Genomic DNA, 57009 nt, shown 5'->3' on the forward strand with positions numbered 1-57009 from the left:
CACCTCAAGCAGGTCCAGGCCGAGGCGAAGGCGCTGGTCGACGGAGTCATCTCCTAGACCTTGATGTCGTCCCGTACCAGTTGGTACGGGACGACATCAAGGTTTCGTTAAGACGATTCACGAATTTGTGAATTAAGAGTAGCGTCACACTCATGAGCACGGTGATTGAGGCTGCTGGCCTCGAGAAGCGATTCGGCAACGTCCAGGCACTCGACGGCCTAGACCTCACGGTGACGCAGGGCGAGGTCCACGGATTCCTGGGCCCCAACGGCGCAGGAAAGTCCACCACGATCCGCATTCTGCTGGGACTCTCCCGGGCCAGTGGCGGCCAGGCCCGGGTGTTCGGCCAGGATCCCTGGGCCTCGGCGAGCGCCATCCATGCGCGCCTGGCTTACGTTCCCGGAGATGTGGCGCTCTGGTCCAATCTGAGCGGCGGCGAGTCCATCGACCTTATTTCCCGCCTGCGCGGCACCGACACTAGCGCCGCCTCCTACCGCGAGCGCCGGGCGCAACTGGCCGAGGCCTTCCAGTTCGACCCTCGGAAAAAGGCCCGCACCTACTCCAAAGGCAACCGGCAGAAGGTCGCGCTGATCGCCGCCTTCGCCTCCCCCGCCGAGCTGTATATCCTCGATGAGCCCACCAGCGGCCTGGACCCGGTCATGGAGGCGGTGTTCACCGAGGAGATCAAGCGGGTAGCGGCCGATGGCGCCAGCGTCCTACTCTCCAGCCACATCCTCTCGGAGGTGGAGGCGCTCTGCGACCGGGTCAGCATCATCCGGACGGGCAGGACCGTGGAATCCGGAACCCTGGGCGAACTGCGACACCTGACCCGCACCGAGATCTCCTGCACGGTCGAGGGGCTCGAAGGCGCAGCCCTGCTGGCGGCTTTCCAGGCAGCGCTGAGCGGCATCCCCAGCGTGCACGATCTGGCCGCGACCGCAGACCGGGTGCATTTCAGCGTCGACAGTGCCGAGGTGGCCGGGGTGCTGCCCCCGCTGGGCCGGTTGAGGGTGCAATCGCTGACGGTATCGCCGCCATCGTTGGAAGAGCTGTTCCTGCGGCACTACGGTGATGAAATCAGCTCTGCAGAGGACTCGCTGACGGCGGCGGCACGATGAACGCGCACGCAGCGACCGCCCACACCCGGATCACCCCTGCTCCGGCCACGGTGCGCACCCATACGCGGAGCGTCGTGGGCCCCCTGATCCGCTTCCGTTTCCGCCGGGATCGCGTCCGGGTTCCGGTCTGGGTTCTGGTCTTCGCCTTCACCGCACTGTTCGTCGCAGCCGCCCTGGCCAAAACCTACGGGGACCCAGCGGAACGGCTGGCCGTCCTGCGAGTTCTGGCCACCGACCCCACTCTGCTGGCGCTCCGCGGTGCGCCGGACGGCAACTCCAGCGGTGGATTCTTCGTCGTGGAGATCGGCAGTTACCTGCTGCTCATGGTCGCGCTGATGAACTCCTTCCTCGCGGTACGGCACAGTCGCGCCGATGAAGAGGACGGGCAGGCCGAGCTCATCGCCGCCACACAGGCCGGCCGCGCCGCCTCGACCGTCGCCACGATCATCCACCTTGTCATCGTCAATATTCTGGTGGGGCTGGCCACCGCAGTGGCCATGATGGCCGTGGGGTACGATGCCGCCGGCTCACTACTGCTGGGCTGGTCGCTGGCCTGTACCGGACTGGTCTTCTGTGCCGTCGGACTGGTGATGTCGCAGATCTTCTCCAGCGCCCGGGCGGCCAACGGCTGGAGCAGCGCCCTGATCGGCGTGGCCTGGGTGGCCAATGCGGCCGCCAATTCGCAGGGCACCGTGGCCAGCGACGGGCTCCAAGTCACGCCCGGTGCCCTGGACTGGTTCACCCCGGTGGGCTGGGGCATGCTGATCCGCCCCTACACCGCCAACAACCCGCTGCCCGGACTGCTCAGTCTGGCGTTCGCCGTGATTCTGCTGGCGACATCGTTCGCACTGCAGTCCTCGCGTGACGCCGCGGCCGGGCTGGTGCAACCCCGGGCCGGTCGCAGCTGGGCCTCCGGCGCGCTGCACGAGCCGATCGGTCTGGCCTGGCGGCTGCAGCGCGGTCCGATCCTCGGCTGGGGCATCGGCTCCCTGCTGGGTGCCGTCGCGGTGGGCGGACTGGGCAAGACCCTCTCCGATGCCGTGAGCGGTAACCCACAGCTTGGTGCCGCCGTTCAGGCCATGGCGAATGGCGGGGGCAGTCTCCTGGAGTCCTTCCTGGGCGTCATGATGGCCCTCATCGGGCTGTTCGTCTCGGCCGCCTCTCTGCAGACGGTCATGCGGATGCGCCAGGAAGAGGCACGGGGCACGGCGGAGTCGGTTCTGGTCACCCGGGTGCCCCGATTGCGCTGGTATTTCTCCTTCGTCGGGCTGGCGCTGGGTGCCGCAGCGGTGACCCTGTTTCTCAGCGGTCTGGTGGCTGGCCTGGCCTTGGCAGGCATCGACTCGCGACTGGTGGGCCAGGCCATCGTCCTGGCTCTCGGGCAGCTCCCGGCGGTCGCCGTCTACGTGAGCCTTACGGCGTTCGCCTTTGCGACCGTACCTCCCGCCACCATCCCCTTCGGCTGGACGCTGCTGGGCCTGGGGCTCGTCGTCGGCGAATATGGCACCTTGCTCGGAATGCCGGAGTGGCTGCGCAATCTGGCGCCGGGCGGACACACCGTGGTTGCGCCGCTGGCGAACGCCGACTGGAGCGGCACCTGGGTCATGTCCCTGCTGTCCCTTGCCGTGATCGCCGCGGCCGCCTGGCTGTTCCGGCGGCGTAGCCTGACCACGGTGTAAAACGCGTTAATAACCAGCCCAGAGATGGAAGACTAGGACGATGGCGCAGGATGAGCAGGCACTCAGGGCCGTGGTGGAACAATCCGCTGCCGTCCTGACCAATGCCGGTTTCCCCAAGATGCCCGCGAGGGTTCTGATGACCCTGATGACCGCGGAGGACGCCGGGCTGACGGCCCGCGAGATTGCTGAGGCTCTGGGCGTGAGCGCCGCTGCCGTCTCCGGTGCGGTGCGGTATCTGCAGACGGTCGGCATCGTCCATCGAGTGGCACAGGTGGGCAGTCGCCGCGACCTCTACTCGCTGCCGGAAGACTCCTGGTACACCGCTATGGCGAGCAAAAGCCCGGTCTATGGGGTGCTGGCAGGGCTCTCGGACAAGGCCGTGACCGCTATTGGCGATGCGGAATCTGCACAGTCGCTGCGCTTCGCCGAGATGGCCCGTTTCTACCGTTTTATCGAGTCCCGGATGCCGGACCTTCTGGCCGAATGGGAGACCCTGCGCGGGGCGGTCTGAGCCACATTTTCAGTGCGTGTGCACGTCGTGTTCATGCTCAAGGTGTGCGGCCGGTTCCAGCTGGAACGTGGAGTGCTCAATCGAGACGGAGAAGTGCTTCGCCACGCAGCTCTGCAGCAGATCCAGCAACTCCGGTGCATGGCCGTCATGGAAACAGGCGTCTTCCACCACCACATGGGCCGTCAGCACGGGCAGTCCGGAGGCAATCTGCGTCACGTGCAGATCATGCACCGAGACCACGTGGGCCACGCCCAGCAGGTGCTCGCGCAGCCGGTTCATATCCAGGCCGCGTGGAGTGGCCTCCAACAGCACCTCGATCGTTTCCCAGAGGAGCCGGAGGGTGCGCGGCAGGATCAGGACGCCGATCAGCATGGCCACCACGGCATCGGCCTGAACCCATCCGGTCCAAGTGATCACCAGCGAGGCAGCGATCACCGCAACCGAGCCCAGGGCGTCATTGAACACCTCCAGGAAAGCGGCGCGCATATTGAAATTGGCACCGCGACCCGAGGCGAGAACCAACAGAGCGGCTATGTTCCCCAGCAGACCCACGATGCCGAAGATGAGCATCTCCGAGCTGGCCACCTCGGTGGGCCGGAAGAGGCGCTGCACACCCTCCACCAGCACGAAGAGGCCCACGCCGAGCAGCAATGCGGCCTGGGCCGTGGCGGCCAGAACCTCCGCGCGGGCGAACCCCCAGGTTCGCCGATCCGTGGCGGGGCGTGCGGCGAGCCAGGCGGCAACGAGCGCCATCACCAGGCCACCGGCATCGGTGAGCACATGCGCTGAATCGAAGAGCAGGGCCAGCGATCCGGTCAGAATGGCGCCGATCACCTGCACCACGAAAATGCTCAGGGTGATGGCCAGGGCAACAGCGATGCGACCCTTATGACTGTCAGCTCCGTGGCTGTGCTGGTGATCGCTCATGCCATCGATGCTAGCGTTTCCGCTGGTCAGAAGCTCATTGAGAGTGAGACTCGGTCTCAGGAGTGGCTGGTGTGAGGCACTGCTGGGACTGCTGCGGGGTCGCTTCGGGGATCCGGGGAGGCTGCGCGACCCGGGGGTCGTTCAGTGTGCAGTGTTGCAGGGTGCTGGACACATACACCCTGCAACACTGCACACTGAATCAACGCATCTGGTTCCGGTGCTCCTCTAGCCAGGGCGCGGCATCGCTGCTTGACTGGAACCCATGGCACATCCTTTGGTCTATCTTCATTTCCCCGGCACGGCGCGGGCCGCTCTGGAGTTCTACCAGAACGTATTCGGCGGCGAGCTGCAGCTCTACACCTTCAGCGATTTCAGCCGCGACGACGGCCCCGGTGAGGCGATTGCCCACGGCGTACTCTCCGGCACGGTTGAACTCGCCGGAGCAGATGTGGCGGGTGACGAACAGCCGGTGAAAACCGAGGGCCTCATGCTCTCCCTGCTTGGCACTGCGGAACCCGAAGTTCTTCACCGATGGTTCGAACAGCTGGCGGCCGATGGCGAGGCAGTAGATCCTCTTCAGATCCGCCCCTGGGGCGGTACGGACGGGCAGGTCGTGGACCGCTTCGGGCTGCGCTGGCTGATCGGATATGAGCCGGAGTAGGCCACGGGCCGCCAGGGAAACCGCGCAGAAGAAATCTCAATAGCCATGGCTTTATTTAGATTTCTGCCATAAAGTATAAATAAAGATCAGATTATTGAGACTTGTCGAGGCTGCGGGGACATATGGCAGAAAGCTGGCCGTCGCACGGCAGCACTACCCTGCCGTGGAGGTCCTCCGGCCACCCGCCGCGGGAGGACCGGGAGTTCACCAGCGTCACAGTGTCTCCACCTCCGTTGATCGCCGGGACGCCCTATTACCCCAGCCAGGAAACCGTCCTTGCATTGGAGCAAGCGGCAGCCGCCATTGCCTCCCTGGATGTCATGGCAGGAACGCGGATGGCCGCCATCAGCGGATTCCTCCTGCGCAGCGAAGCCGTCTCGTCCTCCAAAATCGAACACGTCAATGCTCAGCGAGATGACTATGCCAGAGCGCTGACCGGGCTCAAGGCCAGCTCCAGCGCGCGTTCCATGGTTGCCGCGGCAGATGCCGTTCAGTCCATGATTGAAGCCGCAGGCCAGACTGGAGAGATTCGATGGGCCGATCTGCTTGCCGCCCATCAGACCCTCATGAGGGACGATCCCGTAGATAGCCACTATGCGGGCAGGCTGCGCGATGTTCAGAACTGGATCGGCGGGAGCGACTATTCACCACGAGGCGCCATCCACGTTCCGCCACCGCCCGCACTACTGCCGGATCTCATCGCGGACCTGATGGAGTTCTGCGGCCGCTCAGATCTTCCGGTGATGGCCCAGGCAGCGATCGCCCATGCGCAGTTCGAATCCATCCATCCGTTCACCGACGGAAACGGCCGCATCGGTCGTGCATTGATCGGCGCTGTTTCGAGACGCCGAGGCCTCACCGAGACTACTGTCACACCGATTGCAACCGCAATGCTCGCCGACGTCGACCGTTATTTCGCACTACTCAATGACTACCGCGACGGGAACGTCGACCCCTTCGTGCTCTATCTGACGCAATCCGCCACCCGAGCGGCCCACGCGGCGCGTGCTTCGGTGATCGCGCTGGATGCCCTGCCTGAGATGTGGCGGGACCAAGCGAGGCCTCGCAAAGGGTCGGCAGACGAGAAGATTATCCCCTGGCTGCTGGAACGACCAGTTTTTGAGGCGCACAGCGCGGCCCAGGCAGCAGGGGTTGCGGAAAGCTCGGTATACGGAGCGCTCGAACGGCTGAGTGCCACCGGGGTGATCACTCAGGTTGGCCAGTCCCAACGGCACCGCGCATGGGCTGCGACCGAAGTTCTCGACGAAGTTGATCGACTCGCAGCACGGCTCGCCACCCCCTAAGGCCAGGAGCCAGCACTGAGCAGTTTTCGAGAAACCCCGCTCACCGACGGCGCCTAAACTGGACCGTAGACATTGATCGCGGGATTCGAGGAGACACGATGACGGACGCCCCCGAGCTGGACGAGCGGCCACCGCATGTGGCGGACAGTCACGACGTGATCCGGGTGCGAGGCGCGCGGGAGAACAATCTCAAGGACGTCAGCATCGACCTGCCCAAGCGTCGACTCACGGTCTTCACTGGCGTCTCCGGCTCTGGTAAGAGCTCGCTGGTCTTCGGCACCATCGCTGCGGAATCCCAGCGCATGATCAATGAGACCTACAGTGCTTTCGTTCAGGGCTTCATGCCCGCGCAGCCCCGCCCGGACGTCGATGTCCTGGAGGGGCTGACCACCGCGATCATCGTGGACCAGGAGCGAATGGGCGCCAACTCGCGCTCCACCGTCGGCACCGCCACCGACGTCAATGCCATGCTGCGGATCATCTTCAGCCGCCTCGGCCAGCCGCATATCGGCTCTCCGCAGGCCTTCTCCTTCAACGTCGCCTCGATCAGCGGTGCTGGCGCGGTCACGGTTGAAAAGGCGGGAAAGACCGTCAAGGAACGACGCAGCTTCTCGATCACGGGAGGTATGTGCCCGCGCTGTGAGGGTATGGGCTCGGTGAACGACATTGACCTGGCCCAGCTCTACGACGATTCGAAGTCGCTCAACGAGGGCGCCCTGACCATCCCCGGCTACACGCCCGGCGGCTGGAACTACCGCCTCTACTCCTCCTCCGGATTCGTCAACCCAGCCACCCCGATCCGCGACTACACCGAACAGGAGCGCCAGGATTTCCTCTACCGGGAGGCCACCCGGATGAAGATCGAAGGCATCAATATGACCTACGAAGGTCTGGTGCCGCGCATCCAGAAGTCCATGCTCTCCAAGGACGTGGAAAGCATGCAGCCGCATATCCGTGCCTTCGTGGAACGCGCCGTCACCTTCACCACCTGCCCGGAGTGTGGTGGCAGCCGGCTCAGCGAAGCGGCGCGCTCCTCCACCATCAACGGCACCAGCATCGCCGACGCCTGCCGGATGCAGATCAGTGATCTGGCGCTCTGGGTCCGCACGCTGGACGAGCCCTCCGTGGCGCCGCTGGTGACAGTCCTGAGCGAGACCCTCGATTCTTTCGTGGAGATCGGCCTGGGCTACCTCAGCCTGGACCGTCCCTCCGGCACCCTCTCCGGTGGCGAGGCCCAGCGAACTAAAATGATCCGGCACCTGGGATCCTCCCTGACCGACGTCACCTACGTCTTCGATGAGCCGACCGTGGGCCTGCACCCACACGACATCGAACGCATGAACAAGCTCCTGTTGCAGCTGCGGGACAAGGGCAACACCGTCCTGGTGGTGGAGCATAAGCCGGAGGCGATGGTGATCGCCGACCATGTGGTGGACCTGGGCCCGGGCGCAGGAACCGGTGGCGGGCAGGTCATGTACCAGGGCACCGTGGAGGGCCTGCGCGGCACGGACACGCTCACCGGGCGGCATCTCGACGACCGCGCCACCCTCAAATCGAGCGTGCGGAAGCCCTCAGGTCAGCTGGAGGTGCGCGGTGCCTCCACCCATAATCTCCGCGACGTCGATGTCGACATCCCACTGGGCGTGCTGGTGGTCGTGACCGGGGTGGCAGGCTCCGGCAAGAGCTCACTGATCCACGGTTCAGTGGCCCCGCGCCAGGGCGTGGTGACCATCGATCAGGGCGCCATCAAGGGTTCACGCCGCAGCAACCCCGCCACCTACACCGGCCTGCTCGACCCGATCCGCAAGGCCTTCGCCAAGATCAACGGCGTCAAGCCAGCCTTGTTCAGCGCCAACTCGGAGGGCGCCTGCCCCAACTGCAACGGCGCGGGCGTGATCTACACCGATCTGGGCGTCATGGCCAGTGTGGAAAGCCCGTGTGAGGTCTGCGAGGGCAAACGGTTCCAGGCTGAGGTGCTCGAGTACCACCTGGGCGGCAAGGACATCAGCGAAGTACTCGCGATGCCGGTGGACGAGGCGAAGGAATTCTTCGCCACCGGAGAGGCGAAAATCCCGGCAGCACACGCCATTCTGCTCCGACTCTCCGACGTGGGGCTTGGCTACCTGAGCCTGGGCCAGCCGCTGAGCACGCTCTCCGGCGGCGAGCGCCAGCGGCTCAAGCTGGCCACCCATCTGGGCGAAAAGGGCGGCATCTACATTCTGGATGAGCCGACCACTGGCCTGCATCTGGCCGATGTCGAGAACCTCCTGGGCCTGCTGGACCGGCTGGTCGACTCGGGGAAGTCGGTCATCGTCGTCGAACATCATCAGGCAGTGATGGCCCATGCCGACTGGATCATCGACCTCGGCCCCGGCGCTGGGCACGATGGCGGCACGGTCGTCTTCGAGGGCACGCCGGCAGATCTGGTGGCCGGGGCGTCCGCTGGTGAGGGAACCCTGACCGGGCGGCATCTCGCGGCCTACGTTGGCGACTAAAATACTCGCTGAGCATCCCGCCATCGCACGGTACTGCGACCTGCTACCTGCCACGACCTCAGGAGACCCATGCCAGCCACCGGCCCCTCCGGCGAAAGCCGCACTCCTTCGACGATTTTCCGGTGGACTGATCTCCGCTGGACCGTCCATGGCGATGGCAAGTCCATCCGGCCGGGCGAGGTGGTGGCGCCGGGTGAACGGCTCAGCTGGCCGCGGACCATCGGCATCGGCCTTCAGCACGTGGTGGCGATGTTCGGTGCCACCTTCCTGGTGCCACTGCTCACCGGGATGCCGCCGGCCACCACCTTGTTTTTCTCCGGCATCGGCACTCTGCTCTTCCTGATTCTCACGGCCGGTCGCATCCCCTCCTACCTGGGTTCCTCTTTCGCATTCATTGCACCGATTGCGGCGGCGCAGGCGGGTGCCGGTGGTGGCGCGGCCGGGGTCGCGACGGCGCTCGGCGGCGTGGTGATGGCTGGGGTGGCCCTGTTTGTGGTGGGACTGGTGGTGCAGTGGCTGGGTGCGGGCTGGATCAACCGGCTGATGCCGCCGGCGGTGACCGGCACCATCGTGGCGCTGATTGGGCTGAATCTCGCCCCGGCCGCCAAGAACAACTTCGACAAGGCTCCACTGACCGCGCTGGTCACCCTGGTAGCGATCATCCTGGTCACCGTGCTGTTCCGCGGCATCCTGGGCCGACTGTCCATCCTGGTGGGCGTCATCGTGGGCTACCTGGTCGCCATACTCCAGGGGCAGGTGGATTTCAGCACCATCGATGCTCAGCCGTGGATCGGGCTGCCGCAGTTCCAGACCCCGGTGTTCAGTGTTGCCGTGGCGGGGCTCTTCATCCCGGTGGTGCTGGTGCTGGTGGCGGAGAACGTGGGCCACGTGAAGTCGGTGGCGCTGATGACGGGCAGCAATCTGGACCCGCTGGCGGGGCGGGCGCTGATGGCGGACGGGCTGGCCACCACGCTGGCGGGCCTGGGCGGCGGCTCCGGAACCACCACCTACGCGGAGAACATCGGCGTGATGGCCGCTACCCGGGTGTATTCGACGGCGGCGTACTGGGTGGCGGCACTCGCTGCCCTGCTACTGAGCTTCTCACCGAAATTCGGTGCGCTCATCGCGACGGTTCCGGCCGGTGTGCTGGGTGGCGCGGGCACTATGCTCTACGGCATGATCGGCGTGCTGGGCGTGCGGATCTGGGTTCAGAACAAGGTGAATTTCGGGAACTCGGTCAATCTGACCACGGCCGCCGTGGCGCTGATCATCGGCATCGCGAACTACACCTGGACCGTGGGGAACATTGAGTTCGCGGGCATCGCCCTGGGCACCGCGGCCGCCCTGGTGATCTACCACGGCATGAACGCCCTGGCGAAGCTCCGTGGCACGGATGGTGCTGGCGCGTCTGCGGAGGCCGCTGCCGCATCAGAGTGACTCTTGCTAGTGGGTGCCACCCCGGGGGGGTGACACCCACTAGCGCGTCGGTCCTACAGCCCACCGCCTCCACTGAGTTGCGTCTGTCCGGTGACCTGAACCGTCACCGTGTCAGTGGCGCAGCCGTTGTTGTAAGAAATTGGGATCGTGTACGTATTGGTGTTCTGGCCCTGATACGCGGACGAGCCGTTCGCGGCAAAGCCTGGATAGGCGGCGATCGCCTGATTGATGGCCGTATTCTGCAGATCCGATTCCTGCTGTGACACCGAGGGCTTGCCCGCGTCCGTAGTGGCACTGAAGTCCAGGAAGGTCCGGCCGTTCTCCACCGTCCAGTGCAGGCCGGTGGGTGTATCGGTAAGCGCCGGGATGGTCACCGACACATTGATGGACTGAAAGGTCCCAGAGGAGGCGGAGTAGAGCTGCTCGGTGATCTGGCGCGTTCCCGTGACGGAATGCCCGGACGGAACAGTAGCTGGCAGAACGCCGCTCGCACCCTGTACCTGTTGTGCCCAGGCGGCCGGGACTTCAATTCGGCCGTCATACGGGGTGGTCGCATTCGGCGCAGCGATGGTCGTGGTGGGCGTGCAACCTGCAGCAGGTGCAGCCTGAGCCACTCCGGTGCCAGCACCCATCAGAGTCAGGGCTGTCAGAGCGGTCACCAGGGCGCCGCGCGTCATGAAGGCACGGGCTGGCCGGTGGTGCCGGGAATCGATGGCGCGGAGGGTGGTGGAGTTGGTCATGGGGTCCTCGCTTCAGCTCGTTTCTGGCTGACATCCAACGATCCCGTCCCCACGCAGTATTCGACCGCACCCACCTGACAAATCGCTGCAGGTTCCGTGGGACTTCTCTGGGAACGAGCTGTGCGAAAGTGCGGGTCCCTCGCATGGGCCCACAGCGGCGAGGGGCCCCGGATGAGCTTGCGAATCCGGGGAGCCGCTGGGGACTAGCTGCCGTTGAGCGCTTCTGCCGTGGCGGCGGCCAGGTATTTGGCCGGTTCCGCCATCGCGGCCTCAGCGCTGCGGGCCACCTCCGCTGCGGATGCTGCCGCGACGACGCCCAGCGCCGCAAGTTCCTCATAATCAACCGAGAGCTGCCCGGCCACCAGGACCACCGGAATCCCCGCCTTCTGGGCAGCCCGGGCCACCCCGACCGGCGTTTTCCCGGCCAACGACTGGGAGTCCACGCTGCCTTCGCCGGTTACCACTAGATCCGCCTCAGCAATCCTGGCGTCCAGGCCGACCAGCTCGGCCACCAGGGCTACTCCGGATTCGAGCTTTGCTCCGGCGAGTGCCACCCACGATGCCGGGAAGCCACCGGCCGCCCCAGCCCCGGGAAGATTCGGGTCCACTCCGGTCGCTTCCCGCAACAATGAGGCCAGGTGCCGCAACCCGGCATCCAGGCGCTCCACGCCATCGGCATCGGCGCCCTTCTGCGGACCGAAAACATGGGCCGCACCCAGCGGCCCGTACAGCGGATTGTCCACGTCCACCGCCACCCGGATGCGGGTCGTGGCCAGCCGCGGGTCCAGCTCCGAGGCGTCCAGCACCGCGATATCCACCAGATTCCCACCGCCGAGTGGCACCAACGCACCGTGGCGGTCGAGCAGCTTGAGCCCCAGCGCCCGCAGCGCTCCGGTGCCGCCATCGCTCATCGCGGAGCCGCCCAGGCCCAGGATGATCTCGGTGGCACCGGCATCGAGCGCGGCGGCGATCAGCTGACCGCAGCCGTAGCTGTGGGCGCGCAGCGCATTCTCCGGAGTGCGCTCGGCCAGCAGATAGCCACTGGCCTGAGCCGTTTCGATGACGGCCGTGACCGGCGCTTCCGCGGACAGACCGCCCGATGCCGGACTGAGCGCCCAGGCGGCCGCGGTGGGCTTGAGAATCGGCCCGACCACGGCGTTGATCCGCTCGTCAAAACCGGCGGCGACGGCCGCTTCCACGGTGCCCTCACCGCCGTCAGCCATGGGCAGGGTGGTGATCACCGCCTCAGGGTAGACCCGCAGGACTCCTTCAGAAATCGCGGCGGCGGCCTCAGCGGCCGTCAGGGTACCTTTGAATTTGTCCGGGGCAATCAGTACGCGCATTCACCCATCCTGTCAGGTCACCCGGCAGTGGGGCGATCGCCGCTGGAATGTTGAGGGTCCACGCAGTTCAGTCTCCGATGGCGCGTCCCGCGAGAAGGTTAGTGGTGAACCTCTCGATGTCAGACTGCACGCCGGGATACGCATGCTCGTGCGGCACTTCATGCCGTACGGCCTCCAGGGTCTGCCCGAGAGTTTCGATGGTGATCCTGGCTGCATTCTCAACTCTGCATGCGCGCCCTTCCGCTACGAGATGCTCCAGAGTGATGTCCGCATGACGGTATTCGCCTCCCACGGACATGGCCAGCTCGCCGTCGTTGGGCCGGTGGGCCTGCGGGACCACATCGTAAGCAGGGGCGAGCGATGGCGCACCCTCAAGTGGGTGCAGTAACGAAAGGTTTTTGGCGTGGAGATCCAGATTGCCGGGCGCCGCAGAGAGAACCACCAGGCGAAACATTCGCGCAGTAGACTCACGGTCGCTCACCTCATGCAGCATGCCTGCGATCCGTTCGGTACTGACTTTTCCGCTGATCCGCTGGTATTTTTCGTTCCCGACTGCGCCCAGTGCCTGGTTGAAGTCTTCCTGATGGATGCGCCCCTCCGGCGCCTCGGAGGAGCGGTCGTATCGTTCGATGACTACGGCAGGGACGCCGTCGAACTCTTCAATCCAGGTGCTGAAAGAACTGAGCCCAACAGCGCGTGCGATCCGAGCGCCGTATTCTTCGTCGTAGATCCCGGTAGGGTCTTCCGGAGACCCCGGCGTAAGGATGTGGGTTGATGGCCAGCCGTCGATCACCCGGTTCCATCCGGACGCGGTGCGCCAGCACAATCTTGTCCTGCACGCCCGCCAGTGACGTTTTGCCGCCGATGGGTTTGTTGCCCAGCGGGTATTCCTGAACGTCTCTGAGCATCCCGGCGACTCCGGCTATTGTCACCGGCTCAATGCTGACGTCGAAGGTACGCCAGTTCCCGGCAATCCGTGCGATCCGCGTTCCGTAGAACTCCGCTACCAGTTCAGTCATGGTCCACTTCAGAGCTGATGGTGGCGCTGAGTTCCATGCCGGTTTCTTTCATGAAGGCGAACAGGCTGTCCATCATGATGGAAGGTTTGCCCGCCTCAAGTTCCCAGACGTAGCGCTGAGTGGTCCCGAGCCGCTGGGCAAGCTCACGCTGGCTGAGCCCGGAAATGAGCCGCGCCTGTTGCAGGATGCGACCAAGTGATGCCGGTCCGGTGACTCGTCCGGTGTAGGCCATAGCCCCTCATTCCGATGACTCCGATATCAACATCAACCGCTTTGACTCCGATATAGGAGTCAACTCCGATGGTGGGTCCTCGGCAGCGCAGCGCGATTTAGGAGTGCGGTTGACCCAGAGCCGTCCAGATCACAAAGAACTCGATGAGCAACACGACGGCAGCGATCGGAAAACTGAACGTAGGCAGCAGCACCCAGACGAGGGGGCGCACCTTCCGGACGAGGAGGATGATCCCCCACCACGTGGCCGCGATCAGAAGACCCACACCAAAGACCTGAAGGAGTACAGCCGGCAAGAACAGCCAGGCCTGACGCGCATTCACCGGTTGCAGCGCACCCCAGGTCCAGCCAAGCACCGCAAGAATGTTGAGCGCGAGTGCAATCACCATCATCCAGAAGGCAACCCGAGGGCCCCGGAACACGATGACCGTTTGTCGCGCAGGAATCGACTCGATAGCTGGCATGCCCGAACCTCCAGATCCGCAGTGAATACCGCCGCCGTCAAACAGGCGCCACACCAACAATACATCCAGACGCTGCAGTTATTAAGGGCCGCTGCGGGTCACCCCGCTCAGTCCCGGATGTCCAGACCCAGATTCCCGGCAATCACGATGGCCTGCTGCAAATCCACGATGGCGCCGCGGATCTGGCTATCCTCCGGCACCAGAGAAGTCAGGATTGAGCCACGCAGATCCGCGCCACTGAAGTCCGCACGCACCAGCGAGGCATTGCCCAGGTCACAGTCGCGCAGTGTTGCTCCCGCGCATCGGGCGCCACTGAGGTCCGCTTCCGCCAGGCGCACCCCAGCGAACGTCGCGGAACCGAGTTCTGCCCGGGACAGACCCACGAAAGACCAGTTGCCGCCGGTGACCTTGAGCAGATCAAAGCGGCAGGCATCGAAGACGCTGCCCATGAACTTGCAGCGCTCCAAGGAGGCGTCGAAGAAGTTGCAGCCCACGAAGGTGCAGTTGGTGAAGGCGCTATCGGTGAAGCTGGCGGCGTTGAACTTGGCGTTCCGGAACGTGCAGTCCTCAAACACCACGCCGGTGCCGCTGGCTTCGGTGAGGTCCAGATCCACAAAGCTGACCGCACTGAAGGCCTGCTCAGACAGGTCGTGGGTGTACCAGTCCTCGGAATACTGGGTGCTGGTGGTGTCCGGTCGGCCGCCGGGGCGCTGCGTCATTGTCCATCCTCAGAGTCGTTGGCGAGGCCTCGCTCAGGCCCACCGATCCAATAGTGCCGCTCCCGCATCACCTGGGCCAGCACATCCGCCCGGTCCGTCATCACGCCGTCGACTCCGAGGTCGAAGAGCCGGTGCATCCGCTCCGCCTCATTGATGGTCCAGACATGCACCTTCAGGCCCAGCCGATGCGCCCGATGCACGGAGCGTCGGGTGACCAGCCGCAACGGACCGGAGCGCTCCGGAAGTTGCAGGCAGTCGATCTCCCCCAGCTGCCGTCGCAGCCAGGCCCGCAGTTTCGGGCCAATTTTTGCTCCAGACAGCGGGCCGACGCACCACGGGCTGAGTAATGCGAACAGGATGATCGACCGCTTCCCTGCGGACTGTGCCACTCTCTCGGCGGCGCTGGGCGGGAGCAGGGCCATGGTGGCGCGGCGGCGTTCGTCGGAAAACGACGCCAGGCACAGCCGGTCCTGGAGGGCAGTGCGGACGATGACGTCGGCGAGCGGCCCGACGGCGGCCGGGTCCTTCACATCCAGGTTGAATCGCGCCTGCGGCAACGCGGTGACGAGCTGTTCGATGCTCAGGATCGGCTCCGTCCCCCCGATACGGAACTGCTCCAGCTCCGCCAGGTTGTAGTCGGCGATCCGGCCTGAGCCGTCCGTGGTGCGATCCAGAGTCTCATCGTGGAAGGCGACCGGGACGCCATCCCGCGTGGCCCAGACATCGGTCTCCAGATGCGTGAAGCCCAGCGCCGTTGCGTCCCGAAAGGCGCGCAACGAATTCTCCCTGGCGGTACCCTCGGGGCTGAAGCCCCGGTGAGCGAAGGCGAGCGGCACCGCCGAATCCAGGCAGGGTTTGGCCGGAGATTTGGACGGAGACGCAGCCGAATCGGCGAGATTCACGTGGTCAACGCACCCAGTAGTTCCTCGAGCACCTGAGCCACGCCGTCCTCGGCCAGGGCCGGCGCACGCAATGCCGTTGCCGCCTGGGCCGCCGGGTGACCGCTCGCCATGGCGTATCCCCGCCCTGCCCAGCTCAGCATCTCCACGTCATTGGGCATGTCTCCGAAGGCGATCACCTCAGTGGCGTCAATGTGGCGGGAGGCCGCGTATTCGCTGAGGGTTGCGGCCTTGTTCACGCCCACCCGGGAGAGCTCCAGCAGAGCCATTCCCGGTGCGGAATGCGTCGCATCAGCCCAGCGGGCGACGACGGGACGCACCACGGCCAGGAAGGCATCGGCATCGTGGTGGTCCATTCGCGCCAGGAATTTGAGCACCCGATGCCCGTTCTCCTCCTGCAGCGAGTCCTCCAGTGGCGCCGGGGTCAGCTGGAGCAACGCAGGTGAGGACTCCTCGTGGAGGAACTCCGGCTCCAGGAAAAGCCCGTCAATGGTCTCTGCGGCAAAGCTGGCACCGGGAGCCACCTGACGAATCGCTGCCTTGGCGGCCAGCACATCGCCCACGGAGAGACACTTGGTGCTCACCACCGATTCACCGGCCAGATCATAGACCAGGGCACCGTTGGAGCAGATCACCCGGCCCAGATGACCGACCTGCCGACGCAACGGATCCAGCCAGCGGGGCGGGCGCCCGGTGACGAAAACCACCTCAATCCCGGCGGCCTCTGCTGCGCGAAAGGCCTGGACCGTGCGGGCGCTGATCAGGCCCTCATGGTCCAGGATGGTCCCGTCGATATCGCTGGCGATCAACTTCATGGCTTCAGGCTATCCCCCACGCGCCCGAGGGCCCCGCTGGGAGCCACGCGCGGTGGGAGTGCGTGGGGGGGCCCACGCGCCCGAGGGCCCCGCGGCGCGGCACGAGCTGTGGGTGGGCGTGGGTGGCCCCACGCGCCCGAGGGCCCCGCGGCGCGGCACGAGCTGTGGGTGGGCGTGGGTGGCCCCACGCGCCCGAGGGCCCCGCGGCGCGGCACGAGCTGTGGGTGGGCGTGGGTGGCCCCACGCGCCCGAGGGCCCCGCGGCGCGGCACGAGCTGTGGGTGGGCGTGGGTGGCCCCACGCGCCCGAGGGCCCCGCGGCGCGGCACGAGCTGTGGGTGGGCGTGGGTGGCCCCACGCGCCCGAGGGCCCCGCTGCGAGGCACGAGCTGTGGGAGGGCGTGGGGACTAGCTCTGTTCATAGAGGCCGGTGATCCGGGCGCGGGCCAGACCGTGGAAGGCCAGGTTGAAGCCCAGCACGGCCGGGGAGCTGCCCTCCGGGATGTCCAGCGACTCCACATCCACCGCATGCACCACCACCATGTACCGGTGCGGCCCATGCCCCGCGGGCGGCGCTGCACCCACATAGCGCGCCAGGCCGGCATCGTTGGCCAGGGTGACAGCGCCCTCCGGCAGCAAAGCGGACGATGCCGCCCCGGCGTCGGCCGCGAGTTGGGTCACCGAGGCGGGAAGGTTGAACACAGCCCAGTGCCAGTAGCCGCTGGCCGTGGGAGCATCCGGATCGAAGACCGTCACGGCAAAGCTTTTGGTCTCCGCAGGGAAGCCCGACCAGCTCAACTGAGGAGACTCGTCCGCCCCGCCGGCGCCGAGGATTCCCGAGGCCTGAGCCAGGGGCAGCGTCTGCCCGTCCTGGAACGTCTTGCTGCTCAGGTCGAAGCTGGGCAGCGCTGGAAGATCTGCATAAGGATCGTAAGACACCATGGTTTCATCCTCTCTCGCAGGCACGCCCGCGTCGAGCCAGCCCAGTCGAGCCGGTGAACAGTCAGCCCTGAGCCAGCTCCGCCCGGCTGGGCGGGTTCGCACCGGGGCGGGAAACGGTGATCGCTGCCGCCCGGGCCGCGAAGTGAAGAATCTGCTCCAGCTCCTCCACGCTCAGGGCGTGCAGTCTGGTACGGCGCGATTCGCCATCGAGCTCCCGATCCACCAGCGCCCCGAGCAGAGCCGCCATAAAGGAATCCCCGGCCCCCACGGTGTCCGCCACCTGCACGGGCGGGACGGCAGCGGTGGCGGTACCCGCCGCCACCACACCCCAGGGTCCGCCGCCACCACGGGTCACGACGACGATGGCGGGTCCCGCCTTCCGGTCCTGCGGCGCGCCCAGCCAGGCACGGGCGGCATCGAGCGGATCCTGATCCGGGTACAGCCACAGCAAGTCTTCATCGGAGGCCTTCACCACATCGGCGATGGCCACGAAGGCTTCCGCCTGCTTGCGGGCATAGTCGACGTCGGTGATGATGCTGGGGCGGCAATTGGGGTCATAGCTGATGGTCGCGTGCGGGCGGGCACGCAGGGCTGCGTCGTAGACCACGGCCGCACCGGGCTGGAGCATGGTGGCGATCGATCCGGTGTGCAGCAAGGTGGTGGTCGCAAGGAGCTCATCCGCCACCGGGGCAAGCTCCCAGGCGAGCTGGAAGTCATAGCTGGCTGCGCCATCGGCATCGAGCGTGGCCCGGGCCACCGAGGTAGGCAGGGCATCCGGACCCTCCGGCAGCACTACCGAGTTGCCGTGCAGGTGCGCTGAAATCAGTTCCCCGTAGGCGTCCGAACCCCAGCGGCCCACGAACTGCACGGGGTGGCCCAGCCGTGCCAGACCAACGGCGACATTGAGCGGGCTGCCCCCCACATGCGGAACCGGCGCACCGCCCGGACTGACTACTTCATCGATCAGGGCTTCACCCAGCACGGTCAACATGTGCCCAGCTTAACTGGTGTTAGTCGAATTCCGGGGTGTGGGTCTCCATGTTGCAGGCCGCCGCCCAGACGCTGCGGACGTGCGCCGTCAGCTGATCGGAAGGCCGAGGCCCACCAGCGCGGACAGGGCCTCCTCCACGGGAGGCAGTTCGGGGTGCCAGGCACGCTCCCACTCCAGCGAATACCAGCCATCCGGCCCCGCGAGCTCCACCAGCGTCTGCAAGGGAATGTCGCCCCGTCCTGGCAGTGTCAGTTCGCCGCCCACCCGGGCATCCTTGAGCTGCACATAGGCCAGCCAGGGCAGCAGCGCCTCGGCCGTGCGCTCCACCGGCTCCCCGGCATTCCAGGGGTGTTTGGCATCCCAGATGGCCCGCACACCATGGCCCGGGCGCACCGCTTCCAGCAGCTCCAGCGCCCGTGCCACATCCGCTCCGGTCCGGTAGCGATCGTGCGTTTCCAGCAGGATGCGAACGCCGCTGCCCGCGACGGCGGCATCCAGCCCGGCCAGCCCGGCCACCAGTTCGGCATCGGTCTGCTCGTCCGTGAGGTCGGTGAAGCTGCCGCCGGAGAAGACCCGGATGCCGGTAGCGCCGAGGTCCACGGCCAGCCCGAGGAGTTCACTGATCTGCCGGTCCTGTGGCTGGTCGGTCTCCTGGAGCTCGTTGACCCGAATATAGCTGCTGAGCGTCAGAACCTGTACACCGGCCTCCGCAAGGCGGGAGCGCAGTTCCACGCGCTCGGCACGGCTGAGCCCGGGGTGGGCCAGCTGGCCCTCACCCACTCGGAGCTCAACGCCGGATACCCGGTGCTGCGGCACGTTTTCCGCGGCAGCAATGACCTGGTCAAGGGAGTACCCGGGCGCACCCAGAGTGGAGTAAGCGAGAGGCATTAGTTCACCATATCCGGGTTCGGCTCTTTCCAGTCACCCTCGTCTGGACTCCCACCAGCCGTCACATGTGGCGACTTATCCGGCCCCGAACCCGCACGATCTGACGGCGGGTGGGAGTGATGGCGGGATCCAGCGGCCTCAAGGCGCAGGGTGGTCAGCGCGAACACCAACGGGCCGTCGCGGTACGCGGAGCCAAGGCAGGAACCCAGATCGAGTTCCGCGATGCCCGGCTCCACCTCTTTGCGGCGGAATCCGGTTCCGGCCTCAGCCAGGGGCCAGCACTCCTCCAGCACCGTCCCTGCGGGCAGCATGAGGCGAATCCGCCCGGACGCCGGGATTTTGGTCACCAGGGCGTAGACCCGGCTCTGGTCGGAATCCCCACCCCCAGGAGACCCAACGTCCAGCGGCGAGGTGTAGTACCCCCAGCCCGGGTAGCTCCACGCCTCGGCCACGCCGCAGCCGTAGATCGCCTCGCCGTTTTCCGTCAGCCAGCGGCCTATCGCCTGACCGACCCGCAGCTCATTCGCAGCCAGTGTCCCATCCCCGCGGGGCCCGAAATTGATCAGCAGATTGCCGCCCAGGGAGGTGCAGTGCGCCAGCATGTCCACCAGATCCCACGGGTGTTTGACGGTCTCCGCTGCCCAGGCTCCACGGTGGAATCCCCAGGTGGCCTGCGGAATCGTCATGCAGGCCTCCCAGTCGGTCGCAGTGACCCTGCGATCCCACGGATCCGGCAGCCGCCGCTCGTAGCCGCTTTCATAGTCACCCATCAGCACACCGTTCGAATCACGATGCCGGGCGCCGAGGTCATCGGCACGCAACCGGCTGCTCACAATGGCTCCGGGCAGCAGCTCCTTGAGCCGCTGCTCCACGTGCAGCGTCCACGCCCCGTTGGCCTTGACCGACTCGTCCCAGGTCCCGTCGAACCAGAAGCCTTTCACCCCGGGGTACCGGGTGGCCAGTTCCTCCAGCTGGCCCAGAGCAAAGGCGAGGTAGCGGTCAAAGGCCGCGGCGTCATCGTCCGTGTCCAGCCGGTACCGCCAGTCCGGGTGATGCCAGTCCAGCACCGAGTAGTAGAGGTAGACGTCGATGCCCTCCGCCTGGTAGGCCGCCACCAGTTCCCCGAGTGCGTCGCGGCCAAAGGGCGTGTTCCCCACATGGAAGTCGGTCAGCTCGCTGGGCCAGAGGCAGAACCCCTCGTGGTGCTTGGTGGTGAACGTGGCGTAGCGCATGCCCATGGTGCGGGCCTGCCCGGCCCACTGTGCGGCATCGAAGTTCTCCGCCAGAAACTGCCCGGCCAGCTGCGCCCACTCGGCTTCGGGAACTGTGGCCGTCTGGCTGAGGAACTCTGCGGCGAAAGGGTAGGAGCGTCCCTCCCAGAGGCCACCGGGCAGCGCGTAGAGCCCCCAGTGGATGAACTGGCCCAGTCGATGGCTCCGGAAGCGGCGCATGGCCTCGTCCTGGCGGGGTTTGGCGCTCTGGGCGCCGTACTGCAGCTCGATCACGGTGTGGTTCCTCCGGTCGGAAAGGGCTCGGCAGGGAAGGGCTTGATGGCGCCGTCCCAGGGCAGGAAGGTCGCCAGATCCACAGAACCGGAAGCCTCGGCGGGCTCCGCAGCCTCAGCTGGCCCGGCCTGTTCATCGAGCCAGCGCCACTGCACCCGGGTTCCCTGCACGCTGAGCTCCACCAGCTCCGCCGGATTCAGTGCCTCCTCCCGGACGGCCCGCAAGGTGTGCAGGGCCACGTACACTTGCGGTTCCGCGGCGCCCTCCGCTGTGAGGTAGGGCGTGGCGGAGTATTCGCCCAGCGCGTGACAGCCGGTGTAGTTCCGGGTTGCAGCGGCCTGCCAGCCGTGCAGGCCGAACACGCTCGCTTCCAACGTCGCCGGCTGCCTCCACCCCCCTGGCTGCCCTGAGAACGCCTGGCGCACGATGCCGCCGGGCACCGCGGCGTCCGCCGTCACCTCTTCGATCAGCGGCTGGTCCGCGGGAAGCGCAAAGCCGCCCTCACGGATCGTATAGCCCGCCCCTCCGTGGACCAGGTGGCAGCGCAGTTCGTGGGCGCCGTGCGTCACCGAGACGGTGAGCACCGCTGTACCCGGCAGAATCGCCCCCGCTAGCTGCGGCAGGTACGCGGAACCGCTGATCGGGCCGTCCACGCGCTGGGCCCTGATGCCGCACCGGCGGCTGGCCCGCCCCTCAGCATCGACCAGCGCCAGGTGGCCATCGATATTCTCCTGCCAGGCCATCCCGGTTCCTGGGCCGGTGTGCGAGGAGTAGGCGAATTTGGCGTAGTGCGGATCATCCGGATCCGCCCCGGATTCCACCGGCAGCCAGCAGTGATCGCTGCCATGGTTGCTCAGCCGGACGATGCCGTCGGCCCGGCTCAGGTTCCAGCCCACCGTGGCCAGCGCTCGGCTGGCCACAGGAGGAGTGGTCACAGGTGCGCTGTCCAGCGGCACAGTCCAGACGGCGTGATCGGCTGGCAGCGCCAGGCCCAGGAAACCGATACCGGCCAGATACGGTGAGCCGAATCCGCTGTAGCTCTGTGTGGAATCCTCGTGACTTCCCCACCAGCCCAGGCTCAGTGGTTGCCCGATGCCAACGCCGCGGGAGGCGAAGGCGGAGAGCACCGAGGAAGTCAGCAGCCGGGTCTGCGCCGGGCTGGCACTGTTGACCCCGGAGAGCTCAGCACACCAGAGCGCAGCGAGCATAGCCGTGCGGTAGGTCAGCGAGCGCCCCACATAGAGCGGTGAGCCGTCATCGGCCACAAAATCCCGGAATCCCTGGGAAAATTCACCCAGACGCTCCAGATGCCGGCGCGCCTGAGGGGTGTCTGACTGACCCGTGAACTGGTACCAGGCCCAGAGATACGGATGGATCGCCCAGGCGTTGTAGTAGTCAAAGGCATGATCCGGGCCGTCGGTGTACCAGCCGTCACCGGCATACCAGCCCTCCACCCGGGCCACCTGCTCCGCTCCGCGGAGCCCGCGGGTATCTTCACCGACCAGACGCAGAAAAGCCTCTGCCATGGCCGGGAACAACTGCCAGTTGTTCTGCCAGACCTCGCACTGCGCGTGATGCCGTAGCCAGGCAGCCACCTGGGATTTCTCTCCCGGCGTCAGTGGGTCCCAGAGCTGCTCCCGCGCCACTCCGAGGCTGAAGGCGATATTGGCGGCCTCCACAATGGAGTTGGTCACCCCCGCGAGCGGCGTCCGGCAGGACACGCCCAGCGGCCAGGCCTCGGGCCCGGGGGTTCCGCCGGTCCTGGCCAAGATCCCGGAGGTGCCATTGACCAGGGCCGTGCGGTACCACGCCGCCAGCTCGGCCGCACCGGCAGCCTCCCGGGCGGTTGCGCCCGGCCGGAAGGCTCCGACCAGGCGTGGCGCCACCATCAGGAGGCTGCGGCCGATGCTTTCCATACCCTCGCGCCGGACGCCATCGCGCGTGACCCGCCCGGGGAGGACCGGCAGCGCGTGGCCGGGGCTGGCATGCTCACGGATGGGCCGCAGCCATTCGTCCGCCACCCTCCACCAATGCTCCCGGGTCCAGGCGGTGGGCGGATCCAGTCTGAGCTTCTCCAGAGAACGTTCCGGAGAACCTCCCGGAGAAAGAGTGCGCTCAGCGCTGGCGGGGGTGGTGCTCATGAATATCTGCATGCTTCCTGTGTGGGGTGCCGTGCGGAATCCGGTGCGAAGATGTGGCGGAGGATGCCGACGGACTACTTCTTGGAGTCGGCCAGCGCCTTTTCGTATTCAGCCCGGATCTTGTCGCCTCCGGCCTGCTTCCACTTGTCCACGGCGGCCTTGAAGTCGGTCATCGGCTGACGCCCGGCGATGATGCCCTTTACGGTATCGGTGACGGCCTTGGAAAGTACAGAGCCCTGAGCGGCATCCGCGGGGCTGAACAGGTACTGGCAGGGGTTCGGCACCGCGGAGGGAATCAGCGTCTCGTAGGTCTTGTGCATGATGTCCACAAAGTCCTTGCCCGCCGGGTCGTATACCGCCTGCTGCGGGGCCGCGAGGTACTTCCACGGCACCCCGGTGTGCTGCTGGGCTGTGGGTGTGGCCTGGGGGTTGCCCGTGGAATCCAGGGTGTAATCGCTGCCCTCGGTGCCGTAGTTGAGCAGCAGGTACTCTTCACTGCCGAAGGGTGAGGCCAGGAAGTTGGCCAGGGTCAGGATGTCCTTGACCTTGGCGTCATCGGCCTTCTTGATCATGGTGGTGCCGACCACCACATTGTCGATCCAAGCCTGGCCCTTGCCGCCGGTTGCACCGAAGGGAATGAACGGCATCGCCTTGTAGCTGGGGTTACCCTTGGGCAGGGACCGCGTGTAGCCGCTGCCACCCAGGTAGGCGGGCAGGCCGTCGTAGATGATGGCGACTTTGCCGCTGGTGAAGGCGTTGACCATCTGGCTCTTGGTCCAGCCATCGGAGCCGGGCGCATACAGCCCGTCCTTGTAGAGCTTCGTGGCGTATTCCAGGGTGGCCTGGTATTCGTCGGTTTCGAAGTCCTTGGTGAGCTTGCCACCACTTTCCCGCCACACGTACGGGGTCTTGAAGATGTGGTGCAGTGTGGGCAGGCCAAAGCCGGTGCTGCCCAGGGCCCACTGGTTCTTGTCCGGCTTGGTCAGGGCCTTCAGGACAGTGTAGAAGTCATCCTTGTCCTTGATGTCCGCCGTGTTGCTGACGCCCGCCTGCTGGAGCAGGGTGGCATTGTAGAAACCGGAGCCGCCGGTCAGACCACGAGGAATCGGCAGGAAATAGATCTTCCCCGCCGTGACGCAGGCCTTCCAGTACACCTCAGGGATGGCCGCGAGATTGGGGTAGGCGGAGATCTTGTCGCCGCCCAGGAACGGCGTCAGATCAGCACATTTGGCCTGAACGAAACTCACAATGTCCGGGATTGCGGCGCCGTCGTTGAACATCATGTCCGGCAGATCCCCACCGGCAATCTGGGTGTTGAGCTTGGTGCCGTAGTCGTCGCTGGACACGGCGGTGATGTTGACGGTAGCGCCCAGGCGCTTCTCCACTTCCTGCCAGGCCGGGTTGCTGTCCCGTGGATTCGACACCGCGCCGAAGAGCAGGGTCATCACAGTGAACTTCTGCCCGCTCAACGGCGGCGTTGGCACAGCCTTGAACGGCTTGGGGTAGCTGTAGAAAGCAGCCGGGACGCCATCGGCGGTGCCCGCGATATCCGGCTTGAAGTCCTTGAGCGCGGTGTACTTGGGCAGGTTGACCGAGTTCACATTGCTGGGCGCGTCGGGCGTGCGCTGACCGCAACCGGTCAGCGCTGTGGTGCCGATCAGCAGGGTGCTGAGTCCGGCCAGGCCCAGGAATGCGCGCCTGCTGGTGGTGCTGGAAGTGCCGGTCATGATGTCTCCTTTGGAAGGCCGGAACGGAGTGGGCAAACAAGAGATGGGTGGAACGGGAACGATTCAGCCTTTGACTGCGCCGGTGAGGACGCCCTTGGTGAAGTAGCGCTGAAGGAAGGGGAAGGCTGCGGCAATCGGCACCAGGCTGATCACCACGACGGCCATCTGGATCGCCTGCGTGGGTGCGGTGATTTCCGAGGTATTGGTGGAATCGGCCAGGGGCTGGCCGAGGAGGGCGTACTGACGCAGAATCATCGGCAGCGGCCACTGATCCGAGTTCAGGTAGAGCATGGCGTTGAAGAAGGCGTTCCAGTACCCCACCGCATAGAACAGCCCGATGACGGCCAGCACCGCTTTGGACAGCGGCAGCACCACCTTGACCAGGATGCCAAAGTCTCCCAGACCATCCAGTCGGGCGGCTTCGAGCAATTCCTGAGGCAGGCTCTGGAAGAAGGAGCGGATCACGATGAGGTTGAAGGCGGAGAGCAACACCGGCAGGATCAGCGCAGCGTAGTTGTTCAGCAGGCCCAGCTGCTTGATCATCAGGAAGTTCGGAATGATGCCGGCGCTGAACAGCATGGTGAACAGGGCTGCGGTCAGGAAGAAGCGCCCGCCCACCAGATCCCGGCGGGTCAGTCCGTAGGCCATGCCCACGGTGACCGCCAGTGAGGCCAGGGTTCCGATCACGGTGATCAGCAGCGAGCGCACCAGGGCACTGGTGACGACGCCGCCGGAGAAGATGGTCTGGTAGGCCTCCAGCGTGGGCTTCATCGGAATCAGGACGAAGCCGTTATTGGCGGCGATCTCCGGCTGGCTCGAGAGGCTGGTGCCCAGAACGGCCAGCATCGGGTAGAGGGTCAGGAAGCAGATCAGCGCGATCAGTAGCACCTTCAACGCCAGGGTGACCGGATGCGGTTTTTCCATCCAGACGGGCCGGCTACCGCGATCCCTGCTCCGCGGGATGCTATCGCTTGGACTTGTCACTGGAGTAGATCCCTTCCTGACCGAAGATGTGGGCGAGCTTGTTGGAGCCGAGTACCAGGGCCAGGCCGATGACGCCCTTGATCAGGCCCGCGGCGGCGGAGACGCCCCACTGACCGCCCTGGATGCCATGGAAGTAGACGTAGGTGTCCAGCACTTCACCGGATTGCGGTCCTACGTTGTCCCGTTGCAGCAGCACCTGTTCGAAGCCCACCGACAGAATCGAGCCCAGGTTGAGGATCAGTAGCAGCACGATGGTCGGCAGAATGCCCGGGAGCGTGATGTGGAAGAGCCGATGCCGGGCATTGGCGCCGTCCACGGCCGCAGCTTCATAGAGTTCCTGGTCGATATTGGCGATGGCGGCCAGGAAGATGATCGTGCCCCAGCCCGAGTCCTTCCAGATGCTCTGCAGGGTGATCAGGAAGGGGAAGAACGCCGGATCGTTCATGGCGTTGAAGCCCGGCAGGCCGATTGCCTGCAGGAGGTGGGTCAGCGCTCCACCTGCACCGACCATTTCGGAGAACAGAACCACGATGATGACCCAGCCGATGAAGTGCGGCAGGTAGATGACGTTCTGGATGAACTTGCGCAGCCGTCTGGACATGATGCTGTTCAGGAACAGGGCCAGGAAGATGGGCACCGGGAAGAAGAGGACCAACTGCACCGTGGTGATCACCAGGGTATTGCGGAAGGCCTGCCAGAAGGCGCCATCACCGAGCAGGGAGACGAAGTTGTCCAGACCGATCCAGGCACTGTCGATGAAGCCCAGGTATGGCTTGTAATCGAGGAAGGCGATGATATTGCCCAGCAGCGGAATGTAATGAAAGATCACGAAATACGCGAAGCCCGGCAGAATCAGCGCGAGCATCACCTTGTCCCGCTTGATACGAGCCCAGAGGCTGCGCTTGCGATAGACCGGCACGACGTCGGAGGTGGTGCCGGATGCGGATCGCGTCATCGTGCTCACAGCTGCATCCCCGGGCAGCGGCAGGCCCTCGCCGACACTGAACTGATGTCCATCTCTCATCTCCTCGGAAGCCGGGGCAGCGGCCGCCGTCTACGCCTGCACTGAAGGGTAAACCACTAGTAAGCGGTTTCTATCTCTGCTCAGTATGCAAGGCACCTCATGTGATGTCAACAACATCTTCACGGCATTCTTCAGGTTCTTTCCTTGATAAATCGGTACTCTTTCTCACTTGCTTTCCCTGCTCGGCAATGATTTGCTGTAGCAAGCGCTTTCTTTTTGGGCAGACGTGGCGACCATCGATCACGCGATCGGCCCCCATCGCCGTTAAATCGCCGTTAAGCTGTCAAGTACCGTCAAGGAGCAAGAGTGAACGCTCAGGATCGACCCGTGCGAAAGTTGCCCAGCGCTTTCTGCATGAAGGCGGACACTCTGGACATGCTTTTCACCCCCCAGGAACTCGCTGCACTCAAGGATCTGGTGGACCTGCGTTTCAGCACCCCGCTGGAGACCTTCACTCAGGCCAGCCCGGCGGAACTCGCCTCACTGGAAATGCTCATCACCGGCTGGGGTGCCCCCGCGCTGGACCAGCCGGCGCTGGACCTCATGCCGAACCTTCGCTACGTGGTGCACACAGCCGGGACGGTGAAGACGTTCATCGATGATCTGGCCTTCGCGCGGGGAATCGAGGTTTCCTCAGCCGCTGCCGCCAACGCCGTTCCGGTGGCGGAATACACACTGGCCTGCATCATTTTCGGCCTCAAGCGGGCCACCCGGTTTGCTGCGCGCCTCCGCTCCACCGAATCCAGCGCACCCTTCCGCGATCTCGATGGCGTACCTCCTGTGGGGACCCATCGGGTCGTCATCGGACTGGTGGGCGCTTCCCAAGTGGGCCGACGCGTCGTCGCCCTGCTGAAGAATCTGGACGTCCAGATCCTGGTCTACGACCCCTACCTCACCGATCATGATGCTGAGGCCCTCGGCGTGGAGCGGGTCGGGTTACTGGAACTGTGCGCGCGTTCCGCCGTGGTCAGCCTGCATGCGCCAGCCAGCCCCGCCACGTATCGGATGATCGGCTCCGAACAGTTGTCTGCGATGGCGAACGGCACCGTCCTGGTCAACACGGCTCGCGGCTCGCTGGTGGACACGGTGGCGCTGACCGCGGAGCTGCTGGCCGGACGACTGGACGCCTTCCTGGATGTCACGGACCCGGAGCCCCTGCCACGAACCTCACCGCTCTTCGAGCTGCCCAATGTATTCCTCACCCCGCATATCGCCGGGGCCTTGGGCAATGAGGTGGAGCGCCTGGGCCGGCAGGCTTTCTCCGAGGTGGAACGCATTATGGCGGGGTTGCCGCTGCAGTACCCCGTCGTCGCCGATGATCTCTCACGGATTGCATAATGACACCATGACTCAGTCACTCCCAGGCAGCCCGCTCGCCGAGCGAAAGCCCACGACTGCAACCATCGCCGACGTTGCCCGTGAGGCAGGGGTGTCGGTGGCCACCGTTTCCCGCACACTGAGCGCCAACTACCCCGTGGCCGGTGCCACCAGGCTCAAGGTGCTCGACGCCGTCGAGCGTCTGGGCTACATCGCGAATGCCCACGCCCGCGCCCTGGCGGGTGCCACCACCCGCACCGTCGGCATCGTGATCGCCGATGTCGCCGACCCCTTCTTCGCCTATGTGGCGCGTGGCGTGGAACGGCAGGCCAGCGCAGAAGGCCGGATGTGCCTGATCATGGCGACCCATGGGGACCGCGACCGTGAACTGGCCATTGTGGACCTGCTGCGCGAGCAGCGTGCCGATGCCGTCATCCTGGTCGGTGGAGCCTCCGACAATCCCGGCTACCGCAAGAAGATGGCAGCCCGGGCACGGGCACTGGCGGAGAGCGGCTCCGTCCTGGTGCTCTGCGGGAGGCCCTCGTTGGGGGATGACGTTCCCACCGTCTCCGTCACCTACGACAATTCCGGCGGAGCCTTCGCTCTGACCGATCATCTGATCTCCCAGGGGCACCGGCGCATCCTGTACCTGGGTGGCCCCACCGGGCTTTCCACCGCTGCAGCCCGCTTTGACGGCTTCCAGCGGGCTCTGGAGGCCCGGGGGGTGACACTGGATCCAGCATTGGTGCACCAGGGCGAATTCGGCAGACCCTTCGGATACCGACGCATGAAAGAGGTCCTCGCTGCGCAGCTGGACTTCACGGCAGTATTCGGGGCCAACGACCGCGTCGCCGTGGGCGCGCTGGATGCCATGACAGAGGCGGGACTGAGTGTTCCTGACGATATCTCGCTGGTCGGCTATGACAATATTCCGGTCTCCACCGAGGTGCGCCCGCGGCTCACCACGGTCAACGTCCCCCTGGAGGAGCTGGGCCGTGAAGCCGTCCGGGCAGCCCTGAACGCCAGCCGCGGTGAATCAGAACTGCGCGAATCAGGGATGGGCGGCACCGTTCTGGGCACCCATCTGATCCTCCGGGACTCTGTCCGGGCCATCGACTCGCGCGCTGAGTGGTGACGTCACGCCCCTTGACGGCGGGTTGAGGGGCGTGACGTCACCACTCAGCGCGCGTACCGGTTCACAAAATTGCGCAGAATGCCTTGCGGCGCTTCGACGTGGGAAGCCTGTGCTGCGGCACGGACCCGTTCGACATCCCCGGCCGGGAAATATCCGGCGTGCTGATAGGTGTCCACCCGGAGCAGTAACCCGGCCAGGTCCAGCTCGGGGTGAAACTGGGTGGCGTAGAGATTCTCCCGGAGCCGGAACATCTGCACCGGGCAACTCTGCGAGGAGGCGAGCAATGCCGCACCCGGAGGCAGCGCGGAACATGCCTCCTTATGACCCACAAAGGCCTCGAAGCGCTCCGGCAGGCCTCGCAACAGTGGGTCCAGGACGCCATCGGCCGTCAGCGTGACCTCGACGGCACTGATCGGCTCGCCGTACTGCCGGTCGATCGCGCCGCCCTGATGCCTGCCCAGCGTGCCCACACCGTAGCAGGCGCCCAGAAAAGGAAAATCGCACACGACGACGATGTCCAGCAGAGCGGCCAGCTCCGCCTCGACCCGCAGTTGGGTGGCGGATTTCAGAGCCGGGTCATCCGAGGCGTTGAAGGGGCTGCCTCCGAGGATGATCCCGGAGAAGTCCTCAAGGACGAGCTCCGGAAGCGGCTCCTGGTCGAGGCGATGCCAGCGAAATGCTGCATCGTCCAGGCCCGCGTAATGCGCGAAGGCGGCGGCTTCCGAATCGGCCACCTCGTGCTCGGCGCGAGTGGACAGGAACAGAAAAGGCTTCACGAGGGGAATCCTACGCATTCCCGCGCTGCCCGTCGCGACGAGGCGCCAGGTGTTAGGCTCCGATGAGGTGCGCCCACCCTCGAAGAAGACCAATCCGCATGAAGAAGACGGGGATCAGTGTGAGCAGCAATTGGGAACGTCTGGATGATTCCCTGCGCCCCGCGGTGGCGGCCAGCGTGGCCGAGTACGAGCGGATCCGCCCTGCCCTGCGCGCCGTCACGGCGCAGGTGGAACACTCCATCCGGGAGTTGTTTGATGACGCAGAGGTAAGTCCCCTCTTCGTCTCCAGCCGCACCAAATCCGTGGAGTCCTTCCGGGAGAAGGCCTCCCGGACCCTGGTGGAGGGATCCGATGACGGTCAGGTCACCCTCCAGTTCCCGGAGCCGCTGCGTAACCTGACCGATCTGGTCGGCGTGCGGATCATCACCACGCTGCCCCGGGAGAACGCCCAGGTGGCGAATCTGATCAAACGTCAGCGAGCGATCTTCGACTGCCGTGGCGACCGGGAAAAGGACATCGGCTCCATCGAGTCCGGTACCTACGGCTATTCCAGCAGGCATCTGATTCTGCGAACCATCCAGAATGAGACGGTCCGCGCGTTCCAGGAACTCGTCGATCCGGAAGCCAAGGCCACCGGCAGCTTCTTCTTCGAATGCCAGATCCGCACCGTCTTTGCCCATGCCTGGAGCGAGATTGAGCACGATATCCGGTTCAAGGCCCAGGACCGGCGCGCCTGGAGCCCGTATTTTGACCGCCAGTTCATTGCCACAGCGGCCATGCTGGAATCGGTGGAGTCAACGTTTTCCGATCTGCATGAGCGCTATGAGACGGTGCGCAGCTTCTGGGATGAGGAGGGCGAGGGCTCGGCACCGCTGACGCCCGAGCGGATCAGTCAGATCTGGCGGACCCTGCTCCCCCACGTGGACCGCAAGCCCGATGACGACTGGGGCTGGGCCGCCACCCTGCTGGCCGCGCACGGCCTGAACCGGACCATCGACCTGGTGTCACTGCTGCGTTCGGAGACCATCTCCGCCGTTCGCGAGGCCCTCGACCACCGCTATTCGCCAGGACCGGACCGACTCCTCGATGACGTTCTGCTGTGGAATTACGGCCCGGAACACATTGAGCTGACTGCTGCCGGCGACCAGGCCCGTCGCGATTCCCTCCAACGACGGTGGCGGCAGATTCTCAGCTACCGGAGCCGGATGGCGCAGTAAGGACTCCCCCGGCCGGAAACAGCCTGGAGCACTGCTGAGCCTCAGACCTCTCCCGGCGACCGGAGTCTGTACGTCAGCTGTGATTGCGTTACCCTTAACTGTCAATATGACGGAGTTTTACCATCAGGCGCCCCCAGCCCTAGCCAGATCCTCTTTCATCCCATCGACCTTCCCTGAGGAGACGTACATGTTTACTCTGATCAGGACGCGGGCCGCACGCGGCACCGCCGTCGCAGCCGCCACACTGACCCTCGGCCTCGCCCTGAGCGGTTGTGGCCTGCTCAACGGCGGCGGCGCTGACCGTGATCCGAGCGGCGCGGTGACCGCGGCTCAGACAGCCGACGTTTTCAGCGTCAAGGTCGGCGACTGCATGGATGACCCGGGCAGCGGCAACATCTCCAGCATTCCGGCCGTTCCCTGCGGCCAGCCGCATGATTTCGAGGCCTACGCCGAAACCTCGATGCCCTCCGGCGACTACCCCGGCCAGACCGCGATCAACGACAAGTCCGATGAATTCTGCGCTGCGCAGTTCAAGACCTTCATCGGCATCGACCCTGAGTCCTCCACGCTGGGCTTCACCTCGCTGACCCCCACCTCGAGCAGCTGGAAGAGCGGCGATCGCCTGATCACGTGCCTGGTCGGCGAACAGGGCAAGAAGACCACCGGCTCGCTCAAGGGCACCGCCCGCTAATCCCCAGACTCGCAAGGTCATCCGGGGCCCCGCGCCGCCGGGGCCCCACCCACTGCTCTCCAGCGCGTGTGGGTGATCGCGATGTGGGCCTGAGTCGTGCTTGCCTTGTGCCTGCTGGTAGCAGCCCTCGACGCCCGGTCTTGGGGTAGAGCCAAACTTGATGAGTGGTCTTGGCTGGTGACCCTAAGGTGTAGGCGGCCGAAAACGCCGCGGATGCGGGCGAGCAGTACTCACCCGCATCCTTTCTCCGACATTCCTCTCATGAGCAAAGAGAAGAATTAGCGCAGTTTCCGCGTACGGTTCGTGTCTCTTGATTGCCAATCCCTTGAAGAAAAGAATGCTTCCAACTGAGCCTTGGCGTCCTCGGCAAGCCGAGCATCCGTTTCTGTCAAGGCGAAGATTGGCAGGTAGCCCTTTTGCTGCGCCAGTTCGTTGGCGATAACCAGCGTTTCTTTGTCACCGTTCGTCAGTTGTTCGCCATTAAGGATCTTCTGGGCTGCATTTTCACCTGCAGACACCTGCAGGATGACCATCAGGTCGAAGTTTCTCAACTGACGGTCAGTCCAGATGCTCACCAACTGGTGAGGGCCGAAGCCGGGCCCGCCTGGTCGGTATTCTTTTTCAGGTTCCATCAAACAACCTTATCGGTAGCATTCGGTGGTGTGGGACGCCACCACACTTCCGTCTTTGACGAGTGCCATCGTTGCGCTGTACCGACCGGACCCCGATAGCGATCCGTAGAATGTGGATGTCGACAAAAATCCCGTGCTGCTGGCGGCAAGGACTTGTCGGGGACTGGTGTCGAAAGTGCCACCGCCACCGGGGTACGAGGCGCTCCACCAAACCTCATAATAGGCGCCTCCTTGGAGATCCCAACCGGCGCCGCTGTAGGTGAACCAGTCTCCTGTGCAGCCGACATACACGTCCGCCTCAGCCCACCACCATCCATCTGGTGAATTGCTGCCAGCTGGTGTCGGTTGGGGCAGTGGGGTGGAAATGGTCGGGCTTGATTGGGGTGTGGATGCCTGCGCCTGTGGGGCGACAAAGAACATCGCCAGCATCAGCGCTAAGACGATGGTGATTCCTCTTGCTATCTTCACTTCCGGAGTCCTTCCTTGTGTCGATGGACATCGAACCCTATGGGTTCACTAGGAAGTGTTGCTTTCAAAACTGGTAATTTGCTGTTAATAGCATGGGTGTTAGCCAGTAAAATGTCTCATAAACATAAAGATTCTTGTCTCATTTGAGCCTCTCACACGTGCAGGATGCTCTGATCAACGGGCTTTGTGAACTCTAGACGCGTCAACGGCGGTTCAAGCTGAGTTGCATACGTCTCTAATTGGCTTGAGACTTCTTGAGCTGGCGACTTGGAAGAACGAGGCAGCTGATAATGGCTCGTCTCAGTGGAGGGTGTAAGTCGGGGCGCATGACGAGCCTGGGATGGAAGTTCTCATACTGATTATCCGACGGAAGACCCCGAGGTACTCCAGACTGCGTTCGCCGCCCCCTGTCTCACTACGTTCTGCCGTCTCGACGAGTTGGGCCTCGAAGTCGTCGGGCAACAAATTGAGCCCGGTCGCGCTGCGACCGAGTGCCGTGGAGAGGATTCCTTGATGCCGGAAGCGCGGTGCCGAGGGCCTGATGCGGGACATATCGGCGCGGCGGCTCGCGCATAAGCCGTGCGGCCAACGGCCCACTGCGGAGCTGGTCCCGGTGCGCCACTACCAGTGCGGGAAGTGCGGGAAGGTGTGCTGAGAAGACACCAGCAAGGCTGCGCCGCCGCGGGCGAAGATCTCCCTACGTGGTCTCGGAGGGCACTGACCGGGATCATTGTTGACCATCTGACCGTGTCCCGCGTCGCGGCCGGCCTCGGGCGGCTGGAACCCTGGCGGGACGGGATCGATGGCGTTATGGTGGACCGGTTCACCAGATTCAAGACCGCCTCCGAGGAAGAGCTCCGACGGCAACCGCGATGATCGACCTGTTCCATGTCGTCCGACCTGCCCGTGACGCACTCGATGTCTGTCGGCAGCGCATTCAGCAGGATCTCCACAGTGGCCGCGGAATGAGGGGCGATGCGCTGTTCACGGCCCGCTGTACCGCGCACACCGGCCATGCTTTGCTCACCAAGAAGCAGATGCCTCGGCTCGAGGCAGCGTTCGCCGATGACCGGCTCGTGCAGGTCGAGGCGGCCTGGGCGTCTACCAGCGCATCCTTGCAGCCTTCCGCGAACCCGGCAAGGGCAAGGATGCCATGCAAACAGTGATCAACTCCGCCACCGCCGGGGTCCCAGCTCGCTTGATCGAGCTGCACCGGCTCGGTAGGACGCGGAAACAACGCGCAACCGACATCCTCACCTTCTTCGACCGCCCCAGCACCAGCAACCGACCCATCGAGGCCGTCAACCGACGCCTCGAACACCTCCGTAGCTCTCCCCCTGCTTCTGAGACCTCACGAACTACGTCGCCAGATCGCTGCTCGAAACCGACGGATTCAGATCCAACCTACACTCGGGAATGCGATGATCCGGTTTAAGCGGCCAGGAAACCTGGACAAAACCCAGCAGAATCCAGAAAAACTCAGCAGAGTTCCGCTGACACGCACCTGTGCGATACCTGTTGTTAATCTGTGCCTGATGGAATGGGGCATCCCGCGCCGCAGAAGACTGCGGAAAACCCCTCACGAATCGGAGAATCATGAGTTCGACGCCCTGGCGCTTTGCGCTCGGTGCGGCCCTGGCGGCAAGTCTTGTCGCGGCTCCTCTGGCCAGCACCCCTTCCTTCGCTGCTGAGCATCCGCTCACAGCCCTCCCGGCGGCACCCGCCGGATCCACCCCCTCCCTGGTGATCAACGAGGCCTATCTGAACGGCGGCAGCACCGGCGCCACCTTCAAGAACAAGTTCGTGGAGCTCTACAACCCCACTGGGTCCGCCATCAGTATTGACGGCTGGTCGCTGCAGTACCGCAGCGCCACCGGCTCGGCAGCACCCACCGGCATCGCCCCGCTGAGCGGAACCGTCGCCGCCCACGGCTACTACCTGATCAAAGGCAACGCCAACGCCGCCAACGGCACGGACCTTCCCACGGCCGATGCCGATGCCAGCGGATTCAGCTTCGCTGCGGGAGGCGGCACCCTGGTGCTGGCAAGGAAGGCCACTGCCGTCAGCCCGCTGCCCACCGGCTCCGTGATCGGCAACCCGGACGTCGCCGATCTGCTTGGCTACGGCAGCTCCAACACCTTTGAGACGGCTGCGGCCCCGACGGGTAGCGTCAGCACCTCGCTCAACCGCACTGCCGGTGCCGATACCGATAACAACGCCGCCGACTTCACTGCGGCCGCCCCCACCCCGCAGAGCAGCGCCGGATCGCTTCCTCCGGTAGATCCGCCGGTCGATCCCAGCGGCGTCACCGCGATCAAGGACATCCAGGGCACCGGTGCGACCAGCCCGCTGGTCGGTGCCACGGTCACCACCCGGGGCATCGTGACCGCCAGCTATCCCACCGGCGGATTCAACGGCTACTACCTCCAGACCCCGGGTACCGGCGGCGATATCGACTTCGCCACGCATACCGCCTCGGATGCCGTGTTCGTCTACTCCAAGGACACCGTCGGGCTGGTCAAACGCGGTGACTACGTCGAGGTGACCGGCACCGTGAGCGAATTCGGGACGGCCGGCGCCACCACCACCCAGCTCAACGTGGCGGCCGGGAAGCTGACTCAGCTCAGCGACGTCGTGCCCGCGGTGAAGCCCGCCGTGTCAGCGCTCCCGGCCACCGACGCCCAGCGCGAGACGCTCGAGGGAATGCTTTTCCACCCCAGCGGTGATTACACCGTGGCGGACAACTACTCGCTCAACACCTACGGTGAGCTGGGCCTCGCTGCCGGGACTTCCGTCCTTGTCCAGCCCAATGCGCTCTACCCCTATGGTTCCGCCGAAAACCAGGCACTGACGGCATCGAACGCGGCCCGCGCGATCGGCCTGGACGATGGCGCCAGCACCAACTTCCTCAAGGACGCCAACACCGCGGCCCAGCCGCTGCCCTACCTGACCGCCACAGATCCGGTCCGGGTGGGGTCCGCCGTGACCTTCAGCTCTGACGTGATCTTCGATCAGCGCAATGGGGCCTACAAATTCCAGCCGCTGAGCCAGCTCACCCCGGACACTGCGGCCAGCGTGCAGCCAGCCAGATTCTCCGGCACACGCACCGCGACTCCGGCACCGGTCGGTGGCACGGCGAAGATCGCCTCCTTCAATGTGCAGAACTACTTCATCCACACCGGTGATCAGGATCCGAACTGCGTTCCCTACACGGACCGGGACGGCAAGCCGATCACGGTTCAGAAGAACTGCAACCAGCGCGGTGCCTGGGATGCGGCGAACCTGCTGCGCCAGCAGAACAAGATCGTGGCCGGCATCAATGGACTGGGCACCGATATCGTCTCGCTGGAGGAGGTGGAGAACTCGGCGAAATTCGCCGATTCCGCCACCGACCGGGACAAGGCGCTGCGCACCCTCGTCGATGCGCTGAACGCAGCCGCCGGTGCGGGCACCTGGGCCTTCGTACCCAGCCCCGCGACCCGTCCGGCCATCGCCGATGAGGACGTCATCCGCACCGCCTTCATCTACCGCCCGGCTGCGGTGCACCCGGTGGGTGATTCGGTGATCCTCGATGACGCCGCCTTCACCGGGGTGGCCCGCCAGCCGCTCGCTCAGGTCTTCGGCAAGAACGGCGCCGGGGAGGCTGCACAGTTCCTGGCCGTGGTGAACCACTTCAAGTCCAAGGGCTCCGCTCCCGCGAACGATCCGAGCGACATCGACCTCGGTCAGGGCAAGGGAAATAAGGCCCGCGTGGCCCAGGCGAAGGCACTACTGACCTTCACTGAGTCGTTGAAAACCTCCCGGAAGACCAATCAGGTGGTGCTGCTGGGGGACTTCAACGCCTACAGCGCCGAAGATCCGATCACGCTGCTCACCGGCGCCGGGTATACGGATCTGGACCCGCAGACCGGCAAGCACTCCTATATGTACCAGGGCCGGGCCGGCTCGCTGGACCACGTCCTGGTCTCCAACTCGTTCAAGGCCTCGGTGACCGGAGCGGACATCTGGAACATCAACTCGGTGGAGTCGGTGGCCCGGGATTACTCCCGCTGGAACTACAACGTCACCAACTTCTACGCAGCGGATCCCTATGCGGCCAGTGACCACGATCCTGTGGTGGTCGGCCTGAATCTCGTCGATGCGCCCGTGATGACCAAGGAACTGAACTTCCTGAACATCAACGATTTCCACGGTCGGATCGACACCAACACGGTGAAGTTCGCCGGCACCATCGAGCAGCTGAAGGCGGCATCTCCCGCGGGCACCGCACTGCTGTCCGCCGGGGACAACGTCTCCGCCTCGCTCTACGCCTCCTCGGTGCAGAACGACCAGCCGACCATCGATGTGCTCAACGCGCTGGGCCTGCAGGCCTCCGCCGTGGGCAACCACGAGTTCGACAAGGGCTACACCGATCTGGTGAACCGCATCTCGAATCAGCAGCACAACGCGGCCTGGGCCTACCTGGGCGCGAATGTCTACTTCAAAGGAACCCAGAACCCGGCACTGCCCGAGTACACGATCATCACTGTCAACGGCCTGAAGGTCGCCGTGATCGGCGTCGTCACGCAGGAGACCGGTGCTCTGGTCTCCCCCGGCGGCATCGCGAACCTCGACTTCGGGGATCCGGTGGCTGCAGTGAACCGCGTGGCAGAGAAGATCGCCGCGGGCAAGCTGGCTGACGTCATCGTGGCCGAATACCACGAGGGCGCCGGGGCCGGCACGAAGGATGGCGCCAGCCTGGATCAGGAGATCGCCGCGGGCGGAGCCTTCGCGGAGATCGCCACCAAGACCTCCGCAGCGGTCAACGTGATCTTCACCGGCCACACGCACAAGGAGTACGTCTGGGACGGCCCGGTCCCCGGGAAGCCGGGAGCCACCCGACCCATCGTGCAGACCGGAAGCTATGGCGAGAACATCGGCCAGGTGCGGCTCTTCGTTGACGCGAACACCGGTGCCGTGACAAGCTACTCGGCCCGCAATGTGCCGCGAATCACAGCCGATGACGCCGCCCTGGTGGCGCAGTTCCCCGCGGTGTCACAGGTGAAGCAGATCACCGATGCCGCCCTGGCCTTCGCGAAGAAGGAGGGCGACAAGCCGCTGGGTACCATCACGGCGGATATCACCACGGCCTACTCGACCGATCCGAAGACCGGCAAGGCTGCCCGCGATGACCGGGCCAGCGAGTCGGCTCTGGGCCACCTCGTAGCGGACGCACTGAAGGCCACCCTGGCCGCACCGGAACGCGGTGGTGCCGAGATCGGCATCGTCAATCCCGGCGGGCTGCGAGCGGATCTGATGGTGAAGAACCCGGGGCTGGCCGATGGTGTGGTGACCGTGGCGAACGCCAATGCGGTGCTGCCCTTTGTCAACAATCTCTGGACCACCACGCTGACCGGCGCTCAGATCAAGACGCTCCTGGAACAGCAGTGGCAGACCAACCCGGACGGCAGCATTCCGAGCCGCCCATACCTGGCACTGGGAGTCTCGAAGAACGTCTCCTTCACCTACGATCCGGAGCGGCCGCTGGGTGATCACGTGACCTCGGTGGTGATCAACGGTGCGCCGCTGGACCCGGCCCGGGATTACCGGGTGGGCACGTTCAGCTTCCTGACCACCGGCGGAGACAACTTCCGGGTCTTCACGCAGGGTAAGAACGCCAAGGACTCCGGGCTGATCGACCGGGACGGCTGGTTTGAGTACCTGAGCAAGAACTCCCCCGTGGCGCCCGATGCTGCCCGGCGCGGTGTGGCCCTCACCGGAGCTCCGGCCACCGCGACGGCCGGCCAGCAGCTGACGGTGAAGCTCAGCAAGGCTGATCTGACCTCGCTGGGCACACCGGTCAGCAGCACGGTCACCGTCCGCTACGAGCCCAGCGGTGTGGGCGGCGGCAAGGGCTGGGCAGCTCCCAGCGCGGTGGTTCCGGCGGATCTGGGCAGCTTCACGGTGACCGGAGGCGCGGCAACGCTGAGCTTCACGGTCCCCGCGGAGGTCAACGGTGGCCGGCTCACCCTGACCACCGATGGCGGAACGTACGCCAGGCTGCCGATCACAGTTCTGGCGGCGGCAGCGGTGGATCCGGGGTCTGCGGGCGGTGTTCCTGCCGGTTCGTCAGGTTCCTCCGGTGGCTCAGGTTCCTCCGTGGGCTCGGCAGCTGATGCTCCTGCTGACGGCGATCTGGCCGCCACCGGTGCGGACCTGGCCCCGCTGGTGCTGGGCATCCTCGCCCTGCTGGGGGCTGGCATCGTGCTCACCACAGCGAGTCGACGCAAGGCCCCGACGGGTCGCTGATCGGCGCCGGATCGCTCAGGCCGTCCCGGAATTCAGAACTGTCTGGACTCCAGGATGGCCTGGGCGATCCGGTCTGCATCCAGTAGCGTCTGGTATCCGCTGGGGTGTTCGGCCTGAGCCTGAGCAGCGATCGCGGTACCCCACTGGACCGACGAGAGCTGCAGACCCAGCACATAGAGCTGGCCCGCCCGGCCCTGAGCATCGACGGCGCGGTGCGGCGCATCGGTGACGTCCAGTCCGCTGCCCGCCACTTCAGCACCATCGGCCAGGAGGTGCGTGGCGGGACGGACCAGTCCGTCATCGAGCAGTTGACGCAGGAGGGGCGATGCCGTCTGGGCCACCCGGTTGGCCGGGGACATCGCCTCGACCAGCCAGTCCGCCCGCACCGCGCCACCCTCCACCGCGCGCGACCACGCCTCAAAACCCCCGGCTGTTGCCTGGAATACCGGATCTGGCCCCACAAAACTCACGATGCCGGCCCGCACCAGGGCGGCCAGCTGGGCAATGCGCACGGCGGGCGGGCCGGAGGCCAGGCCTTCCACCAGCGGCTCGAACCAGCCGCGCAGCTCGGAGAGCCAGGATTCGGGGGCCAGTGCGCCGCGGAGTACGCAGTCCTTGAGCAGGGCACGGCCCTCATTGAGGACACCGATGGCGAGCTTCACCGGATCCGACTCTCCCGCCGCAGCGCCCCGGACGTCATCGTCCAGATCCGCCAGCACCGCCTGATCGAACTCTTCGCGACTGCCAAACTGCTGCCCGGCATAGGGCCGGGCCAGCCGTTCACTATCGAAGAGCTCAGGGTTGGTCCCTTGCGGGCGCTGTTCCCGGGGGCGCTGTTCCCGCCGAGCCCGCAGGTAGGCCTCCTGAGCGTCCGCTTCCAGCGCGGGCCAGAGGTCCCGCCGGAAGCTCAGATCGGCGCGCCCCTGCGCGTACGCCTCCGTGAGGACCGCCTTCAGACGTTCCGGGGAGGCTGTGCTGGGATAGTAGCCGGGCATCTCCGGTTTGGCCCGGTAGGGGCCGCCGCGGCGGGAAGCTGCCAGCACCCGGGGCTCCGACCCGCTGGGCACGTAGCGCAGCGGAGTTGCTCCGCTGCTTGTGGTGGCGCCCGTTGTGGTGCCGTCAGTTGTGGTGCCGCCCGCCGGAACGAATCGTCCGCCCCGGCCTTCGGTCCACTGGCTCAGTAGATCGAAGAAGTTCAGGCCCATCCCGCGGACCAGCACCGGTTCACCCGCAGGAATCTGCGCCCAGTCGATCTCAGCGGGGATCGCCGGCTGTTGATAATGCAGGCCGTAGTGCCGCGCCGCCTCGTGGAACGCTGCCTGCTCCACGCCAAGCGCTGCTGGCACATGGCCCAGCGCCAGGACGACGGCATCGGCAGGAAGTACCGTGCCGTCATCAAGCCGCACCGCGAACTCGCTGACCGTCGTTTCACTGGCCATCGTTTCACTGGCCGTTTCGTTGACTGTCTCGTTGACTGAGATTGCCTCGGCAGGGTGCCAATGCACCTCCACTCCCGCGGGGATCTTGGCCAAGAGGCGCACCACCACCCAGCGCAGGTAGCTTCCGTAGAGCGCCCGGGAGGGAAAGTCCGTGCTGGCCAGCTGCGGGTGGTGTTCCGCACGCCAGGTGTCGAAGCTGTGCTCCACCAGAGGCTGTGCAGCTACCTCCTGCTCCGGAATGATCGTGGGGAAGGAGGAGGGCGTGTTCATCAGATAGAGCGGGGACTGACTCGTCCTCCACACCCGGCCTGGACCCGGCTCGAAGGGGTCGATCAGGTCGATCCTCAGCCAGGGGGCGGCATCGTCCGTTGCACCTCCCTGAGCCGGCCTGGCCGCAGCAGCCTGTGCCAGCAACCGCTCCATCACGGAGGTGCCGCGAGGTCCGGCACCGACAATGACGACGCGGCGGGGCGCGGTTTTCTGCGCTGTGTTCAGGGGGGCTCCGGGCATGGATCGAGCATACAAGTGGCGGTCTAGGATGGGTGAATGGCTCACGCCCCGGAACGATCCTCACGCCGGGCGCTGGTGCGTCCACTGCGCCCGTCCGATGCCGATGCGGTAGCTCATGTTCATGTCCAGGCGTGGCGCGAGACCTACGCTGGCCTGCTTTCCCCGGCTTTTCTGGCTGCGCTACGGGTGGAGGACCGGGCAGCCCTGTGGCGTCGCGTCGCGGAGAACCCTGACGTCACGTCCCGGCACTGGGTCGCAGAGGCCGATGGCGTCGTCGTGGGCTTTGCGGGAGTGCGCCCGATGCCGGCGGCGGAGGCGGTCCGCCCGGAGGAGCTCTGGGGGCTCTACCTGCTGCAGTCCTATCAGGGACTGGGTCTGGGCAGGGAACTGATCGAGGCCGCGATCGGCAAGCGTCCGGCATCGTTGTGGGTGGCTGCCGGAAATGATCACGCGATTGGCTTCTACCAGCACTGTGGCTTCACCGCAGATGGCACCGAGGAGTTCGTGGCGGACTGGGAGAACCTCAAAGAACTCCGGATGATCCGCTGAGCTTGCTCCCCCAACCGCCGCCACACCTGCGAACCACGCCGCTACGCGGGCAATCTCAAATGATTCTTCGATAGCTACTACGCGGGCATCTTTGATGAGTCAACGCGCAACTTTGCACTGGCCAGCGGGCTCCGATAGTCTTGTTCGGCTGGCCCTAGGCTTCTACTGGGGTCAGCGCTGGAGACGTGCCAGAGCGGCCGAATGGACTTCACTGCTAATGAAGGGTCGGGGTTAAACTCGACCGGGGGTTCAAATCCCCCCGTCTCCGCGTTTTTTGCGAACGTTAACGGAAAAAGCACCCGCAATTGCGGGTGCTTTTTCCGTTAACGTTCGCGTTTTAGGGAAGCACATTATGTACCCTTGTGGTTACGTAACAAGATGGGTACATTATATCCATGGATGTAGTGCTGCAGGCCCTGGCCGACCCGAACAGGCGAACGATGCTGGCCATTCTGCGCGACCATCCGGCGACGGTGGGCGAGCTGGCTCATTCGCTGCCCATTGCCCGCCCCGGAGTCTCGCGGCATCTGCGGGTTCTCCGGGAGGCAGGGCTGGTCAACGTACGCCAGGAGGCGCAACGGCGAATTTACAGCCTGCGCCAGGAGGCGCTCATCGAAGTGGATGAGTGGCTGGCGGACTATCGCGCGCTCTGGCAGAACCGCCTCGATGCGCTGCACACCGAGATCGCACGAGGGCAACGCCAAGAAAAAAGCCAAAAAAGCGAAGAAGAAAGAAGGCAGGGAGATGAAAACCATCGCAACGATGCGAGCGCTCGATGACGCCCGCGGCGCCATACGGGTCGAGGAGACCTACAACACCGGCATCGAGGACCTCTGGAACGCCTGCACCTCACCGGAGCGCCTGGCGCGCTGGATCGCCGTGGTCTCCGGCGACTTGCAGGTCGGCGGAACGGCCCACGCCGTGTTCACCAGCACCTGGACCGGCCCGCTGAGGATCGAGATCTGTGACGCGCCACATCACCTGCTACTCACCGGCGAGCCCGGAACCGATGACGAGTCGCAGATCGAAGCGTGGCTCACCGCGGAGGATGCGCGGACCCGACTGGTGGTGGAGGAGCGCGGGCTGCCGATCGGCGCGCTTCATTTCCACGGAGCCGGCTGGCAGGCACATCTGGAGGACCTTGGCCGTGCGCTGACGGAGGACGGCGCCGCACACGCGGACGGCTGGTCGGAACAGCGGGCTGCCTCGGCCTGGCGGGAACGCTGGACTGAGCTCACCCCGGAGTACCAAGCCATGACCATCGGCCGATCCTAGGACGAAACACGCAACGGGCAGCAGCTCAGTCCAGGTGAAAGAGCTCCTCCGCAGGAACCCATAACTGCCCGCGGCCGGCCGTCTCAAGGCGCTCCTGGCACGGGGCGGTGAGGGCCCACCAGCGCTGGACTTCCGGTTGCGCGGCCATTACCTCGCGGTCCCGTTCAAAGTCGGTTCCGGTGTACTCGAAGTAGCTCACCAGCAGGCCGTCACGGTAGAAGATGGTGTAGTTGGTCATCTGTGCCCGCTCCATGGCGGCCCGCACCTCCGGCCAGACGGCGGCGTGCAACTCCCGGTATCTTCCCTCCATGCCCGGCCGCAGCCGGACAATATTGGCGCGGCGTTCCATTAACGGCTTCCCCTGAGACGATCACTGACACGATCACTGAGAAGGTCACTGACACGCTCCATCAGAGCAGCACTTCACGGGTCTCCGGGCTGGGCAGTTCTCCGTAGCCCATCCCTGGAGCCGTCCGGGCATGGAGCAGCCCATCCGGACCGATCGGCGCCCCCAGCACGATGGGGTTCCCGCTGACCCTGCATTCGAAGTAGGTGTTGTTCGGCACGGCCATGCAGAGTTGCTCATTGGCCGCGCCGCCGCCGTGCACTTCCGCCCGGACCCGGAAGGCATCGGCCAGGTGCGATATTCTCAACGCGCCGGTCAGGCCACCCTTGAGGTGCGTTCCGGTGCGCACATAGCGCACGTCTCCTGCACAGAGATAGTCGGCCAGCGTGTGATGCACTCCGCCCGCGGTCTCTCCCACCAGCACCGGAACGCTGATCTGGCGCGCCAGGGCACCGTAGGCGCGAACGCTGGTCTCCAGCATAGGCTCCTCATACCAGAGGAAATTGCTCTCACTCAGCGCCCGGCCCACCGTGACGGCATCGGCCAGATCAAAACCGGCCGAGCCGTCGTACATCAGCGGTACGTCGTCGCCCACGTGCGCACGGAGTTCCCGGATCAGTTCACTGTCCGCCCGGGCTGATCCCCAGGCGTGGATTTTCAGTGCCGTGAACCCGTGGGCCAGGCTCTGGCTGGCGACGTCGAGGTATTCGTCGATGGTGGCGTAGGTGACCAGGCTGGCGTAGGCCGGGATGGTCTGCCGATACCCACCCAGCAGCGTGGCGACCGGCAGACCGGCACGCTTTCCCGCGAGATCCCACAGCGCCACATCGACCAGGCCCAGCGCGTAGGCCGGCAGCGACTCCCGCCGGTCCAGATCCCAGACCCGATGCCAGAGATACTCCCGCTGGTCCGCATCCTCGCCCAAGAGGTTCGGCTTGAAGACCCGCTCAATGAGATCCTGCACGATGACACCCCGGCGTGTCTCTGCCTCACCCACCAGCCCGTCTTCGGTCACCACCTGCAATCGGCCACCCAGCACCTCCGGCTCAGAGCCGGGCAGGCCCCTGCGCCATCTGAAGGCGGGGTTTTCCGCCGGGAGGACCGCGCTCTGCAGGCGAATATCGACAATTTTCATCTGATGTTCCTCGTTACGCAGTGCCGTGGCCGGTTCAGGGCCGGACCACAAATCCCGTGATCGACACGGTGGTCCCCTCACCACGGACCCGGCCACGGCTAGCGGGATCGGCCACGGAGATCCTCAGCAGGTGCTCGCCAACGGGCGATGACGCGGCGGGCGATGACGCGGCGGGCGGTGACGCCGGCAAGGGCACAGCCGGCCGCCAGGGCAGATGGCCGGTTGGCTGGCTCCGCCATAGGTTCACCGTGTCCAGCAGCTCGCCGTCGAGCGAGATCTCGGCAAAGCCATGGTCCGGACCGCCGGCAAAGTACACCTCGTCCAGCCTGCCCGCGAAGGTGAGCTCCACGGCATCGCCGATCTGTGAGCTGAAGCTGCGCGCCCGGCCAAACTGGTGCCCGGCCTGCGCGCTGTCATTGATGCTCTGCTGGTCCGAGTCCCAGCCCTCGCCACTGAAAACCAGCGGGTTATCGCTCCGGGAGATGACCGGATGAATGACCCGGGCGGCATCGGCCGAGCCCTGCGTGAGCGTGCGAACCTCTTCCAACAGGCGGATGGTTCCTTCGGGGACGCGCCCATTCGGTCCAGGCGGAATGTTGAGGTTCACCGCAACATTGTGCTGCTGGCCGCGCACCAGGCAGGCGACGATTTCCTCGGCACTCGTGGAGGGCACGCTCAGGTCGCTGAACTGCCACCAGCCCCAGTCGTTGCCGCCATCCTGAACGATCGTGACGGCCCATTCGCTCGGTTCGCCGACCGGGTTCGGGAAAGATCCGTGCAGCGCGTCCTCGTAGATGCCGACGTCGTAGGTCCCCTCGCCGTCGTACGGCTTGATATTGGGCATGAAGGCCGTGTTCGGGGAGATCGAGTGAATGAAATCGTTGAGTTCGTTGATCCGCCCCTCGTTGCGCGGCCCCACATCCAGCCAGACGCCTGCGATCTCCCCATAAGAGGTCAGCAGTTCAGCCAGCTGGTCCTTGACCAGTTGAACATATCTCGCGGAGAAGCGATCCTGCCCGGGCAGGAGGTGGCTGTCGCCGCCCTCGTGGTAACGGTCATGCCAGGCGTAGTACAGCACCGGCGCAACGCCCTGAGCGCGGCAGGAGTCGACGAAGGCACGGACCACATCGGCCCCCGGTTCCTGCACCCCGTACGATGACGCAGCGGAGGGCCAGAGCGAAAAGCCGTCGTGATGCTTGGTGGTGAGCACAGCGTATCCGGCATTGATCAGCCGGGCGGCGCGGATCCACTGGTCCGTATCCGGGAGGCCTCCGGGAGGTGCATAAACACCCGTCCCGGCCTCCTGTGGATCAAAGTCCCAGGGGCGCTGGCCAAGGTAGGTGGCCGGGCCATAGTGAAAGAACGCCCCAATGTTGTGGGCGGTCAGGGTTTCTCCGGGTGAAGCGGACATGCCATTCCTCAGGTAGACGTGACGAGCTCGGTGATAACACATGACAACGATGGTGGATTGGATGCTATCTAATAGGCCACTCCTTGCCAAGATGTTTCGATAAAAGACTTCACTCTTCTTCAACGGGGCGGACGTTGCATGACGCCGAAATTCCGTCAGTTCGTCTGCAAGCGCCCGCTAATTCGGGGACGAACCGACATAATCCCCAGCCAAACCCTCGACCTGCACGCCACCGTCGTCATTATTAGTTAGCATCTAAATATCTATTGACCAAGCAACACATGGTACCTATCATCAATAAAACATGTCGCTGGAAGTTGCACGCACCCGCCGTGAGGACATGCCACCACCGAGTACAGTGAGGTTTTTGAATGCGATCCAGACTTATCGCCCACGCTACGTCGACGGCCGCCATTCTGGCCCTTGCCGCCGTAACACTCACCGCCTGTGGCGGCAGTTCCTCTCCGGACACCTCCTCCAAGACCGTCGACCTTCAGACCTGGGCCGGTAGCACCGCAGACCAGGACCGCTGGAACACCCTGGCCACACAGGCCAACAACACCGCTGGCGTCACGGTCAACACGCACTTCTCCACCTTCGACTCCTACAACGAGAAGATCGGAACCCTCCTCGCCGCAGGGCAGGCCGGCTGCATTGTCCGGCTCCAGGATCCCCGCATGGCGGGCTACGTCTCTTCCCTGCTGCCGCTGGATGACCTGATCAAGTCCAGCAAGCTGGATACCGGGGCCTTCCAGAAGACTGCCATGGACAATATGAAATTCAATGGCACCCAGTACGGCATCCCCACCGACCTCGGCCCGGCCGTCGTCTACTACAACCCAGAGATGTTCAAGGCTGCCGGCGTCCCCGAACCCACAGCCGGCTGGGCGATGAAGGATTTCCTGACGGCAGCGAAGAGCCTGACCGGGAACGGAAAATTCGGACTCGCACTTGGTGCCGAAGACATCGAGATGCTCAGCCTGGCACTCAACAGCACCGGCGGGACGCCTGTGGACACCAACGGTGCCTGGCAGCTCACCTCACCGGACTTCAGCCAGGGCATTCAGAACTGGGCAGACCTGATTGTCAAGAACGGCTATTCGGCGCCGCTGAGCGGCGCCTCCCAGGCCACCGCCACAGCTGCCGCTCAACAGAACTTCATCAACGGCAATGCGGCCATGATGATCGGTGGCCCCTGGGACTTCCAGGCGGTCAAAGGTAAGACCAAGTTCTCCCCACAGGTGGCCCAGATTCCTGCCGGCTCCCAGGGAAACCTGACCTACACCAATGGCTCCGGCTTCTCGATCGCTAAGAGCTGCCCCAACCCACAGGCGGCTTTTGATGCGATCAAAGCCGCCGTCGCCCCGGATTTCCAGGCCGTGATGGGCAAGTTTGGTGCTTTCCCCGCCCTGATTTCTGCCCAGGACAACTGGTTCGGCAACACCGGCTTCAATAAGAGCGTCTTCGCCGCCTCCTTCGATGCCGCCCGGCCGATGCCCGCACCGAAGAAGGCCAACTGGAACGTCGGCACCCAGCTGCTGGGCCAGTACGCACCCCAGATTGCCAATGGCCCCAACGGTGCAGCCAGCGCACTGGACGCCATCCAGAAAAAGGTCGGCTAAATGACCACAGCGCATCCTGTCCGGGGTCGAGCCCTCGGTCCCGGACAGGCGGGCACCGGCAATGCGCGAGTCAGCAACAGTGATCGGCGACGACGGCGCGGGACCAGTGGGCACGGGAATATCGGCTGGCTGTTCCTCACGCCCTCCCTGATCGGGGTGCTGATCTTCATCGTCGTGCCCCTGCTCTGGTCCCTGGTGCTCAGTGTGATGAACTGGCAGCTGGGCGGCGCGGCCACCTTCGTCGGCTTTGATAACTACGCCCGGCTGTTCCAGGACGAGGGCTTCCGGACGGCGGCACTGAACACCACCGTCTACGTGGCCGCTTTCGTCCCTGCGGTGGTGATCCTCTCACTCGCGATGGCGGCCTGGATCGCCGCCCAGAAGCGACAGAAGCCGATCTTCCGCATCCTTTACTTTCTGCCCTTCGCCACCCCGATTGTGGCCAATATGATCGTCTGGAAGCTCATGCTCACCCCGGGCGGCCTGTTTTCCGGGCTCGCCGGGAGTGGTGCCCCCAATTTCCTGGGCACCGGCTCCTGGGCGATGACCAGCCTGATCGTGGTCAGCGTATGGCAGTCGCTGGGATACAACATGCTCATCCTCGGCGCCGCGATCGATGCCGTCCCGGAAAGCCAGCTGGAAGCAGCGGAAATCGATGGTGCGGGGGCTCTCACTCGCTTCCGGGCTATCGTGCTCCCGATGATCAGCCCTTCGCTGTTCTTCGTGGTGATCATCACGACCATCCATGCCTTCCAGGTCTTTGCTCAGGCCTACGTTCTGACCGGGGGCGGGCCGGGTGAGGCCACGATGACCGTCGTGATGTTCATCTTCCAGAAGGCGTTCACTGAACTGGACTTCGGCTATGCCTCGGCTGCCGGGTGGGTCCTGTTCTTCGTCATCATCATCTTCACAGCGATCCAGGGGCTCGTCCAGCGGAGGAACGTCAACTATGACAGCTAACAGCCAGGTCAGAAGGGGTCAGGCGACAAGGAATCACACCAGGAGGAAAGCTGGAAAGGCCATCTCGCAGACCGTCCTCTGGATCATCACCGCACTGTTTCTGGTGCCGTTCCTCTACGCCATTCTGACCGCGCTCAAACCCAGCGGTGAGGAACTGACGGTGCCGCTGACCGTCATCGGCTCCTCTCTCCAGTGGGACAACTTCGTCAAAGTCTTCACCGAGCAGCCCTTTGGCCGTTACATGCTCAACAGCCTGATCGTGGCGGCCCTGGGTACCGTCGTCGTGCTGATCGTCTCTGCCCTGGCGGCCTTCGCCTTCGCCCGCCTGCAGTTCTGGGCCCGGGACAAGATCTTCCTGGGCTATCTGGCCACCATGATGATCCCGGGTGAGCTGTTCGTGGTGCCCCTGTTCCTGCTCGCGGTGCAGTTCCACTGGGTCAACAGCTACCAGGGCCTGGTGCTGCCCTTTGCCTTCGGAGCCTTCGGCACTTTCCTGCTGCGACAGTTCTTCCTGACCGTTCCGCGCGAGATCGACGACGCAGCACGGGTCGATGGCGCTGGCACCCTCCGGATCTTCTGGTCCATCATGCTGCCCTTTGCCCGGCCCACCCTGTCGGTGCTCGCTGTCTTCACCTTCCTGAATTACTGGAATTCCTTCCTCTGGCCGCTGATCATCACCACCGACGTGAAGACCATGGCCACCGTTCCGTTGGGCCTGGCGTTCTTCACCTCCGATCAGGGAACCCAATGGAATCTGGTCATGGCCGGGAGCCTGGTCTCCATGCTGCCCACCGCACTGCTCGCCATCGCGATCCAACGCAACCTCACCAAGGGCCTGCTGACAAGTGGCCTGGGCGGTCGCTAGTCATCTACCATGAGGAAACCCCGGAGCTCCAGACCCGACGAGTGAGCGGCGAAAGGACCCACTGTGTCAAACCCGCCGGAAGCGACGCCCTACAGGCCCGGCTACCAGATCGCCACTCAGAAGATCCTCGAATACATCCAGGCGCATGAGCTCAAGGTGGGTGATCGCCTCCCGACAGAGCGCCAGCTGGCCGAAATTATCGGAGTCAGCCACGCGGTGGCCCGGGAAGCGGTCAAGGTACTCTTTGCCGTGGGCAAGATCTCCGTCCGCAAACGCGCCGGGCTCTTCGTAGCCGAGCCCGATTCGACGAGCGTTCTGCAGCCGGATGCAATCTTTCTGCCCTCAGATCCCGGCCAGGTCCGCCAGCTCTTCGAATACCGCGCCCTGATTGAGGGGCAGGCGGCACAACTGGCCGCGGTGCGGGCCACCCCGCCCAGGATCACCGCGATCAAGGACTATGCCCGGCTGAGCTCGGAGGCCGCGGCCAGCGGCGACTTTGCCCAGTTCCGCAGCGCCGACCAGCACTTCCACGACAGCATCGCAGCCGCCAGCGGAAATATGTTCATCGCCGGGGCGGCCACCGCGATCAACGGGCTCAAAAAGGATGTGCTGCACATTGGCCTGCATGATTCGGCCAGCGGTTCCATGGTCGATGCCGCCCAGCAGCATGATCGCATCGCTGAGGCGATTGCACGCGGAGATTCGGACGCGGCCCTGGCCTTGAGCCTGGAACATATTGAGATCGCCAAGAGCCAGTATCTGTCCCGGATCACCGCAATCCTGCAGTCCATGGGGACTCCCGACCTGGCCTGAGATACCCGCGCGTCAGACTCCCACGCTGTACGTCTTCGTGGGATCATTCGTATACTCGGGGCGTTCATACTAATGTACTAATGTTGGGCAGCTGATCGCTTCCCGCAGCACCCGATGCACTGAAGGCGAAAGACTCAAAGGAGAGCGCATGAGTTGGTTGTCCCGAGAACGAATTGTTGCCCGCCCCGGATTCAACCGATGGCTGATCCCTCCTGCAGCCCTTGCCGTGCACCTCTGCATCGGACAGGCCTACGCGACCAGCGTCTATAAGACCTCTCTGGTCAAATACTTCGGCGTTGATCAGACCTCCGTCGGCATCATCTTCTCCATTGCCATCGTGATGCTCGGGCTCTCCTCCGCCATCATGGGGACCTGGGTGGACAAAAATGGTCCGCGCAAGGCCATGTTCACCGCAGCCTGTTTCTGGGCCTCCGGCTTCATGGTCGGCGCGATCGGCATTTTCAGCCACCAGCTCTGGCTGCTCTACCTGGGGTACGGCGTCATCGGCGGCATCGGCCTGGGCATCGGGTACATCTCCCCTGTTTCCACGCTGATGAAGTGGTTCCCGGACCACCCGGGTGTGGCCACCGGCCTGGCGATCATGGGCTTCGGCGGTGGCGCACTGATTGCCAGCCCGGTGGAGGCCAACCTGATGAAATTCTATGATCCGTCCGGCAACGATCCGGGCTCAGCAGTCGGCAAGCTCTTCATCACCCTCGGCATCGTGTACTTCCTGTATATGCTCTTCGGCTCCTGGCTGATCCGGGTCCCTGCCGACGGATGGAAGCCACAGGGATTCAACCCCGCCACGGTCAAAGCCAAGGCCTTGATCACCACGGCCAACGTCTCCGCCAATAACGCCATCAAGACCCCCCAGTTCTGGCTGCTGTGGGTCGCACTGTTCTGCAACATCACGGCGGGCATCGGCATCCTGGAAGAGGCCTCTCCGATGATCCAGGACTTCTTCCCCAAGGGAAGCGCCGGCGTGGTGACCGCGGCCGCCGCTGCGGGCTTTGTCGGCTTCCTCTCGCTGGGCAATATGCTGGGCCGCCTGGGCTGGTCCAGCGCCTCCGACACCGTTGGCCGCAAACGCATGTACATGATCTATCTGGGCATCGGGGCGATCATCTACGTTCTGCTGACACTCTTCGGCGCAACGAGCCCTGCCCTGTTCGTGCTCTTCGCCCTGGTGATCATCAGTTTCTATGGCGGCGGTTTCGCCACAGCACCGGCCTATCTGCGGGATCTGTTCGGCACCTACCAGGTGGGCGCCATCCACGGCCGCCTGCTGACGGCCTGGTCTGTTGCCGGCGTCGTCGGCCCGCTGATCGTGAACGGCTTCCTGGACAGCGCACACGCGAGCGGCAAGCCGCTGACCGCCGATTCTTACCACCCGGCGTTCATCACGATGATCTGCATTCTGGCGGTCGGATTTGTGGCCAATCTGCTGATCCGCCCGGTCAGTTCACGGTTCTTTGAACCCGCCAGCGCCAGCAAGGTCACTGTCACCTCCGCCTGAGGCGCTTGCCCGACAAACTTCGCCTGAAAGGAAGCATTCCCATGAACGTTGCACGCGTGAAACTGGTGGTCGCCTGGGTACTAGTCGGAGCACCACTGCTCTTTGGTCTGTTTGTGACCTTAAGCACAGTACCCGCGCTCTTCACAGGGCACTGAATCCCTACCCCGCAACACCTAGATGACCAACATTTGGCTTACTCCCGCTCGTTTCTGCTGAATTCCGCCCATGCTCCGCAGATACTGGCGGAATCCTCTCCCCGCCGGGCCTCTGCGGAGTCGACGAGTGCTCCTCGCCGACGGGGACTACAGTGAAAGATATGGAGTGGAAGCCAGTGGTCGGGTGCGGCCTGCCCCAGCTGAAAATGGGAGCCAAGCTGATGCCGGGAGGTGAGCAGCCGTGATAGTCCTGACGAACATCAGTGACTCCCGGTTGAGCGTCGCTGAGCACCTGGCCGCCGTAGCCTCCGCCGAATCGGGTGCCACCGCCCTGTTCCTGGGCACGGTGCGCGATCACGATCCCGAGGCAACCGGCACCGTGGTCACCCTGGAATACAGCGCCCACCCGGATGCCGCCGCCACGCTGGCGCGCCTTGCCGCAGAGGCCGACGGCCCCGGGCTGCGCATCGCCGTCTCGCACCGCATCGGCTCGCTGTCCGTGGGTGAGGAAGCGATTGTCTGTGCCGTGTCTTCTGCGCACCGTGCGGACGCCTTCGAGGTCAGCCGTGCCCTCGTGGAACGCGTCAAGGCAGAACTTCCGGTGTGGAAAAAACAGGTGGAAGTGGATGGCACCGCCTCCTGGGTAGGCCTGGGGAGTCTGGCGACATGACCGTCTGGGATGGCCCGGTGGTGGACAAGTTCGGGCGAGTCCACCGGGATCTGCGCATCTCGCTGACCGATAAGTGCAATCTGCGCTGCAGCTACTGCATGCCCCCCGAAGGTCTGCCCTGGCTGGCCAAGGAAAACCTGCTCACCACCGATGAGATCGAGCGCGTGGCTTCGGTGCTGGCGCGCCTGGGCTTCGTGGAGATCCGCCTGACCGGCGGTGAACCGTTGCTGCGCCGCGACATCGTGGACGTGGTGGCCCGACTGAGCCGGATCGAAGGCCCGGAAGGCCCACTGCGCATCTCGATGACCACCAACGGCATCCGCCTTGACCGGGTGATGGATCAGCTCAAAGAGGCCGGTCTGCAGCGGCTGAACATCAGCCTCGACACGGTCAATCCGGCGCGATTTGCCGAGCTCACCCGACGGGAAAAGTTCGAGGATGTGCTCGCCGGAATTCAGGCAGCACGGGATTCAGGCCTGCGCCCGCTGAAAATCAATGCCGTCGCCATGCGCGGAGTCAATGACGATGAGTTCTGCGATCTGTTGCGCTTTGCCCAGGAGCACGAGGCTCAACTGCGCTTCATCGAACAGATGCCGCTCGATGCCGGGCACATCTGGTCCCGCGTGACCATGGTCCAGGGCCATGAAATCCTGGAGAAGCTCCAGGCGGAGTTCACTCTGGAGCCCGTGGGTGAGCGCGGTTCCAGCCCGGCAGAGGTCTTCACGGTCGATGGCGGCCCCACCACCGTGGGCGTGATCGCCTCGGTCACTGCGCCGTTCTGTGGCGCCTGCGACCGGGTCCGGCTCACAGCGGACGGGCAGTTGCGCAACTGCCTGTTTGCCCGGGAGGAATCAGATCTGCTCACCCTGCTGCGCTCCGGCGGCAGTGATGAGGATATAGCTGCCATGCTGCGCGCCACGATTTCCGGCAAGCGTGCCGGACACGGCATCGACGATCCGGGCTTCCTGCAGCCGGACCGTCCGATGTCCGCCATCGGCGGCTAAGGCGCGCTCACCGGGCTCACGGCTGCTCGGCACCCGGAGCCGCCCCGCCGCTGAAGCGTGGGCAGCTCAGCCGTCTATCAGCGCTCAGCCGCCCGCAAAGGGCGGCAGCACGTCCACCGTCGCCGACTCGTCGATCCAGGCCTCATCACCGGCGCGTACGCCATCGACCATCAGGGAACAGCGGCCCAGCACACGCGCAAACTCCGGCCCGTGGGCGTGCGTCAGTGCGGCACGCAGCGCCCCGAGCGTCATCGGCCCGGCCAGCTGCTGTTCCTGCGTCCCTGCGGCATCGGCTGCCCCGGCGAAGAACCGGATGTTCACCGGCTGCCCTTCTCCTGGGCATCCTCCTGGGGATGGGCTGCCCGCCAGGCCTCGATGCGGGCACGCACGGTGACCGCGGCCTCCTCCGGGTCGGCACCGGCGGCGACGGCCAGGCCCATCAGGTAGGTAGTGATCGGGCCGGCCGGCCGGGTGACGGTGTGGGCGGCATCCCGCGTGACATCCAGCAGCATCTGAGCCGGGACGGCGGCCGGGTCCAGACCCAGGGCCGGGGCAAGATCCTCGATCCAGATCTTCAGTGAAGGCGGCGGTTCGTTGTACATTCGCGTGTCCTTTCCATCAATAGTGTGCTCTTTCCTGGCGGCGCCCGTATAGGCGTGAACGTCGTCCCAGGTGTCCAGGTCCACGGCGTCGCCGTGCTGATCCGCCACGGTGCGCAGTCGCAGGCCCGCGACGAGTCGGCGGAACGGGACGCCGTCGAAGGACGTCTGGGGCTGGGTTCCAGGGAAATCTGTGCCAGTCAGCCGTGCCGTCCCGGCCAGCCGTGCAAATGCTTCGCGGAGCGATTCCAGCCGGTACAGCCCGGCGAGCCACTGATCACGGCCATTCCGGTCCTGCAGAATCGCCCCATCCTCCCCGGCGCTCAACGGTTGAGCCTGCAGCGCCCCCCGTAAGCTACGCACGATGCCGCCTGCCCGGGGCAGATCACAGGCCAGAATCCAGAGGCCTTCCGGAGGTGCCACGATGTCCTCCAGAGCCAGCAGCGCTGCGGCGAGCGCGGCGACCGGACCACCGAAGGGCGGATCCTCGCGGACCACCCGGACGCCGGGGCGTCGCACCGAGTCCGGCCCGACGGCGATCAGCGGCGAACAGCCCGCCAGAGCATCCAGGGCGTAATCCACCAGGGCCCGGCCATCAATCGGCAGCGCCGCCTTATCCGCGCCACCCAGCCGGGAACCCCGGCCACCGGCCAGCACGACGCCCCCGGCGGCATCGGCCGCTCCGGCATCGGCTGCTCCTGCTGAGGCAGCTTCCGGCGGCAGAGGGCTCACGGCCGCACCCAGTCCCCGCTCTTGCCGCCGGTTTTGGCCAGCAGCTCGATGCGCTCGATCGCCACCGACTTGTCCAGCCCCTTGACCATATCCACCACGGCCAGGGCGGCCACGGAGACGGCAGTGAGCGCCTCCATCTCCACCCCGGTGCGATCTGCGGTGCGGACGGTCGCCTCGATCTCCACGCCGTGATCGGTGATGATCAGGTCCACGGTGGCGCCGTGCACGCCAATGACGTGAGCCAGCGGAAGCAGCTCGGCGGTGCGCTTGGCACCCTGGATACCGGCGATGCGCGCCACCGCGAGAACATCGCCCTTGGGCGTGCTGCCGTCCTTCAGGGCCGCAATGATCTGCGGGCTGCAGAGCACCGAGCCACGGGCCGTGGCGCTGCGCACCGTGGGCGTCTTCTCTGTCACGTCCACCATGCGGGCCTGGCCCGCCGCATCCAGATGGGTGAACGGCTGCACTGATTCAGGCTGGGTCATGAAAGCACCATCACGGTAATCGTTTCTCCTTCGTGGACCCGCTCCGTCTCGGCGGGGATGAGGGCAAGGGCGTGTGCCTTGGCCAGCGAACTGACCAGATGTGAGCCGCTACCACCGGAGGTGGCGGGCCGGACAAACGTCTCGTCGATGACGGCCGGAAGCACCTGCATGCGATGCGGCGGGCAGCCCCAGCCAACGGAGGCGGTCCGCGTCACGCGGGGACGCTCCACCTGGGTGTGACCAGCCAGCGCGCGCAGCGCGGGGCGGACGAACATCTCGAAGGAGACCGCCACCGCCACCGGATTCCCAGGCAGGCAGAAGGCCAAAGTCCCGTCGGGCAGCACGCCGAAACCCTGGGGCTTGCCGGGTTGCATCGCCACCCGGTCAAAGAGGATGCCCAGGGAGGAGAGGACGGCTTTGACGACGTCGAAGGCTCCGACGCTGGCTCCGCCGGAGAGGATTACCGCATCCACTGCCAGGGTGGCCAGGTGCGCACGCAGCGCCGCCTCGTCATCGGGCACCCAGCTCACGTCGACGACGTCGGCACCGGCACCGGCACCGGCCAGCGCTGCGGAGAGCAGCACCGAGTTGGATTCGGGGATCTGGCCACGACGCGGTGTGGCCGCGGGCGGGACGAGTTCGGAGCCGGTGGAGATCACGGCGACCCGCGGGCTGCGATGCACCCAGAGCTGGTCATGGCCCGCGGAGGCCACGGAGGAAAGCTGCCAGGGCCCCAGCTCGATGCCCGCGGGCACCGTCACCGTCCCGGCCGGTGCATCTTCGCCCTGGCGGCGAATGTGTGCGCCAGGCGCGGGGGCGGTGAGCACCGTGATCGACTTGGGCATTCCCGCCTCCACCGTGGTGCCCAGCTCGGTCTGTTCCAGCGGCACGATGGCGTCGGCATCGCCCGGGACCGGCGCACCGGTCATGATCCGGGCTGCCTCGCCCGGACCGAGGTGTGGGTCCGCATCAGTTCCCGCCGGCAGGTCTGCCACCAGTCGTAGCCGGGCCCCCGGAACGGCATCCGCGCGGCGCACGGCGTAGCCGTCCATGGCGGAGTTGTCGAAGAGCGGAATGGGCCAGCGGCTGGTGACCTCCCGGGCGGTGACCAGACCACGGGCCTGGGTCAGCGGCAACCGCTGAGCCGGAAGCGGCTGCGCGGCAGCCAGAATGCGGCTGAGGTGCTCCCCCGGAGTGATCATGCGAGGTCCTCGATGGCATGGTCCATCACTACTCGGAAAGGCATAGATCTATGCTATCGGGGTTCTTGAGGCTTCCCCATCCGCCAGCAAATCCTGCCGCCATCACCAGGTCCCGTTGAGTGTGCAGTGTTGCAGGGTGTATGCGAGGATGACCCTGCAACACTGCACACTCAACGGGACTTCAGCGAGTCTGGGCTGAACTTTTCTGGCGCCCCGGACTCCAGCATCGGCAGCACCTGCCGAACAAGCCCGCTCACCCAGTCCGGTCCCAGCGCCATATCCCGCGCGTACACCTTGACCATCGTCCAGCCGCGCTCCGCCACCAGGGCGTCCCGGCGCCGGTCCGAGATCTGCTGATCGGGCGTTGCGTGGTGCCCGCCCTCGTATTCACAGCAGATCCGCGCCTCCCGCCAGCCCAGATCCACCCAGACGGGCAGCTCCCCGGGCTCGCCCTCGATCGGCACGTTCGGCACAAATCCGCTGAATCCGGCCCGCGCCAGCATGAGGCGCAGCCTGGTCTCCCGCGGTGAATCGACCCCGGGGCGCATTGCAGCCACCGCCGCCCGGGCAGCAGACAACCCGCGGACCCGGGTGCGGCCGGCCACATAGCTACGCAGCTCCTCGGCGCTCAGC

The 57009-nt window shown here is 65.2% G+C and carries 53 protein-coding genes, 1 tRNA gene and 1 pseudogene (2 of these 55 only partly in view); 26 read left to right on the forward strand and 29 right to left on the reverse strand.

The features are described from left to right. The 4 genes from pgm to QQM37_RS10105 form a co-directional block, all read left to right on the forward strand. A protein-coding gene (gene pgm / locus QQM37_RS10090) for a phosphoglucomutase (alpha-D-glucose-1,6-bisphosphate-dependent) (protein WP_285727107.1) crosses the window boundary here: on the forward strand, window positions 1–57 show its end. The gene continues 1599 nt to the left of window position 1, outside the view; only the last 57 of its 1656 coding nucleotides appear in the window; its start codon lies beyond the left edge, outside the window; it ends in the stop codon at window positions 55–57. A 95-nt stretch (window positions 58–152) separates the two neighbouring features. Further along, window positions 153–1118 carry an ABC transporter ATP-binding protein gene (locus QQM37_RS10095; protein ID WP_285727109.1) on the forward strand — a complete coding sequence of 322 codons (966 nt, stop codon included), beginning with the start codon at window positions 153–155 and terminating at the stop codon, window positions 1116–1118. Next, window positions 1115–2797 (forward strand): ABC transporter permease, encoded by a 1683-nt coding sequence (locus QQM37_RS10100; RefSeq protein WP_285727111.1) that lies wholly within the window; start codon window positions 1115–1117, stop codon window positions 2795–2797. Before QQM37_RS10095 ends, QQM37_RS10100 begins: the two co-directional genes overlap by 4 nt. A gap of 40 nt (window positions 2798–2837) precedes the next feature. Further along, complete coding sequence (locus tag QQM37_RS10105) at window positions 2838–3308, forward strand: GbsR/MarR family transcriptional regulator (protein WP_285727113.1); 471 nt, start codon at window positions 2838–2840, stop codon at window positions 3306–3308. 9 nt (window positions 3309–3317) lie between these two features. On the opposite strand, the gene QQM37_RS10110 is transcribed toward QQM37_RS10105, so the two are convergent. Then, the gene (locus tag QQM37_RS10110; protein ID WP_285727115.1) at window positions 3318–4235 is read right to left on the reverse strand and encodes a cation diffusion facilitator family transporter; all 918 of its coding nucleotides are present in this window, start codon (window positions 4233–4235) and stop codon (window positions 3318–3320) included. 262 nt (window positions 4236–4497) lie between these two features. Here QQM37_RS10110 and QQM37_RS10115 point away from each other — a divergent pair, with 262 nt between their 5' ends. From QQM37_RS10115 to QQM37_RS10130, 4 genes are all read left to right on the forward strand, one after another. Beyond that, window positions 4498–4896 carry a VOC family protein gene (locus tag QQM37_RS10115; protein WP_285727117.1) on the forward strand — a complete coding sequence of 133 codons (399 nt, stop codon included), beginning with the start codon at window positions 4498–4500 and terminating at the stop codon, window positions 4894–4896. A 122-nt stretch (window positions 4897–5018) separates the two neighbouring features. Further along, on the forward strand, window positions 5019–6200 hold the full coding sequence (locus QQM37_RS10120; RefSeq protein ID WP_285727119.1) for a Fic family protein: 1182 nt from the start codon (window positions 5019–5021) through the stop codon (window positions 6198–6200). 98 nt (window positions 6201–6298) lie between these two features. Further along, entirely contained in the window at window positions 6299–8695 is a 2397-nt protein-coding gene (locus QQM37_RS10125) for an ATP-binding cassette domain-containing protein (RefSeq protein ID WP_285727121.1), read from the forward strand. Window positions 8696–8764: 69 nt separating this feature from the next. Further along, window positions 8765–10132 (forward strand): uracil-xanthine permease family protein, encoded by a 1368-nt coding sequence (locus QQM37_RS10130; RefSeq protein WP_285727123.1) that lies wholly within the window; start codon window positions 8765–8767, stop codon window positions 10130–10132. 53 nt (window positions 10133–10185) lie between these two features. On the opposite strand, the gene QQM37_RS10135 is transcribed toward QQM37_RS10130, so the two are convergent. The 17 genes from QQM37_RS10135 to QQM37_RS10215 all read right to left on the reverse strand — a co-directional run bounded on the left by QQM37_RS10135 (window position 10186) and on the right by QQM37_RS10215 (window position 26561). Beyond that, window positions 10186–10872, reverse strand: coding sequence for a hypothetical protein (locus QQM37_RS10135; protein ID WP_285727125.1), 687 nt, complete (start codon window positions 10870–10872; stop codon window positions 10186–10188). Between the two features lie 203 nt (window positions 10873–11075). Then, window positions 11076–12215 (reverse strand): glycerate kinase, encoded by a 1140-nt coding sequence (locus QQM37_RS10140; protein ID WP_285727127.1) that lies wholly within the window; start codon window positions 12213–12215, stop codon window positions 11076–11078. Between the two features lie 67 nt (window positions 12216–12282). Continuing rightward, window positions 12283–12981, reverse strand: coding sequence for a HipA domain-containing protein (locus tag QQM37_RS10145; protein ID WP_285727241.1), 699 nt, complete (start codon window positions 12979–12981; stop codon window positions 12283–12285). Further along, entirely contained in the window at window positions 12875–13234 is a 360-nt protein-coding gene (locus tag QQM37_RS10150) for a hypothetical protein (RefSeq protein ID WP_285727128.1), read from the reverse strand. Before QQM37_RS10150 ends, QQM37_RS10145 begins: the two co-directional genes overlap by 107 nt. Next, window positions 13227–13466, reverse strand: coding sequence for a helix-turn-helix domain-containing protein (locus QQM37_RS10155; RefSeq protein ID WP_285727130.1), 240 nt, complete (start codon window positions 13464–13466; stop codon window positions 13227–13229). The genes QQM37_RS10150 and QQM37_RS10155 overlap by 8 nt, the downstream gene beginning before the upstream one ends. Window positions 13467–13563: 97 nt before the next feature. Continuing rightward, window positions 13564–13929, reverse strand: a complete 366-nt coding sequence (locus QQM37_RS10160) for a hypothetical protein (RefSeq protein WP_285727132.1) — start codon at window positions 13927–13929, stop codon at window positions 13564–13566. 107 nt (window positions 13930–14036) lie between these two features. Further along, window positions 14037–14648 (reverse strand): pentapeptide repeat-containing protein, encoded by a 612-nt coding sequence (locus QQM37_RS10165; protein ID WP_285727134.1) that lies wholly within the window; start codon window positions 14646–14648, stop codon window positions 14037–14039. Continuing rightward, window positions 14645–15550, reverse strand: a complete 906-nt coding sequence (locus tag QQM37_RS10170) for a glycerophosphodiester phosphodiesterase family protein (protein WP_285727136.1) — start codon at window positions 15548–15550, stop codon at window positions 14645–14647. Before QQM37_RS10170 ends, QQM37_RS10165 begins: the two co-directional genes overlap by 4 nt. Next, window positions 15547–16362, reverse strand: a complete 816-nt coding sequence (locus tag QQM37_RS10175; RefSeq protein WP_285727138.1) for an HAD family hydrolase — start codon at window positions 16360–16362, stop codon at window positions 15547–15549. Before QQM37_RS10175 ends, QQM37_RS10170 begins: the two co-directional genes overlap by 4 nt. A gap of 405 nt (window positions 16363–16767) precedes the next feature. Further along, on the reverse strand, window positions 16768–17301 hold the full coding sequence (locus QQM37_RS10180) for a YbhB/YbcL family Raf kinase inhibitor-like protein (RefSeq protein WP_285727139.1): 534 nt from the start codon (window positions 17299–17301) through the stop codon (window positions 16768–16770). 61 nt (window positions 17302–17362) lie between these two features. Further along, window positions 17363–18292 carry a carbohydrate kinase family protein gene (locus tag QQM37_RS10185; RefSeq protein WP_285727141.1) on the reverse strand — a complete coding sequence of 310 codons (930 nt, stop codon included), beginning with the start codon at window positions 18290–18292 and terminating at the stop codon, window positions 17363–17365. An 87-nt stretch (window positions 18293–18379) separates the two neighbouring features. Beyond that, on the reverse strand, window positions 18380–19180 hold the full coding sequence (locus tag QQM37_RS10190; RefSeq protein WP_285727143.1) for a sugar phosphate isomerase/epimerase family protein: 801 nt from the start codon (window positions 19178–19180) through the stop codon (window positions 18380–18382). Further along, window positions 19180–20685: an alpha-L-fucosidase gene (locus QQM37_RS10195; RefSeq protein ID WP_285727145.1), complete on the reverse strand. Its 1506-nt coding sequence runs from the start codon at window positions 20683–20685 to the stop codon at window positions 19180–19182. The genes QQM37_RS10190 and QQM37_RS10195 overlap by 1 nt, the downstream gene beginning before the upstream one ends. Further along, the gene (locus QQM37_RS10200) at window positions 20682–22826 is read right to left on the reverse strand and encodes a DUF2264 domain-containing protein (RefSeq protein WP_285727147.1); all 2145 of its coding nucleotides are present in this window, start codon (window positions 22824–22826) and stop codon (window positions 20682–20684) included. Before QQM37_RS10200 ends, QQM37_RS10195 begins: the two co-directional genes overlap by 4 nt. Before the next feature lie 74 nt (window positions 22827–22900). Then, a complete protein-coding gene (locus QQM37_RS10205; RefSeq protein ID WP_285727148.1) occupies window positions 22901–24553 on the reverse strand; it encodes an extracellular solute-binding protein in 1653 nt (550 codons plus the stop codon). A gap of 63 nt (window positions 24554–24616) precedes the next feature. Then, a complete protein-coding gene (locus tag QQM37_RS10210) occupies window positions 24617–25477 on the reverse strand; it encodes a carbohydrate ABC transporter permease (protein ID WP_285727150.1) in 861 nt (286 codons plus the stop codon). A 40-nt stretch (window positions 25478–25517) separates the two neighbouring features. Continuing rightward, window positions 25518–26561: an ABC transporter permease gene (locus tag QQM37_RS10215; protein WP_285727152.1), complete on the reverse strand. Its 1044-nt coding sequence runs from the start codon at window positions 26559–26561 to the stop codon at window positions 25518–25520. Between the two features lie 327 nt (window positions 26562–26888). Here QQM37_RS10215 and QQM37_RS10220 point away from each other — a divergent pair, with 327 nt between their 5' ends. Together QQM37_RS10220 and QQM37_RS10225 are read left to right on the forward strand one after the other, a co-directional pair. Beyond that, the gene (locus tag QQM37_RS10220) at window positions 26889–27899 is read left to right on the forward strand and encodes a hydroxyacid dehydrogenase (RefSeq protein ID WP_285727154.1); all 1011 of its coding nucleotides are present in this window, start codon (window positions 26889–26891) and stop codon (window positions 27897–27899) included. A 7-nt stretch (window positions 27900–27906) separates the two neighbouring features. After that, window positions 27907–29013: a LacI family DNA-binding transcriptional regulator gene (locus QQM37_RS10225; RefSeq protein ID WP_285727155.1), complete on the forward strand. Its 1107-nt coding sequence runs from the start codon at window positions 27907–27909 to the stop codon at window positions 29011–29013. 44 nt (window positions 29014–29057) lie between these two features. On the opposite strand, the gene QQM37_RS10230 is transcribed toward QQM37_RS10225, so the two are convergent. Next, a complete protein-coding gene (locus tag QQM37_RS10230; RefSeq protein WP_285727157.1) occupies window positions 29058–29789 on the reverse strand; it encodes a glutamine amidotransferase in 732 nt (243 codons plus the stop codon). 119 nt (window positions 29790–29908) lie between these two features. On the opposite strand from QQM37_RS10230, the gene QQM37_RS10235 reads away from it, so the two are divergent. Both QQM37_RS10235 and QQM37_RS10240 read left to right on the forward strand, forming a co-directional pair. Further along, entirely contained in the window at window positions 29909–31006 is a 1098-nt protein-coding gene (locus QQM37_RS10235) for a GTP pyrophosphokinase (RefSeq protein WP_285727159.1), read from the forward strand. A 187-nt stretch (window positions 31007–31193) separates the two neighbouring features. Further along, the gene (locus tag QQM37_RS10240) at window positions 31194–31697 is read left to right on the forward strand and encodes a septum formation family protein (RefSeq protein WP_285727161.1); all 504 of its coding nucleotides are present in this window, start codon (window positions 31194–31196) and stop codon (window positions 31695–31697) included. Window positions 31698–31975: 278 nt separating this feature from the next. On the opposite strand, the gene QQM37_RS10245 is transcribed toward QQM37_RS10240, so the two are convergent. Next, the gene (locus QQM37_RS10245) at window positions 31976–32329 is read right to left on the reverse strand and encodes a hypothetical protein (protein ID WP_285727163.1); all 354 of its coding nucleotides are present in this window, start codon (window positions 32327–32329) and stop codon (window positions 31976–31978) included. 906 nt (window positions 32330–33235) lie between these two features. Here QQM37_RS10245 and QQM37_RS10250 point away from each other — a divergent pair. Both QQM37_RS10250 and QQM37_RS10255 read left to right on the forward strand, forming a co-directional pair. Beyond that, window positions 33236–34222: pseudogene (locus QQM37_RS10250) on the forward strand (transposase). Window positions 34223–34393: 171 nt separating this feature from the next. Then, window positions 34394–39085 (forward strand): ExeM/NucH family extracellular endonuclease, encoded by a 4692-nt coding sequence (locus QQM37_RS10255; protein ID WP_285727165.1) that lies wholly within the window; start codon window positions 34394–34396, stop codon window positions 39083–39085. Between the two features lie 32 nt (window positions 39086–39117). Here QQM37_RS10255 and QQM37_RS10260 read toward each other — a convergent pair whose 3' ends face one another. Next, entirely contained in the window at window positions 39118–41034 is a 1917-nt protein-coding gene (locus tag QQM37_RS10260) for an FAD/NAD(P)-binding protein (RefSeq protein WP_285727166.1), read from the reverse strand. 36 nt (window positions 41035–41070) lie between these two features. Here QQM37_RS10260 and QQM37_RS10265 point away from each other — a divergent pair, with 36 nt between their 5' ends. From QQM37_RS10265 to QQM37_RS10280, 4 genes are all read left to right on the forward strand, one after another. Beyond that, the gene (locus tag QQM37_RS10265) at window positions 41071–41583 is read left to right on the forward strand and encodes a GNAT family N-acetyltransferase (RefSeq protein WP_285727168.1); all 513 of its coding nucleotides are present in this window, start codon (window positions 41071–41073) and stop codon (window positions 41581–41583) included. Window positions 41584–41762: 179 nt separating this feature from the next. Next, window positions 41763–41851: transfer RNA gene (locus QQM37_RS10270), tRNA-Ser, on the forward strand. 127 nt (window positions 41852–41978) lie between these two features. Then, on the forward strand, window positions 41979–42362 hold the full coding sequence (locus QQM37_RS10275; protein ID WP_285727170.1) for an ArsR/SmtB family transcription factor: 384 nt from the start codon (window positions 41979–41981) through the stop codon (window positions 42360–42362). Beyond that, the gene (locus QQM37_RS10280; protein WP_285727171.1) at window positions 42328–42858 is read left to right on the forward strand and encodes an SRPBCC domain-containing protein; all 531 of its coding nucleotides are present in this window, start codon (window positions 42328–42330) and stop codon (window positions 42856–42858) included. Before QQM37_RS10275 ends, QQM37_RS10280 begins: the two co-directional genes overlap by 35 nt. A gap of 25 nt (window positions 42859–42883) precedes the next feature. Here the strand turns inward: QQM37_RS10280 and QQM37_RS10285 are convergent, their stop codons facing one another. The 3 genes from QQM37_RS10285 to QQM37_RS10295 all read right to left on the reverse strand — a co-directional run bounded on the left by QQM37_RS10285 (window position 42884) and on the right by QQM37_RS10295 (window position 45750). Next, window positions 42884–43207 (reverse strand): L-rhamnose mutarotase, encoded by a 324-nt coding sequence (locus tag QQM37_RS10285; protein WP_285727173.1) that lies wholly within the window; start codon window positions 43205–43207, stop codon window positions 42884–42886. A 61-nt stretch (window positions 43208–43268) separates the two neighbouring features. Further along, window positions 43269–44339, reverse strand: coding sequence for an enolase C-terminal domain-like protein (locus QQM37_RS10290; protein WP_285727175.1), 1071 nt, complete (start codon window positions 44337–44339; stop codon window positions 43269–43271). A 34-nt stretch (window positions 44340–44373) separates the two neighbouring features. Continuing rightward, on the reverse strand, window positions 44374–45750 hold the full coding sequence (locus QQM37_RS10295) for an alpha-L-fucosidase (RefSeq protein WP_285727177.1): 1377 nt from the start codon (window positions 45748–45750) through the stop codon (window positions 44374–44376). Between the two features lie 371 nt (window positions 45751–46121). Here QQM37_RS10295 and QQM37_RS10300 point away from each other — a divergent pair, with 371 nt between their 5' ends. The 8 genes from QQM37_RS10300 to moaA all read left to right on the forward strand — a co-directional run bounded on the left by QQM37_RS10300 (window position 46122) and on the right by moaA (window position 53358). Next, entirely contained in the window at window positions 46122–47372 is a 1251-nt protein-coding gene (locus QQM37_RS10300) for an ABC transporter substrate-binding protein (RefSeq protein ID WP_285727179.1), read from the forward strand. Then, window positions 47373–48332, forward strand: coding sequence for a carbohydrate ABC transporter permease (locus QQM37_RS10305; protein ID WP_285727181.1), 960 nt, complete (start codon window positions 47373–47375; stop codon window positions 48330–48332). It begins immediately after the preceding gene. Then, entirely contained in the window at window positions 48322–49197 is an 876-nt protein-coding gene (locus tag QQM37_RS10310) for a carbohydrate ABC transporter permease (RefSeq protein ID WP_285727183.1), read from the forward strand. The genes QQM37_RS10305 and QQM37_RS10310 overlap by 11 nt, the downstream gene beginning before the upstream one ends. Before the next feature lie 63 nt (window positions 49198–49260). After that, window positions 49261–50010, forward strand: coding sequence for a FadR/GntR family transcriptional regulator (locus tag QQM37_RS10315; protein ID WP_285727184.1), 750 nt, complete (start codon window positions 49261–49263; stop codon window positions 50008–50010). A 148-nt stretch (window positions 50011–50158) separates the two neighbouring features. Then, the gene (locus QQM37_RS10320; RefSeq protein WP_285727186.1) at window positions 50159–51529 is read left to right on the forward strand and encodes an L-lactate MFS transporter; all 1371 of its coding nucleotides are present in this window, start codon (window positions 50159–50161) and stop codon (window positions 51527–51529) included. A gap of 41 nt (window positions 51530–51570) precedes the next feature. Continuing rightward, window positions 51571–51684: an MFS transporter small subunit gene (locus tag QQM37_RS14535; protein ID WP_420030156.1), complete on the forward strand. Its 114-nt coding sequence runs from the start codon at window positions 51571–51573 to the stop codon at window positions 51682–51684. A 241-nt stretch (window positions 51685–51925) separates the two neighbouring features. Beyond that, complete coding sequence (locus QQM37_RS10325; RefSeq protein WP_285727188.1) at window positions 51926–52354, forward strand: molybdenum cofactor biosynthesis protein MoaE; 429 nt, start codon at window positions 51926–51928, stop codon at window positions 52352–52354. Continuing rightward, window positions 52351–53358, forward strand: a complete 1008-nt coding sequence (gene moaA, locus QQM37_RS10330; protein WP_285727189.1) for a GTP 3',8-cyclase MoaA — start codon at window positions 52351–52353, stop codon at window positions 53356–53358. The genes QQM37_RS10325 and moaA overlap by 4 nt, the downstream gene beginning before the upstream one ends. Before the next feature lie 84 nt (window positions 53359–53442). Here moaA and QQM37_RS10335 read toward each other — a convergent pair whose 3' ends face one another. The 5 genes from QQM37_RS10335 to QQM37_RS10355 all read right to left on the reverse strand — a co-directional run. Then, a complete protein-coding gene (locus QQM37_RS10335; RefSeq protein WP_285727191.1) occupies window positions 53443–53679 on the reverse strand; it encodes a MoaD/ThiS family protein in 237 nt (78 codons plus the stop codon). Then, a complete protein-coding gene (locus QQM37_RS10340; RefSeq protein ID WP_285727192.1) occupies window positions 53676–54689 on the reverse strand; it encodes an NTP transferase domain-containing protein in 1014 nt (337 codons plus the stop codon). Before QQM37_RS10340 ends, QQM37_RS10335 begins: the two co-directional genes overlap by 4 nt. Beyond that, window positions 54686–55174, reverse strand: coding sequence for a cyclic pyranopterin monophosphate synthase MoaC (moaC, locus tag QQM37_RS10345; RefSeq protein ID WP_285727194.1), 489 nt, complete (start codon window positions 55172–55174; stop codon window positions 54686–54688). The genes QQM37_RS10340 and moaC overlap by 4 nt, the downstream gene beginning before the upstream one ends. Continuing rightward, a complete protein-coding gene (locus tag QQM37_RS10350; protein WP_285727196.1) occupies window positions 55171–56376 on the reverse strand; it encodes a molybdopterin molybdotransferase MoeA in 1206 nt (401 codons plus the stop codon). The genes moaC and QQM37_RS10350 overlap by 4 nt, the downstream gene beginning before the upstream one ends. Before the next feature lie 170 nt (window positions 56377–56546). Further along, window positions 56547–57009 carry the final stretch of a hypothetical protein gene (locus QQM37_RS10355; protein WP_285727198.1) on the reverse strand. Its footprint extends 569 nt past the window's final position, so only the last 463 of its 1032 coding nucleotides appear in the window; its start codon lies beyond the right edge, outside the window; it ends in the stop codon at window positions 56547–56549.

This window comes from Psychromicrobium xiongbiense (assembly GCF_030271165.1).
Lineage (GTDB): Bacteria > Actinomycetota > Actinomycetes > Actinomycetales > Micrococcaceae > Renibacterium > Renibacterium xiongbiense.

What these genes read in the sequence shown, in the direction of transcription:
- QQM37_RS10095 (WP_285727109.1), top strand. Translation starts at nt 153, where the DNA reads ATGAGCACGGTGATTGAGGCTGCTGGCCTCGAGAAGCGATTCGGCAAC.
- QQM37_RS10100 (WP_285727111.1), top strand. Translation starts at nt 1,115, where the DNA reads ATGAACGCGCACGCAGCGACCGCCCACACCCGGATCACCCCTGCTCCG.
- QQM37_RS10105 (WP_285727113.1), top strand. Translation starts at nt 2,838, where the DNA reads ATGGCGCAGGATGAGCAGGCACTCAGGGCCGTGGTGGAACAATCCGCT.
- QQM37_RS10110 (WP_285727115.1), bottom strand. Translation starts at nt 4,235, where the DNA reads ATGAGCGATCACCAGCACAGCCACGGAGCTGACAGTCATAAGGGTCGC.
- QQM37_RS10115 (WP_285727117.1), top strand. Translation starts at nt 4,498, where the DNA reads ATGGCACATCCTTTGGTCTATCTTCATTTCCCCGGCACGGCGCGGGCC.
- QQM37_RS10120 (WP_285727119.1), top strand. Translation starts at nt 5,019, where the DNA reads ATGGCAGAAAGCTGGCCGTCGCACGGCAGCACTACCCTGCCGTGGAGG.
- QQM37_RS10125 (WP_285727121.1), top strand. Translation starts at nt 6,299, where the DNA reads ATGACGGACGCCCCCGAGCTGGACGAGCGGCCACCGCATGTGGCGGAC.
- QQM37_RS10130 (WP_285727123.1), top strand. Translation starts at nt 8,765, where the DNA reads ATGCCAGCCACCGGCCCCTCCGGCGAAAGCCGCACTCCTTCGACGATT.
- QQM37_RS10135 (WP_285727125.1), bottom strand. Translation starts at nt 10,872, where the DNA reads ATGACCAACTCCACCACCCTCCGCGCCATCGATTCCCGGCACCACCGG.
- QQM37_RS10140 (WP_285727127.1), bottom strand. Translation starts at nt 12,215, where the DNA reads ATGCGCGTACTGATTGCCCCGGACAAATTCAAAGGTACCCTGACGGCC.
- QQM37_RS10150 (WP_285727128.1), bottom strand. Translation starts at nt 13,234, where the DNA reads ATGACTGAACTGGTAGCGGAGTTCTACGGAACGCGGATCGCACGGATT.
- QQM37_RS10155 (WP_285727130.1), bottom strand. Translation starts at nt 13,466, where the DNA reads ATGGCCTACACCGGACGAGTCACCGGACCGGCATCACTTGGTCGCATC.
- QQM37_RS10160 (WP_285727132.1), bottom strand. Translation starts at nt 13,929, where the DNA reads ATGCCAGCTATCGAGTCGATTCCTGCGCGACAAACGGTCATCGTGTTC.
- QQM37_RS10165 (WP_285727134.1), bottom strand. Translation starts at nt 14,648, where the DNA reads ATGACGCAGCGCCCCGGCGGCCGACCGGACACCACCAGCACCCAGTAT.
- QQM37_RS10175 (WP_285727138.1), bottom strand. Translation starts at nt 16,362, where the DNA reads ATGAAGTTGATCGCCAGCGATATCGACGGGACCATCCTGGACCATGAG.
- QQM37_RS10180 (WP_285727139.1), bottom strand. Translation starts at nt 17,301, where the DNA reads ATGGTGTCTTACGATCCTTATGCAGATCTTCCAGCGCTGCCCAGCTTC.
- QQM37_RS10185 (WP_285727141.1), bottom strand. Translation starts at nt 18,292, where the DNA reads ATGTTGACCGTGCTGGGTGAAGCCCTGATCGATGAAGTAGTCAGTCCG.
- QQM37_RS10190 (WP_285727143.1), bottom strand. Translation starts at nt 19,180, where the DNA reads ATGCCTCTCGCTTACTCCACTCTGGGTGCGCCCGGGTACTCCCTTGAC.
- QQM37_RS10200 (WP_285727147.1), bottom strand. Translation starts at nt 22,826, where the DNA reads ATGAGCACCACCCCCGCCAGCGCTGAGCGCACTCTTTCTCCGGGAGGT.
- QQM37_RS10205 (WP_285727148.1), bottom strand. Translation starts at nt 24,553, where the DNA reads ATGACCGGCACTTCCAGCACCACCAGCAGGCGCGCATTCCTGGGCCTG.
- QQM37_RS10210 (WP_285727150.1), bottom strand. Translation starts at nt 25,477, where the DNA reads ATGGAAAAACCGCATCCGGTCACCCTGGCGTTGAAGGTGCTACTGATC.
- QQM37_RS10215 (WP_285727152.1), bottom strand. Translation starts at nt 26,561, where the DNA reads ATGAGAGATGGACATCAGTTCAGTGTCGGCGAGGGCCTGCCGCTGCCC.
- QQM37_RS10225 (WP_285727155.1), top strand. Translation starts at nt 27,907, where the DNA reads ATGACTCAGTCACTCCCAGGCAGCCCGCTCGCCGAGCGAAAGCCCACG.
- QQM37_RS10240 (WP_285727161.1), top strand. Translation starts at nt 31,194, where the DNA reads ATGTTTACTCTGATCAGGACGCGGGCCGCACGCGGCACCGCCGTCGCA.
- QQM37_RS10245 (WP_285727163.1), bottom strand. Translation starts at nt 32,329, where the DNA reads ATGGAACCTGAAAAAGAATACCGACCAGGCGGGCCCGGCTTCGGCCCT.
- QQM37_RS10255 (WP_285727165.1), top strand. Translation starts at nt 34,394, where the DNA reads ATGAGTTCGACGCCCTGGCGCTTTGCGCTCGGTGCGGCCCTGGCGGCA.
- QQM37_RS10260 (WP_285727166.1), bottom strand. Translation starts at nt 41,034, where the DNA reads ATGCCCGGAGCCCCCCTGAACACAGCGCAGAAAACCGCGCCCCGCCGC.
- QQM37_RS10265 (WP_285727168.1), top strand. Translation starts at nt 41,071, where the DNA reads ATGGCTCACGCCCCGGAACGATCCTCACGCCGGGCGCTGGTGCGTCCA.
- QQM37_RS10275 (WP_285727170.1), top strand. Translation starts at nt 41,979, where the DNA reads ATGGATGTAGTGCTGCAGGCCCTGGCCGACCCGAACAGGCGAACGATG.
- QQM37_RS10280 (WP_285727171.1), top strand. Translation starts at nt 42,328, where the DNA reads ATGAAAACCATCGCAACGATGCGAGCGCTCGATGACGCCCGCGGCGCC.
- QQM37_RS10285 (WP_285727173.1), bottom strand. Translation starts at nt 43,207, where the DNA reads ATGGAACGCCGCGCCAATATTGTCCGGCTGCGGCCGGGCATGGAGGGA.
- QQM37_RS10290 (WP_285727175.1), bottom strand. Translation starts at nt 44,339, where the DNA reads ATGAAAATTGTCGATATTCGCCTGCAGAGCGCGGTCCTCCCGGCGGAA.
- QQM37_RS10295 (WP_285727177.1), bottom strand. Translation starts at nt 45,750, where the DNA reads ATGTCCGCTTCACCCGGAGAAACCCTGACCGCCCACAACATTGGGGCG.
- QQM37_RS10300 (WP_285727179.1), top strand. Translation starts at nt 46,122, where the DNA reads ATGCGATCCAGACTTATCGCCCACGCTACGTCGACGGCCGCCATTCTG.
- QQM37_RS10305 (WP_285727181.1), top strand. Translation starts at nt 47,373, where the DNA reads ATGACCACAGCGCATCCTGTCCGGGGTCGAGCCCTCGGTCCCGGACAG.
- QQM37_RS10310 (WP_285727183.1), top strand. Translation starts at nt 48,322, where the DNA reads ATGACAGCTAACAGCCAGGTCAGAAGGGGTCAGGCGACAAGGAATCAC.
- QQM37_RS10320 (WP_285727186.1), top strand. Translation starts at nt 50,159, where the DNA reads ATGAGTTGGTTGTCCCGAGAACGAATTGTTGCCCGCCCCGGATTCAAC.
- QQM37_RS14535 (WP_420030156.1), top strand. Translation starts at nt 51,571, where the DNA reads ATGAACGTTGCACGCGTGAAACTGGTGGTCGCCTGGGTACTAGTCGGA.
- moaA (WP_285727189.1), top strand. Translation starts at nt 52,351, where the DNA reads ATGACCGTCTGGGATGGCCCGGTGGTGGACAAGTTCGGGCGAGTCCAC.
- moaC (WP_285727194.1), bottom strand. Translation starts at nt 55,174, where the DNA reads ATGACCCAGCCTGAATCAGTGCAGCCGTTCACCCATCTGGATGCGGCG.
- QQM37_RS10350 (WP_285727196.1), bottom strand. Translation starts at nt 56,376, where the DNA reads ATGATCACTCCGGGGGAGCACCTCAGCCGCATTCTGGCTGCCGCGCAG.